This window comes from Alteribacillus sp. JSM 102045 (assembly GCF_041949975.1).
Classification (GTDB): Bacteria; Bacillota; Bacilli; order Bacillales; family Marinococcaceae; genus Alteribacillus.
Genome location: NZ_JBHFQG010000008.1, coordinates 1 through 57671, shown reverse-complemented (window position 1 = coordinate 57671; position 57671 = coordinate 1). Strand labels below are relative to the sequence as shown.

Below are 57671 nucleotides of genomic sequence, written 5' to 3'. Positions count from 1 at the left end.
GCTGATTTAAATGACCAAATTCGTAAAGAGTCTGAATAATCATCTATTGTCATCTTCAGTTTTCCGAAAAATAAATAAATTTATCTTTTTATTACAATAATACCATGGAGAGGAGGGAGAAGATGGAACAGTCTTCTCTTTCTACAAAACAGTCTATTCTCTTCAGCCACAAATTTGCCCAGCTTACGAAAGCCTTGTGGAAATCTGTTGAAAAAGATTGGCAAAAATGGATCAAGCCTTACAACTTGAATATTAATGAACATCAGATTCTTTGGATTGCATATCATATGGAGGGTGCTTCTATATCTGATATTGCAAAATTTGGGGTTATGCATGTATCTACAGCCTTTAATTTTTCAAAGAAACTCGAAGAAAGAGGCTTGTTAACTTTTTCTAAAAAAACAAATGATAAAAGAAATACTTACATTGAATTAACACCTGAAGGAGACAGCCTTTTACTTGCAACCATAGAGGCATATAACACGGATACGTATAGTGTCTACAATGGAGCATTGCCGATAAAGGAGCTTTATGGCAAATTCCCGGATTTTTCAGAACTTATTACCATTATTCGGCATATTTATGGAGAGGACTTTATGGATATTTTTGAAAAGTCGCTAAATACGTTTAATAAAGAGTTTACAGAAGAGAACGGCACCCTTACCCCTGTAAAACGTATAGAACAAACATAGACAAAGTTTTTAAAAACCTTGGTTCCACTGCGAACCAGGTTTTTTTAATGCTTACTGTTATTTTTTGATTGTCCAGAATTGTCGAAACGGTTTTTCTTTTGACTATTTTTCTTTATTCTATTGATTTTTAAAGCTTTAGCCTTTAAATTATTCAATTAGGTAGTAGTGAGAGGGGGAATCCTCATGAATTGTTGGAAATCCATTAACCTAAGAAAAGAATATAACCCTTTTAGACTGATGCTCTTTTCACTCAGTTTTATGGTGTTTACTTTCATTTTCAGTTTTTTAGGGTTTAGCCTTTATTATAAAAATATCACGTATGCAGAATTAAGCATGTTAAACACATTTGGTTTTTTGCTTTTGTTGTATCCGATTCACACTCTTTTACATCTCATTCCATTATGGTTTGTTGGTGTTCGAATACAAACCAATGTAAAAAATAAACAAAAAAAAATCCCTGCGCTTATGATGAAATTCACAAAACCTGTAGGAAGGAACTTTTACATTTGTGCTATGTTGTTTCCTACTTTGTTCATCAGCTTGGTTTCACTCATAGGGGCAATCACGTTTCCGCCTTACATGTATTATTTTTTATTGGTATTTTCTTTTAATACTGGGCTTGCCGTTTATGATTTTATTTACATTAAACAACTGCTGGGAGCTCCCCGGCAATGTTTAGTGGAACAAAATAAAAATGGCATGGATATATTATTAAAGCAGCCGATTTAACGGCTGCTTTTCTGTATAAATATTTATTTTCCAACTTTTAAATGGATATTATCTTCCTCTAAATCAAAGGTTTCAGCTTTTAAAAAATATTGATCAGCTATCTGTATCTCATTTAATTGGACGAGTATTTGATTATTACCAGGCTGCACTTCCACATATTCAGGCAAATCAGCCTGTGATCCTAATAAAGACAGAACCTTAGAGTCTGGAAGAGATAATCTTCCTATAGAAAATGATTTTTGATGCAGAGCAATGTTTCCATTTTCCAATGCTTCTGGCTCAAAATTCATGCTTGCGTCAATTGTCCTCCCTAATACGGAGACCGAAGCTGATACTCTTGCTAAATTATCAGTTATTTCTGCATTTACATTTTCCTCTCCTAATTCATCTTGAAGCAGCTGATTAAGTTGTGATTGGGTTAAATGTACTGAAAAATACTCGGTAAATTCCTCATCAGCCTGGTTATCGTTATTTTCGGTATCTTGCTGAGAATTTGTGGTAATTAACAAGAATATGCTAATAACAAATAAAAGATTAAGAGCCAGTAGTAAAAAGAACAGCCATTTCCAACCATTTAACTTGCTTCTTATTTTGCTTCGTCTCACTGTAAACACCTGCTTTCTATGATTAAACTATTTCTATTATGCTTGTCCATATCCATTTGAGCCACCTAAAAAACTATCATTTTGTAAAAACTTTTGTTAAAGTAAAGTAGATATAAGGTATTGGGGGTAAATATATGCTCGTAGTATTTTTCTTGTTATTTTCTTTAGTTTATTTATTTGTAATCAATTCCATGACAAATGCCCTCTGTGTCCAAAAAGAGATTCCAGCAGAACGTCAGCCGAAAATTTTTAGAACCATTAATATTTTACTAACCATTTTGCTCACTTCCACTTTTGTAGAACTATGGTTTGTATAAGTAATAGAAGGGCTCTGCTGTAACGTAATTATTATGGCTGGCCCGTCATAAAAAACTTTCCTGAAGGATGCCTCCTCCAGGAAAGTTTTTTGATTAATAAATCCATGCTGCCCCGATAATAATAAGCAAGATGAACAGCACGACAATCAGCGCAAAATTGGAGTAGTAATCATATTCCATTATTCTTTCTCCCTCCTTATTTACGGCCTTGTGTTTAACACCAAGCTGCACCTACAATAACGAGCAGAATGAAAAGGACTACGATCAAGGCAAATCCCCCGTAAAAACCTTTAGACATTTTCACACCTCCTATTTCTCTTGCTGAATTATGTTATGTAAATAGATCTGACTTGGTTTAGGCTTTTCACTAAAATTTTTTTCTTTTTTGGGATTATGTGATATGATATGGTTTGTCTGAGAAATGATAAGGGGTTGGGAGTTCATGAAAAATTCTTTACTCTTGGCAGCTGGACTGAGCGGTGCTCTCGTTTTAACTGCCTGCAGCGGAGACCAAGGTGCTGGAGATGAGAAAACAATTGCGGAGGTAAATGATACTTCTATTACGGAAAAGGAATTTGTAGGGGAATTAAAAAATAATTTTGGAGAGCAAGTTTTAAATGAAATAGTACAAAATATTATTATCCAAGATAAAGCAGAACAGCTTAACATAGACAGCGAACAAGTCGATCAAGAATTTGAGTCATTTAAGGAAGAATATGGTGTCGAAGAGGATGAAGAACTGCTTTCCATGCTTCAAACGCAATTCCAGCTTCCAATTGAATCAATAGATGACTTTAAAAATGATTTCTTAAAACCTCAGCTCGTTTTAGAAGAACTAGCTACAGCTGATGTGGAAATTAATGAAGATGATAAAAAAACATATTTTGAAAAAAATCAAGAAGATTTAGAGAGTATTTCAGCTCGTCATATCTTAGTTGAAGATGAAGATACAGCAAATAAAATCCTGGAAAAACTAGAAAATGGCGAGGATTTCGCTGAACTGGCGAAAGAGCATTCTACAGATCCAGGGTCCGCTTCTGAAGGTGGAGAACTCGATACGTTCAGCAGAGGTGAAATGGTGGAAGAATTCGACGAAGCAGCTTTTTCCATGGAACCTGGTGAAATCAGCGACCCTGTTGAAAGTGAATTTGGATATCATATTATTGAAGTACTAGAGAAAAACGAAACGTATGAAGAACTAGAAGCAGAAATTGAAGAGAGATTAAAAGAAGAACAAGCAAAATCTGCCGAAGAAGTAATGCAGGAGCTGAAGGAAGAAGCAAACATTGACATAAAAGAAACATCCTATGAAGATTGGATTCAATCCTAGTCAGCTAGTTTTTCACACCATTTTACGCACGTTTATTTAAACCTTATAAAACCGTATGTCAAGTTTGCGAGCATCGCCCACAAAACGTAAATGAATCAGCCTGGCCGGATTTAAACCGCAGCCAGGCTGATTATTTAAGCAGATCAGGAAGAAGCCCGTCTCTTTTCTCTTTCTTCTTCCATCCTGCGTATAAATATACGTCCTTCTTGTTCAATCCAGCGTTCGTCTTCTTTTTTTTCCGTTTTACTTGTCTGCCAATACATATAACCACTAAATATAATACCTAAACCGGTGAGGAGAATCCATGATGGTACCTGGACGGGGCCGGATTCTGCAAAGCGCTGCCATCCAACCAGTACAAAAAACAAGACGATTAGCGTCACTAAAAACTTTTTTTGACGGTTATTCATAATACCCTCCTTTAAAACTAAATCCTTGTCCTGCTTTCAGCATATGCGCTCATTTAAAAGATATTCTCGCTTTTACCGGTTACCATCACTTTGGCAAAGAAATTTTAAATGCTACTCCATCTTCTTCATTAATTACCTCATGGTGACCTTGATGTAGCTCTGCAATCCTTTTAACAATCGCTAAACCCAGACCAAATTGTCCTTTGTTGCCCTTACGAAAAGGTGCAAATAAATGAGGAATATCCTCATTTTTAATGGGAACCCCATTGTTCTTTACACTAATTTCTACAGCGTCTTTTTTCTCTTCTGCTTTAATCCAGATGGTGTCCTTTGCATACCTCATCGCATTTTCTACTAAATTTTCCAGTAACACCTGCATATGCTCAGAGTCAGCTTTCAGCTTAACATCAGCTCCTTGTATAACTATTTTTAAATCTTCTCGCTGCATGCGAAACCTTTCCTCAATTTGAAAAGCTAAGTTTCCAAACAGCATTTCCTCTAAGTTGATTGTTTCTTTTTTTAACGCATCTAATTTAGTAAAGTAAAGCATATCTTTAACTCTTTTATCCATGCGGTCAGCTTCGTCTAAAATAACGTCCATAGTTTGCTCTAGATTTTCCTTCGGAAGGATCCCGTCTTTAACCGATTGTGCATAGGTTTTCACTACCATAATAGGTGTTTTTAATTCATGAGAAGCATGCTGAATAAAAGTTTTTTGAGATCGGTCATACCGGATAAGGTTTTGTCTCATGCTTTCAAATTGATCGGACAGCTTTTGAAAATCGTCATCGCCTTCCCATCTAAAAGGCTCTTTCCAATTTCTTTTGGCGATTTGCTCAAAATGGTTACCTAACACCCTTAATGGCTGGCGAAGGTAGCGTTTTAACCATATAGCAGGAAGCAAACTAAGGGCACTCGTAATCAACAGCAAATAAATCAATCTTTCCCACAATCTATTCACCATGAGATCACGATAAGTATCCCACATGTATGATATTTGGAATGCTTCCTCGCCATCTGATTCAATTCTAGTTATTACATAAAACAATGTTGCGTCATTATACGTCAGTTCATACCGTTCTCGTTCATTGTCCTGATTGACGGCGTTTGAAACCATTTCTTTCAGTACATTATCAGGTGGAACCGGTTCCCCTCTTAACGTTCCCAGGTCATTGAATAAAAACAAATGACCGACTGAACGCTCCGCTTCTCTTCTTTCGATAAAATCCAATTCTGATTGGGGAGGAGTAAAATAATCACTAAATGGGTTAGCCATTCTAGCCTGTTCTTGTTCAATGATGCGATACGTTTCATCAGTTAATGTTCCTTTTATGGAAATAGGATACACTATTACCATTGTTAAACCGACTAGAACAACTAAAGCGATAAAGGATAACCATATACGCTGGGTTAAGTTAACTTTCATCATGACGACAAAACACGGTATCCGTAACCATATAAGGTTTCTAGATGAATACGCGGCATTTTTTTACGGACTCGGCGTACTACATCATCTACCGCTCGTTCGGAACCGAAATAATTTTCCCCCCATACTTTTTCTATAATCTCTTCCCTAGAAAGTGCTTTTCCAATGTCTTCTGTTAACAGCAGAATTAGATCCATTTCTTTTGTAGTAAGCTCTACATGCTGATTATTGTTTTCCAAATCAGAGACTGTTCTAGCTTCCGGGTCAATGAGATAATCATTTAATTCTACTTTTTTTGGATCATTCGAGTGTTCTCCATATACACGAGATAACAATTTTTTGACTCTTATTATAAGCTCTTGTGGTAAGAATGGCTTGGCCAAATAATCGTCACTTCCCATTTCTAGGCCGAGCACCCTATCTAAATCTTGATCTCTGGCTGAATAAATATAACAGGTACATCTCCTTCATTTTTGCGGATACCCTTTAAAATTTGGTAGCCGTCTGTACCAGGGAGCATAATATCCAGCACCCATAAATGAGGGGGATCCGTTACAGCAGCAACAGCATCATCTCCGTTATCAAATACCTCTACTGTCCACCCCTCTTTTTCCATATATGCTTTTAATACTTCTGACAAATTGTTTTCATCTTCTACAAGGTAAATTTTATACTTACTCATTCATCTTAAATCCTTTCTGAGCCTTATCTAACATTTAGGTCTCCATGGTTCATAGTAGCAGGCTTTTAATATGAGTTCCACTTTCTTTAAGATCATTTCTCCATGAGCCTTGTTACAGCACAATCAGTTAAGACCTTACTATTTGGCTGCTCACAGGTGAAATATATTATTTGCCTTTGGTGGGATGCACTTAACAATAGGGAAAAAGCAGCCTGCTGTCTAGATTGGTCAAAATTCACAAAAGGATCATCCATAATTAATGGAAAGACTTCATGTTGAGTGTAAGCTTCTGCAAGGGCAAGGCGCAAGGATAGATATAACTGTTCAGCTGTTCCCCTGCTTAATTCCTCGGGTGAAAACCTTATTCCTTCTGTATTTTCTACCATGAACTTTTCCTCACCTACAGGTGCAAACAGACGTTTATATTTTTCATTTGTCATATAAGTAAAATAATTGGATGCTTTTTGAATAACTTGAGGCTGCCTCTCTTGCTCATATACAGCTTTTGCTTGTTCTATCAATTTTTTCGAAGTTTTTAAAACAAGCCATTTATGAAGCTTATCTTGAAATATTCCTTTGTTTTCTTCAAATTGCTGCAGTTTTTCTTCATATGTGCCTCCTTCTTCTATTTTTTTAATCTCTTGTATGATCTCTGCGTGGTATTGAAAGAGTTCTTTCTCCTTCTTATCTAAATGGTCTAAATCTATATTCAGTTGTTCGGTCATCTCATATGGAGGCGTATGGTCTGAATGCAGTTCATTTAACATTTTATCAATTGTTTCTCCAGGCAGAAGCTGAGCTGATACTTGGCGCTCCAGCCAATTTTTTTGCTTTTTATATTCTATACATTGTTTCTTTTCATTGATAGCATGCAGAAATGATTCTTGATTATCTGAATTAGCTGTTTCGTAAAGTTCACGAATAGAGGATAAACTTTGAGCTTTCATTTTTAATAAATATTGTTTCTGTTCGAATACTGCTTCCACTCTTTCAGCTTCTTTCCAGCTAGTATCATTATCATGTTGTGCTTTTTGGCAGAACTTCCATAATTCAGCAGCTATTTCTTCTATATCATTTTCTGCAAAAGGAAATCCTGCAATATGAGCTGTTTCATATACTTCTGTTTTTATTTCCTCCATATCTTTTCTTTTTATTTTAATTTCATGGTTTAACTCTGACATTTCTTCTATTAATTCTTTCCATTCACGAATTACATGAAAGAAATTTTCTGCTAAATCTATATTCTTAATAAAAGGAAATTGATAACGCTCACACCATTCTTCCAGATTTTTTTCTAACGCCTCCCGCTCTTTTTCTGTATTTTCCAACGCTTCACCAAGTGAATCATAAATGTTTTCTTCTCTATTGATTTGCCATTTTTGTTCTTTTATTGCCGCTTCTGTTCTTTTGTCTTCTTCTAACAGTTGTTTATGGGCATAATATGTTGTATTCTCTATTACATTAGAAGAACCATGTCCTTTGCGTTTATGTGTCCTAAATATAAGCACAGCCGACCCTGTTCCTAATAAAAGAAGGCCAAAAAGCCAATTACCGGTAAGTATTTCCCATATCCCCAATGTAAATAAAATAATCGCTGATATTTGGAGGGCAAGCTTAATATTATTAGATGGATTGGCGGAAGATGCCTCCATTTTTTTACTGTACTCATAATTGAAAACTATTTCTTCGCTTTGGCTGCGTTCTTCTTTTGTTCTGTACTGCTTATTCAGCTCTGCAAGATCATTTTCCATTAATACCAGTTTGCTTTTTTGCTGCCTGATCTGTTCTTCCAGCAGACGAAGCCGCTCTTTTAATTGTTTTCCCCTTTCTGTAAGAGTATGGAGTTCTTCTTCTGCATATAGAGTGGTTTCACACGCTGTTAGATCCTCTTCACTCGATATCCCAAAACGTGCCAGCCGGTCTCTAGCTTTCTCTTGTTTATTTTCTATAGAAAAATCCAACCTTTTTATGTCTTCTACATATTTTCTGTACAAGGGGACTTTTTCTTTTATTGAATAAATGTCATCTTTTGCTTTAATTATTCGCCATTTAACGGAGCTGCCCATATGCTTTGATTCTAATTGTTGTATATGAACGTTGATTTCCGCTAAACCTTCCTCCGCTTCTTTTCTTTTTTTATTAAAATGATTCCACTTCTCCTCTGCTTCAAGCGGTATCCTTTCGTATGGCTCGAGTACTTTTAACTTTCTGTCTATTTCTATGGTTTCCTGCAGAGACTGTAATAACGTCTGTTTTCGTTGAAAATGTTCTTTTTCTTTAAGAATTCGTTTTTTTTCCTTCTGAACTAATTCTATATCTTGTTCTACCTGCTTTTCTTCTAAAAGGAGTGTACCGTAACGATTAAACTCTCGTTCCCATTCTCTGAGTTCTAACCGTTGATTATTTAATTCCTTTATATTTTTATTGATTATTGGTTTCTTTCCCTTTGGTTTGAAGAGATCCGCCATTTCTTCTTCTATTTCCTGTTCCATTTTAAAAACTTGTTTTGTACCTGTCATTCCAGCTTCATAGATATACCTGTTTAAAGCTTCCCCTTTCAATTGATCGATTTCACTTAATCCTTCTAACCCAAAACAAAAAATGCCTTGAAATATACTGCGGTCCATATTTCCTAAGAAATCTAAAAGCCATTCCTCTCCTAACTTTTCTCCATTTTCCATATAAACTGTGACATCACCGGATGCTTTTTTTCTCATAACACGTTCAATTGTGACTGTTTCTTGGGTTTGCAATTTAATCGTTAAATATCCACCATATGAACCTCCTGTTTTTGGTTCATATCGAAGCAATTTTTCTTTTTTAGTAGGAAACCCAAAGAGTACTGCTTGAATAAAAGCACGGAGCGTTGATTTACCTGCCTCATTCACTCCCTCAATAAATTGGATTGATGGTTGGAGGGGAATAGCGTAATCTTTAAATTTTCCAAACCCATAAATATATATCTTTTCAATATTCAATTGGACACTCCTCTCCCCCATTTGTTCCATATTGTACGTTCCGCTTCTTCAATAATTACTTCCATGTTCGAAGCCGTATTTTCAGACATGAATTTTTTTGCAGATGGGTGATGAAGCAATTCTTCCCATTCTCTTTGCAGCATATCCGGATTGGAGCGGTAGAAATTTGCTGCTTGATGAGTATCCCCTAAAAAGTGTTCGCCATCTTTTATTTGATCGGTGACTTCTGCCGGTATGGTTTTATTTTTTATACGATATATATAAAAGAAAGGATCCTCTAAGGCACCTATTTCATTTATCGCTTCTTTCCACTCTTCTACATTGATTTCACTTTCGAGATGTTCACTTAAACGTCCACTTCCCGTTAATTCTATTTCCAGCCATAAACCTTCAGCATATTCTAATGATACTTGTTTTATTTGTTTGATAAGTGTATTGGTTAGGTGATCAAAAGTTTCCTTTCCATTAATGGAGATTTCCAAGTTTTCAAAGACAACATTTGATACAGCTTGAAAAGAGATATCCAGTTCATCTTTCTTTAGATCTACTAACAAGTATCCCTTTTCTCCTTGTTCTTTACGGTGCCTGGCTTGAATGTTACCAGGGTAGCATATATGAGGACTTAAGTTTTGTCTTGTGTGTATGTGTCCAAGCGCCCAATAATCCATTTCTTTTTCCACTAGATCTTTTAAGGAAAACGGGGCATAATTATCAGCATCTGCCACGGTCTTTTCCTGACCATGGAGGATACCAATATGAAAAGGGGCTCCGTGTTGTTTATTATAAGCTTTGGCAATATTAGTCGGCATTTCACGCTCTCTATAGCTGCACCCATATAAATGAGCTGCCGGTTTATTATTTTTGTAAAACACTTTCATTTCCGGAACGGTTGAAAAAACTTCTACGTTATCAGGCCATTCAACAGGCGCGTAATTTTCAGCTAATGGATCATGGTTGCCGTGAACAATATAAACGGAAATCCCGTGAGGCTTTAACAATTCTAATTGTTGTTTTAAAAAAAGCTGGCTTTTTATGCTGCGGTTTTCTTGGTCAAATAAATCTCCAGCTAAAATAATGAAATCCACTTTAAATTGAATGGCATTATTTATCATTTTATGTACTGCAGCGTATATACTATTTTCAAATTGCTTTTTTAACAAGGAGGGAGCTCCAGCAGCCACTGATAAAGGGGAGCCTAAATGAAGATCAGCAGCATGAATAAAACGTATAGATTCCATTCTCTACCACCTTTTTTAAAAGTAAGTTTATGTTTATAACATTATGTTTTTCTAATTATAACAAAGGAGGTGAACGTATGCTCTCATGCTAACCATTGTATTAAAAAAATTATGCTCTCATGGAAAATAAAAGACCCCCTTAAAAAAGGGGGAATGAAAAAGAACCTTAACCCGATTAATAATATGGTAAGGCAGATAATGCTACCAGTGCCGCTAAGGGCAGAATCAGCTGTCTAAAGCGAGGATACGGATAATAATAGGGGTATCCACCAAATCCGTAAAATTGCCGATCTTCCCTGTTGTTACAGCCGCAATTTTTTTGCTTAGATGGGTAACTGTAAGGCATCACATTTTCCATATGGTTATTGTTCATCTGCTGCGGCATCGTGTAATGCATGTTATAATTATTGTTCATTTCTTGATGCATTACGTTATTAGGATAGTTTCCGTACATGTTGTGGTTATTCATATTATAGTTATCATTTTCGTGTTCTGGAACCATCAAGTACACATTGTTTTCGTCCACATTTTCAATATAACCGTTAAATAATTCATTATTTTTGGTTTGTACCATCACATATTGACCTATATGCTGCTGACACAAGTTATACATATGCATATGATTGTTCATATAAACGCCCGCCTCCTTTTCCATGCCATCTTATTCAAATAAACAGGCGTTTGTGCATTTTAAATATTGCAAACAACCATTATACAGACGTTTCTTGACCTTCAAACTGTTTTCGGTGGTGAGCAAATAGGAGAGACTGAAAAATCATAAACACTCCCCCTGAAAACCAATATAAAGATAATGCAGACGGAAGTGCGAGACCAGCAATTATCATTATAACAGGCATTATATACAGTAAAGGCTTCATCTGGGCTGAAGCATCCGTACTATTAATTTTCGTTTGTATAAACATAACTATCCCTGCAGCTAAGGGGGTGATAAGCAATGGATCAGGCTCACCAAGGTTCATCCATAAAAAAGTGTGTTTTGCAATCTCTTCGGTTCTAACAATTGCAAAGTAAAATGCCATTAGAATCGGCATTTGGATAAATACGGGTAAGCAGCCAGCCATTGGATTGACTCCGCTTTTTTATACAGGTTCATTATTTCCTGCTGATACTGCTGCATCTGTTCTTGTTTATTTAAATCATAATTATTTTTCAGTGCTTCCATTTCAGGTTGAAGCTGTTTCATATAAAATGTACTTCTTTGCTGTTTTAAAAAAAGGGGCAGCAGTATGGTGCGGATGATTATAGTCACCAATATGATGGAGAATCCATAACTTCCCTGAAAAATGTCGGCAAAAAAGGTCAATACCCAGGATAAAGGATAGACAAAATAATGGTTCCATATCCCTTCACTCTCTGAAGTAATCGGGGTACTTTCCAATCCGCAACCAGATATAATCATTACTGCTGTAAAAACAATTAATATTAAGTTTATTTTTTTATACAATGTTCCATCATTCCTCCCGTTTTGTTTTTAAGGGTTTATGGAGAAATGATAGATTTCATCTTCGTCATCATTCTGTTGGTCAGCTTCTGGAATTTTCCTTTTAATAATGGTGAATAAAAAATACTTTGGAATAAACAAAGGCTGAGCGATGTCACTATCTAATTTGTGGTGATAGTCTACCACTTGCCGACAATTCCAGCAGGCTGCAGTCGGGTCCAAGACGGACCATCCAGCCATATAAAGTAAGGATAAAACCAATATCATTTCAAGCAGGTTAACATCCATTATTAATTCAATCAATCGTCACAGCCTCCTTTCCCCATAGATTTTATTATTTATCTTTTTCTTCATAATGCACCGCAACATAATGTTTTTTGTATTCTTCAGCATAATCAATTACTTTTTCTACATACCAATCAGCTTGATTATATTGAAAAAGAGCTTTCTCTTCCTCTCCTTCTGCTGCTCCATTAGAGGCCAAATAATTTGCTGTAGAATAAATTGCATCTTCAAGATCATAGGGATCAGCTCTTCCATTCCCGTTTCCGTCTACACCATATCCCCCATACTTATTAATAACAGACATATCCGTTAAAATTTGTTTTGGAACATCCAGATTTCCTTTTTCTTCACAACCTGGATAACCCCATCCTATAAAAGTACACGGCATAAACTGAGTATGGCCAATTGCCCCTTCTGGACTTTCCAGTTTATCCATTGTAGAGAAGACTGTTTCTACTCTATGCACAGCTGCAAGCAGTTCCCATGATACACCATACTCTTTCTCCGCTTCTTTATAAATCGGTATAAAAGTTTTGGGGATTTCTTCTTTTGAAAAATTTTGGGGAGAACTTTTGTGATCTAAACCCCCATAATTTATTATTTTTATGAGTAACGCACCGCTGAAAAGAAATAAGGAAATTAGAACGACAGCGGTTCGGATTGGCTTTTTCTTTGCTTTCTTCGCCAATTCTTCACCTCCCCCTCCAATTCCATATTAACAAAAACAAAAAAGAAGTCTATGAAATATTTATTGAACAATTAATCTTCATGTATCTTGCTTGTTTCTTCGTTTTATCGTAAAATAAAATCAATGAGTGAATATTCAGTCAAGTGATTTTAGGAGGGATAGTTTGCAATACTTTCTTACCGTTTTTGATAAAGATGGTTCATTGCTGTTAAATGAGATATTTGAATATGAGCAAGATTCAAAAGCTATAGAACACGGGAAAAAACGCCTCGAAGATGAAAATTTTCAAGACATCACCCACCGAATGACCCGAAACGGGAAATTACTATTATTTCACAGATAAGCAATTACACATACAGCTGTTCCGGACTATTCCGAAACAGCTGTATTATTAACACTCATTTTAAATAACTCGTTTAATGCGTCGAGTTTTTTATTTGTATACTCTTCAAACCGATTATTGTAGGAGACCGGATCTTTCGGATTAGCAAACCTGCTTATTTTTTTAGAAAACGGGTCTACCCATTTACTTGCCGCTCCACAGCCAAGCCCGATAATTGTTTGTACTTCTTCCATAATAATAATATTATATAAGCTCTCTTTGCCTTCAAAAGAATAGCCGACATTTTCTAAATTCCCTAAAATATTTTTTTGCCTATAGAGATAATACGGATAGTAATCATGAGCATTCATCCAATCAGAAGTTTGTTTCATCATTTCCTGAATTTCTTCTTTCTCGGCTACTTTGTATTTTTCTTTTTGTTTTGTCATAGTAGAGGCCCTTTTAAAAGACAACGTATGCACCGTTACCGATTCAGGAGTTAGTTTTTCAGTTTCCTTTAAACTGTTCTCCATTTCATTTGTTCCTTCTCCAGGCAGTCCAATGATTAAATCCATATTTATATTTTTCATTCCCATTTTTCGGGACAATTCATATTTTTCCTTCGTTTCTTCGACGGAGTGATGCCGTCCAATCGCTCTTAGTGTCTGATCATCAAAAGACTGCGGATTAATACTGATCCGGTCTATATTCCATTTAGACAAAACTTTAAGCTTTTCTGGTGTAATCGTATCAGGCCTACCGGCTTCTACTGTTATCTCTCTCACTTCATCTATGTTTGGAATTACTTCATACATTTTTGTATATAATTCATCCATCTCTTCTGCACTAATACTAGTAGGAGTGCCGCCTCCAAAATATATAGTTGTGACGGGTACACGATGGCGCGAAAGCCATTTTCCTATTTGTTCCATTTCATAATGGAGGCCGTTAAGAAATTCATCAACAGATCCATTTCTCCCGTTTATAGCATAAGCAGGAAATGTACAATAAGCACATTTTGTTGGACAAAAAGGTATCCCTATATAAATACTTACCCCTTTATGAAGCTCATATAAATCGGGTAATACTTTTTGCTGGCGTCGAGCGATGTTTTCCAATAGGAATGCTTTACTTTCTGAAACTAGGTAATTGTTTTGTAAATATCCTTTAATTTCAGTGGGTTCCCAGCCGCTTTGGTAAAGAGAATGCCATAATTTAGTTGGACGAATTCCAGTCAGAGTCCCCCAGGGCTGGGTGGTACTTGTCCATTTATTTAAAAGCTTCACTAATAGATGAGTCCTTGCTTGTTTAGTCCGTTTGTAAATTTCTTTTTCGTTTAACGACAACGGTGCATGCTTTTCAAACTTTTCTTTCAAGGTTTCACCTTTTTCATCTGTAAATGTTGCTGTCGATACAATATATTCACCACGTTTTGTTTCTTCAAAGACAATCACTGCATTTACAGCAGCTTTAGAAGTCATCGTCAACTCCGCATCTATATCATACATATCCGCTATGTGCTGAAGAGATCGAAGCTCTTTTTCTCCAGCTCCTTTTATATGAATAATCATTTATTTCAACCCTTCCTGCTTAAAATCAGCTTAAGTGTACATAATGTACTCCATTAGGTCAACAAGAGACAGAGACAAAAGCTTTTTGACCATTATTATTTAATATAAAAAATTATTAAAAAGGAAAAAGACCGGTTTATTAACCGGCCTCTTTAAAATATGCATCTTTTTATACTTCCACTCTCATTTGCTTTCTGAACACTTCTTTAATCAAATATGCTACCCCATCCTGTTCATTAGAACGGGTAATCCAGTCTGCTTTTTCTTTAAGCTCATCGGCTGACTGTCCCATGGCAACTCCAATACCTGCCATTTCTAATCCTGGAGCGTCTGCTGTTCCTGAGCCGACATAGATTATTTCTTCTCTATTGATACCAAGTTCAGACATTAGGTACGATAATGCATATTCCTTTGTAGCCTGCTCTTTTTTTACAGTCAAATGTTTTCCGTTTTGTTCAATTATTATATCGGGGATAGCATCTAATAATTGTTCTCTGCACTTATGTGCATCTTGCTCTTCTTCAAATTCTCCAAACAATCGCAAAGCACTTAATTGTTGTTCATAAACAGAAGCAGATATTTTTTCAGTATATGTTTTAGGCTGAAACAAGCCTTCTCCCAGGCTGAACTGGATTTTACCCAGTACTTTTCTTGTATGCTGGTGCTTGTTCTCCCATTCATAATCTTGACTTTCTAATTGAATGCGGCATGGAAAACGTTCAAGGAACTCAGCTGCGTCATATACCATCTCTGGCGGCATTCTTGCTTCTAAGATTGGCATTCCGGATATTCCTGCCAATAAGGCTCCGCCATGAGAGATCATCTCATGTTCCATCTTTAACTGTTTAGCAATTTTTTTAGCTGCAGAAAAACTTCGATTCGTTACTAGTACAGAATAAACTCCTTTTTTTCGAACAAAATCTACAGCATCTTTCGTTTCTCGACTAATGCGGTCATTATTTTTTAAAAGTACACCGTCTATACTCATCGCCAATAATCGGTACTTCATGTTGTTTCCCCCTCCTCGGCGCTAAGCCTTTTCTATTTTTACCCTATGTTGGCCTAGCATTCTTTAGAACGGAAACAACCGTGCAAAAATTCATGTTATAAGGATTTAAAAAACCTGCAGAACCTTGTTTCTGCAGGGAGAACGTATTACTGACCTTGTTGTTCGTCTGGAACTCCATAAAGATCTTCAAGAGGTTCAGTAATAATTTTGTTTAAATCACTAATAATGGTGCTCATTCGTTGTTCTTCTTCCATCAATTTAGAAATTACATCATGCTGCTGCACCATTTCAAACTGCTTTTGTGCTTGAGTAATCTCTTCTTCTGATGGCTGCTGACCTTGCATTTGTTTTTGCTGCAGGTCCAATTGCAATTGACGGAAGTTATCAAGCATTCTTTTCGCTACTTCGTCATTTTCTACTTCTTCATGTAAATTTTTCAGGTTTTGAAAATCATCACTGTTTCTCAAAGCCTGAGATAATTCACGTGCATTATCATAAATATTGGACATTAATGGGTCCTCCTTTTTAAAATCTTTACCGAGCATAACATGAAAAGCACTCAGAAATCATCCACTCAAAACATTTTTTAAAGTAAAAAGGTAACAATTAGACCTTGAAACAATCCGACCAAACCACCCAACAGTGCACCCAGGTAAGTGATCATTTTAAACTCTCGTCTTGATATGGACAGCACCATTTCTTCAAGGCGATCTACTGAAAATGTATCTACTCTTTCTCTCACCACTTCATCTAATGCCAATTTCTCAAAAAAATTGTTTAACCTGTGAATTAATACATATTCTATTTGGTCTATAATGCCTGGAATCCATTCTTTTGTTATTTGTTCTTCGTACTTAGGTGCCCATTCTTTTAGCGGGGTTTCCAAATAACTGAAAAGCGGCAGCTCTTTATTTAGTAATTCAGCCAACTTCTTCGCTGATTTTTCCGTATTTATCATAGTGACTGCGTTTGAAAAAGGCTGCTTTTGAATATTTAACCATTCTTTTTGAATTAAATCTCTAATAAATATTTCTGAGGACGGGTCTTCAAAAAAACGTACAATTTCAGGTTGAAGCTTTTCAACTATTTTGTCATTACCAAACATGGAGCCTAAAAAATTAAGCATCGAGCCTTTCCCTTTTAAAAATTTTTCTAACAGCACATACAGTTGTCTTCTTCCCTCTTCGCCTTTGAAATAGTCCGCTCCCTTTTTCGTTATTTTGCTGGCAAGAAAAGGAACGAGCTCGTCTCCTTTATCAATGGCTGTTTTAGGGAGCAGCTCTTTTATTTCTTTGTCTTTATTTTCTCGTATAAAATCATCCATTTTTTCCTTTATAAATGTTTCTGTTTTCAAATGTAAAACATTACGGATGTTACCTGCATTCCAGGTTTCCCGGAAAAATTCAGAAACAGACAACGAACTATGCAGCCACTTATTTACCTCATTTGTGACCCATTTTGTCATTTTTATCCGAAAGGTTTTTTCTTGAATTTTTTTCTGTATACCTTCAGGCGTCAATAAATGATTGACGACCATTTTTCCCATTTGTTCTGCCATTTCTCCTCTTCTTTTTGGGATTAGCCCGGGAGTAAAAGGAATACGCCACTTTCTTATAAATACCGGTTGATACGGTCTGAATAACATTTTTATAGCAAGCGAGTTCGTCACTCCGCCAATAACGGCCCCAACACCAATCATTACTACAATCAGCAGCAATCCGTCCATTTTTCAAACTCCTTTAATTAAACACCTTTATGTAAACAATCATTATCACTTTACCAACTTGACAATGTTTCGGCAAGCATGAGGTATTCATGTATGCGTCAAGTTTTTCTCGATATGGTTAGAACACCACTATTTTCAGCACTCTATTTTTGTACACCTTAAAAACCGGCTACCGCGATTCGCTTGGTGGCCTCCACTTTTTTGTAAGCTTCTTCCCGAAGCTTACAAAAAAATGGAGGTATTATTGAAAGCTTTTCATTAACGTTCCCATAGCGGTGGAATGGGCTGTGTACAGGGTCACAGATCCTTCTTTCACTCCAACAGAAGAACGCGTAGGCTGACGCAAATACTCTGTCATGCGCACCATCTATTTGAGCTCTCGCTGCTGCCTTGCACTTCTAGGCTGATGTTTGAGATAAGCCTCCCGAAGCGTTTGATTAAATATCCCTTGTTTTATTTTCACCATGGCTTCTCCGCCCTTGGTACTCCAATGCATCCCTCTTTTTTTCATACGAAAGGAGATATGACGCTGGTTTGATTCCATGGCTCCAAGGCTTCTTGCCTTCTGCTGGAGGATTTTTCACCTTTTCCCGCCAGTCAAAAATCCGGTTCCAATTTTGAAGGATATAGGTACGAAAATCCTTTACCTTCTCGATCTTATTCGATTCTTCGAGGGTACTTTCATAGGTATCCAGCCACAGCTTGAAATCCGCCTTGTTATGCTATCTCGGGTGCTTTTCGAAGCCCCTCTTTGTAGTCGCTCTTTTGCGCCCCTCAGGCACGGTTTAACGCTTGGAAAACATGATAGGAATCTAATTGATTAAACACCGGATACTCGGACCGGAAAAGGTTTCCTGAAATTTTTAGGCTGTGTATCCTTTCCCTCCGTCACTATTGGTAATCACTTGAGTTTTCTCTAAAGAATAGCGCTGGGCAGTAAGGGCCTGCACTTCTTTCCAGAAGTCAGAGGTTGGCTGCGTCGTCAAGATCACTTTCGGGTGCAGGAGAGAGACACGTTTTCCATTGGTTTCCCAACCTTTATAGACATCGCGTGGCTGACTTCGATGCCTTTCTTTTTCTCCGTTCCGCGTGTAAATAGTCGACGTATTTCCCTTCCGGCAGGGCAGCTGCCTCCTCTAGTTCCGTTACGATGGTTTCATCCTCCCGAGCTTGCGCCGTCCCTACTTGCTTCATCATATTCCCTACCGTCTGATGACTGATGTCTACAGCTGTCCATTCCTTTAATACCCGTGCTGCCTCCCTATACGTCGCTTCACTGGCCATTTCCGCCACTTTTGCTTCGACCACAGGACTTTGCCTCTAATGCTTTCGGATACCCAGTCACTCATCCAGGGGATAATGGTTGTCGCCCTGGGGATCCACCATCAACGTGCGGCGGTAACGGACCGGTCCAAACATAAATTGAATCGTCTTTTCATCTTCCCGTTTGACCAGCCAACCTTCTGCCTGTTTGCTTTCCTTCACAGCACGATCTAGGGACGTCAACATATCTCCTACCATATCGGAGAACCATTCATACATAAGACGATGCATGCTTTCCTCTGCGTCAATGTATCTTTTACGGTTTGATAAAGTTTTGATATAATAGACTGCATGAGAAGGCCTCTTTTCTAAATGTATTTGCTCGGCAAAGCATACATTTATGATAGAGTGCCTTCTCTTTTTTTTTCTACCAATTAGTGCCCAAATCCTTCGAGAAACATTTTACACATACGGTATTCATCTTTTTTGGTTTGTTGTGAGTATGGTAAGATGCAAATAATATTAAATTTTCTAACATTGGAGGAAAAAAGACATGATTACTCATTTTCAATGGTCGGAAAGAAAAAACAATTGGCTTCGAAAAGAATGGAAATTTTCTTTTTTCTTTAAAGGAAATTATTTCAATGGAATTTACTTCAAGGACGGAACAATTGAATGGGCAGGAAATACACCTCCCTCTAATGACTTGAAAAATATAGAAGCTCAAGTACATGATCTTGTTTTATATCATATTTTTGAGGATCATACCCCGCCGACATAAAACAGCGGAAAAATCTGACCTGTATGAAAGCTTAACAGCCGGAGATGATAAGAATGTGGGAGGGAGAGCCACATGGATAAAATGCAAAAGGGACAAAAAGATAAACAAAACTATAGCATGGATGTAGACAGAATGATTAATGAAGGCCTCGCTGGAGGCAGCGTCCGTCCTCAATATGATGATAATCAAATTGAGGACGCTAGAGAATTAGATGCAGAAGAGCCTCCATCCCATAATTAAAAGGGCTTGTTAATATAATGCCTGGTTTTATTTTACAAAATCAGGCTATTTTTTACTTTAACGAACAAAACAGGAGACTGTCAGGTGGCGGTATGCGCCACCCTTATGACAGTCTCACTAGCCATGTTATTTGATTATTGCTGCTGACCAGTCTGTCCACTCATTTGCTGCTCAGCCATTGTGACAAGACGCTTAGTGATTTCTCCTCCCACAGAACCATTAGAACGGGAAGTAGAATCAGCACCAAGTTGAACTCCAAATTCTTGAGCTATTTCAAATTTCATTTGATCAAGAGCTTGATCAACTCCTGGTACAAGTAATTGGTTATTGTTACCGCTGTTGTTGTTTGCCATGTTTCTCACCTCCTCTTTGTACCTATAGTTTGTATCGATTTTCAAACACTATGCCATAAAAAGAATAGTAAATTAAGGAAAATAAGAGGAGGGTTTTTATTTAGTTTGCTAGTCAATGAGAAACAGACTGCTAATATTGCGCTTTTTTTGAGTTTAACTGATAAGTTTCAATCCAACTAAAGTAAACTCCTTTGTTTATTTCTTATTTCTTTTATTGTTTCTATAGCTTCCGGGTTTTCGAGTGAAGATAAATCTCCTGGATCTTTATTTAAAAAGGCAGCTTTGATCGCTCTGCGCATTACTTTTGCATTTCTTGTTTTAGGCAAATCATAAACAGTAAAAATAGAAGAAGGACGAAGTGCTTTTCCAAGTTTTAAGCCGCATTGAGCTATCAGTTCCTCTTCAAGCTTTTTTGAGTAGTTATATTCATCATTTAAAATCACAAAACAAACAGCTTCTTCCCCTTTCACATCGTGAGGAACTCCAATTGTACCAGCTTCTCTAACGGCTGGATGCTCTACTAAAACAGATTCCATTTCAGCAGGTCCTAATCTTTTGCCTGCTATGTTTAATATATCGTCTGATCTACCGGTAATCGTCCAATAGCCTTTTTCATCTTTTACCGCCCAGTCGCCATGAACCCAAATATTTTCCCACCTTTTCCAATACGTCTCTTCATATCTGTCTGGTTCATTCCAAAAACCATTTGTCATACCAACCCATGGCTTAGTTATGACTAGTTCTCCAACTTCACCAACAGCCGGCTCTCCCTTTTCATTAAAAACTTCTGCTGCCATTCCAGGAATAGCAGAATTAAATGTAACCGGACCAATTGGTTTAACAAGTACATTACCTAATATGCCACCAGCAATCTCTGTACCTCCAGAATAGTTAAAAATCGGCGTTTTGTTTTTACCGGCTGTTTTAAACAGCCATTTCCACGGTTCCGGGTTCCATGGCTCGCCTGTCGAAGCAATTACTCTTAAGTTCGACATCGAAAACTCATTGACAAACTGCTCTCCATGTTTCATTAAAGAACGAATAAGAGTTGGGGAAATTCCTAAATGTGTGACCTCATGTTTATCAACTAACTTCCATAACCGATCCGGTTCCGGAAAATCTGGAGTGCCTTCATACATAAGAATACACGCTCCATTTATAAGAGCCCCGTAAACTAAGAAAGGTCCCATCATCCATCCCATATCAGTAAACCAAAATAAAGTATCTCCTTTTTTTACATCCATGCCTATCCCTGCGTCAAAAGCAGCCTTTAACGGAAATCCGGAATGGGTATGAACGGCTCCTTTTGGCTTGCCAGTAGTCCCAGATGTATAGATCAACATCAATGTGTCTGAACTCTCCATTTCTTCCATTTTCGTATTTACAGAAGATAAAGACATAAGGTTTTTCCATGAAATGTCACGCGTTTCATTCCAATTTGAATCGATATTTAGCCTGTTAACAACTACCATTTTTTCTAAAGATGGTGTCAGAGACGCGGCCCGGTCCGCTTCTTTTTTCATTTGAACTTTTTTTCCTCTGCGCAAAAAGCCGTCTGCCGTAATTAAAACTTTTGTTTTGGAGGCATTCATTCTAGTCGCAACAGCCTCAGCACCGTAACCGGAAAAAGTAGGAGAAAAAACTGCACCCAATTTTGTAACAGCCATCATTGCAATAACTGTTTCTGGAATCATTGGCATATAGAGCGTTACTACATCACCTTTTTGTACACCTATTTCTTTTAACCCTGCCGCTGTTTGATCAATCTCTTTTTTTAATTGAGAAAAAGTAAACTGGATAACTTCACCGTCTTCTCCTTCCCATTTTAAAGCCGGTGAATTAGATGTCTCTCTTTGTTTCGTCCATGTATGAACGGCGTTGCAGCAGGCATTCAGCTTACCATCTACAAACCATTTCGGCCATTGAATACCTTTTGACAGGTCTAGTGTTTTCTTGTATGGTGCAAACCATTCGACACCTAACACCTTCTCTGCCTCATGCCAGAACCAGGATATATCTTTGGTGGAATCTTCTAAAAAATTTTCATATTCCTTGTAACCAAGTTGCTGCATCCATTGATAAAGACGTGTACTTTTTTTGAAAGATTCATCTGGAAACCAAACAGCATCTTCTGTCATGTAAAATCCTCCTCTCTCGGTGTCCTAATTAAACAGGATAAACAGCATGTTTTCTTTTGGAAAACTCTTTATATTTGCTTCTGTAACTTTTTAATCGTACAGATAATTCACTTCGTAAATGATCTGGTTCTACAATACCGTCAACTACCATCTCTGAGGCAAGTCGGTAAATATCAATATTTTCTTTATATTCCTGCCGCTTCTCTTCAATAAAAGCAGGTTTGTCTTTATCAGCCAGTTCTGCAATTTTATTTGCATATACTGCATTGACTGCAGCTTCTGGACCCATTACTGCAATTTGTGCACTAGGAAGAGCCAAACAACAGTCCGGTTCAAAAGCAGGTCCGGCCATTGCATATAATCCGGCTCCATATGCTTTTCGGACAATAACAGAAACTTTAGGAACGGTAGCCTCTGACATTGCAGCTATCATTTTTGCACCGTGGCGGATAATCCCTGCTTTTTCAACCCTTGTTCCAATCATAAACCCAGGTATATCAGCTAAAAACAGCAATGGCAGGTGATATGCATCACATAGCGTAATGAACCGTGCAGCTTTGTCAGCAGAGTCGTGGAATAATACTCCTCCTTTAACTTTTGGCTGATTAGCAATAATTCCAACCGCTTCCCCATTCAAACGAGCAAATCCAGTAATAATTTCGGGGGCAAACTCTTTTTTCATTTCAAAAAAACTGTCTGCATCAATGATATGGCTGATTAGCTGGTGCATATCAAATGGAGCGTTCTGATTGGCAGGAATAATCTCTTTTAAAGGCTTTTCATGGGGGGGAGCAAGCTCCGGCTCAATTAATGTGGTCTTTTCTTCAAAGTTTGCAGGAAAGTAAGACAAATATTGACGGGCAAGCTCAATAGCCTCATTTTCATCTTTTGCAAGTATGTCTCCGCAGCCGGAAACCGAACAATGCATTTTTGCTCCTCCCATTTCTTCGAGAGAAACCTTTTCCCCAATTACCATTTCAGCCATTCGAGGAGAGCCCAAGTACATTGATGCGTTTCCTTCTACCATAATTACTGTGTCGCAAAATGCCGGAATATAAGCTCCTCCTGCAGCTGATGGACCAAAAAGGATACAAACCTGAGGGATTTGTCCAGAGAGCTTCACCTGGTTATAAAAAATTCGTCCAGCTCCACGTCTGCCAGGGAACATTTCTATCTGGTCTGTAATCCTGGCTCCCGCTGAATCAACCAAATACAACATAGGTACACCCAGCTTTTCCGCTGTTTCCTGAATTCGAATGATTTTCTCTACCGTCCTTGCTCCCCAAGAGCCTGCTTTTACAGTAGAATCATTTGCCATAAAGCAAACGAGCTGGCCATTAATATTACCTGTACCAGTCACAACCCCGTCTGCAGCAAGTCCTTCATTTTGGCTGTTTGCAAACTTTCCATCTTCAAAAGCTAGTCCATCATCCAGCAATGCATTCAAACGATCACGGACGAACAATTTACCTTTTTCTTTATTTTTTTCATGATATTTATCGTCCCCGCCTTTTTCAATCCGGTTCACTAACTGTTGATGAAAATCTTCGTTGATCATTATGTATCCCTCCCTATTTCCCTGTATATATTGGAGTGCGCTTTTCTTTGAAAGCTTTCAATCCTTCCAGCCGGTCTTCTGTGCTTATCGTGGCTTCATAGCATTTTTCTTCCATTACAAGCCCAGCCGACAAACCTGTATCGACCCCTCCGTTTATGGCTGTTTTAGCAGCTGATACTGCCACAGGTCCATTTCTCGTTATTTCAGCGGCTAGCTCTAACGCTTTATTCAGCACATTTTCACTATTTTCAACATATTCCGCTATCCCTAAATCTACCGCTTCTTTCCCATTAATTTTCCGGGCAGTAAATATCAATTCTTTTGCTTTGGCTTTTCCAATCAGCAGCGGTAAACGCTGTGTTCCGCCTCCTCCTGGTATTATAGCTAAAGAAGTTTCAGGAAGGCCGTATTTACCGCTGCTACTGGTAATACGGAAGTCACATGCAAGAGCTAATTCAAGTCCTCCACCAAGAGCGCTTCCATTCATAGCAGCTATAACGGGCTTGGGAATGTTGTCTAATTGATTTATCGTTTCTTTTATTAATGAAACTGTTTTTCTAACTTCAGTATGGTTCATTTCTGCTCTTTCTTTTAAATCTGCCCCAGCGCAAAATACTTTTTCCCCTTCTCCGCAAATGATCAAAACACGGCATGATGCATCATAAGCAAGATCTTTTAAAGTCTCTTGCATTTCTTTTAAAAGGGGGGTCGATAGTGCATTTGCTGCTGAAGGTCTCTTTAAGCTTAATATTGTAATTCCTTCATGAGACTTATCAAGACCAATATACTTTTTCATCTTTTGTCCCCTTTCTTAGATAGTGTTGATATTCTGCCTTTATACGCCTTCAGTGATTTACTCGGTAAAGATTTTCCAATTTGAGTTTCCATAAACAGAGCATTTTTAATAATCTTTTCTTCTGAGATACCTGTTTCAATGCCCATTTGGTGAAGCATATAAAGAAGATCTTCTGTTGCTGTATTTCCAGAAGCTCCTGGTGCGTAAGGGCAGCCTCCTAATCCTCCGCAAGAACTGTCGAAGGCCGCTATTCCCATTTCAAGTGCTTTTAGTGTATTAGGAAGTGCTGTTCCTCTCGTATCGTGAAAATGCATAGCCAATTTATTTACAGGAATATTCTTTAATAAATGTTTCAATGTTTCTTCTACCTGCAGAGGAGAAGCCGTGCCAACTGTATCTCCAATGGATAGTTCATATACGCCCATTTCTAATAGTGATTCACTTATTTTCCGTACATTTTCAGGGTTAGTGCGGCCTTCATAAGGACAAAAAAATGCTGTAGAAACATAAGCTCGAACAGGTTTATTTGCTTTTATTGCTTCTTCTGCTGTTTGCCTCAAAATTGGCAGAGTTTCAACTATACTCTTGTTTATATTCTTTTTATTATGGGTGTCTGTAGCGGACATAAATATTGCAATTTCATCAACATTAGTCTCTAAAGCAGCTTCAAGCCCTTTTTGATTTGGAACAAGTGCGCTGTACACTATCCCTTCCCTGCGCTGGATCGATTTAGCAACATCTTTTGCGTCCGCTAATGCCGGCACCCATTTTGGGTGGACAAAAGAAGTGATTTCAATGTGGCGCAATCCACTCTCGGACAAATGATCAATCCAATTGGTTTTTACTGTTGTGGGGATTAATTTCTTTTCATTCTGAAGACCGTCACGGGGTCCTACTTCTTTTACAGTTACATGGGTTGGCCAATTCATCCTGCTCCCCCTCTCTACTCCAGCTCGAACAATTCATCCCCTTCATTAACAAATTCCCCTTCGTCTTTTAAAACTGTTTTAATTTTGCCATTTGTCTCTGCTGCAATAGGAATCTCCATTTTCATGGACTCCAAAATAGCTACCTCCTGCCCTTCTTGAATTTCTTCGCCTTCACCCACTAATAATTTCCATAAATTACCTGCCATTGCTGCTGTTATCTTACTCATTTTCTGCCTCCTTGTTTATACATTCGCAGAGCGAAGAGTTTCTGTTACAAAAGAAGTATCTGCCATCCCTTGCTTGAAAATATCATGTTGAAGTACTTCTAAAATCATTGGGATGTTCGTTTTAATTCCTTCTAAATGATAATTTTCTAAAGCATTAATCATTTGATCGATGCTTTCTTGACGATCTTTTCCTCTCGTAATAATTTTTGCAATCATAGGATCATAGTGCGGAGTGACGACTGATCCTGCTCTTACCCCGCATTCGTGGCGTATATGATTTCCATTTGGTAAAGCTAATGTTGTGATCTTTCCAGGAGAAGGAAAAAAATTGATAGGATCCTCAGCATAAATTCTTGCTTCTAAAGCGTGACCATTTTGTACAATATTTTTCTGCGTTAAATGAAGAACTTCTCCTGAAGCTATACGCATCTGCCACTTTACTAAATCCACGTTAGTTACTTCCTCCGTTACAGGATGTTCCACTTGAAGTCTCGTGTTCATTTCCAAAAAATAAAATTCTTGTTGTGCATCCACTAAAAATTCAATCGTTCCTGCGTTCACATAACCTATATATTCTGCTGCTTTTACGGCTGCTTCTCCCATTTTGTTACGAGTCTTATCATTAATAAATGGAGAAGGACTTTCTTCTATCACTTTTTGGTTTCGGCGCTGTACCGAGCAATCCCTCTCTCCAAGATGAATCACGTTTCCATGCTGGTCAGCTAGAACTTGTATTTCAACGTGTCTTGGGTTTTCAATAATTTTTTCAATATAAAGCGTTCCATTTCCAAAAAAATCATTCGCTCTCTTTTTATTTCCTTCAAATGCATTTTTTAATTCTTGCTCATTGCTAACTTTCTGCATACCAATTCCGCCGCCTCCTGCGGATGCTTTGAGCATAACCGGATATCCAATTTGTTCAGAGTGTTCTAGTGCAGCCTCTGCGCTATCTGCTCCTTGATCTATACCTGGAATGACAGGAATACCTGCCTTCTTTATTGTCTTTCTTGCAGCAATTTTATCTCCCATTAGTTCCATGATTTCAGGAGAAGGTCCTATGAAAGTGATACCTTCTCTTTCACACTTTTTTGCAAAATCAGCGTTTTCTGACAACAGACCGTATCCTGGATGTACCGCATCAGCTCCCGCGTCTTTTGCCGCCTGCAGGATAGAATGTATATCAAGATAACTTTCTTTAACTGGTGGAGGACCAATAAGATATGCTTCATCAGCCATCCTTACATGCTCAGCCTGCTTGTCTGCTTCCGAATATATTGCTGCTGAAATGATACCTAGTTCTTCGCATGCTCTCACTACTCTGCAAGCTACCTCTCCTCTATTGGCGATTAACACTTTCCGAAACATATTTCCCACCTCGCTCTTATAACCCTCTCCCTTTTATTTGGAAGAAAAATGACTGGATGCTAATTCACGGATTTTAAACTTTTGGATTTTACCTGAAGCTGTCATAGGATACTCATCCACAAAACTAATAAATTTTGGGATTTTATGCCTTGAAATATTCCCTTCACAATACGAACGTATTTCGTCAGCCGTACATGTTTCTCCTTCTTTTAACCGAATCCACGCTGAAACTTCTTCGCCATATTTGTCACTTGGTATACCTACTACCTGCACATCAAGAAGTTTTGGATGTTCATATAAAAACTCTTCAATTTCTCTAGGATAAATGTTTTCGCCTCCACGAATAATCATATCTTTTAATCGACCAGTAATTTTACAATATCCATCTTTATCCATCACGGCCAAGTCCCCTGTATATAACCAGCCATCTTCTGATATAACATTTTCCGTAGCTTCTTTTTGTTTATAATAGCCTTTCATTACATGATAACCTCTTGTGCAAAGCTCCCCCTGCTCACCTGTTGGGAGCTCTTTTTTTGATTTAGGATCTACGATTTTGACTTCTACATTAGGAAGTGCTTTCCCAACTGTTTCCACTCTTTTTTCAATCGAATCATCTACTCTGGTTTGGGTAATAACGGGCGAAGATTCAGTCTGGCCATATGCAATTGTTATTTCCTCTGCCCCCATCTTTTCTATGACACCCTTCATTACCTCTATCGGACAATTAGATCCTGCCATGATACCCGTCCGCAATGAACTAAGGTCAAATTCTGGAAATTTTGGGTGATTCATTTCAGCAATGAACATTGTTGGCACTCCATGAAGAGCCGTACACCTTTCTGACTCTACCGCTTTTAACACTTCTAAAGGGTCAAACTCCTCTACTGGAACCATAGCAGCCCCTTTTGTCACGCATGCCATTGTCCCTAGTACACAGCCAAAACAATGGAAAAACGGTACGGGAATACACAGTCGGTCTTCTTCAGAGAGCTCCATACATGCAGCAATATTAAGGCCGTTGTTTACAATATTATTATGTGTGAGCATAACCCCTTTAGGAAATCCCGTAGTACCCGATGTGTACTGCATATTAATTACCTCATCAGGATTTAGAGACATCATTCGCTGGTTTAAAGCTTCTTCGCTTATTTCGTTTGACATCTCCATTAGTTGATTCCATGTATACATGCCGGGTTTTTTTTCATCTCCTAAAAATATAACGTTTTTTAAAAACGGAAACTTATTGCTGGATAACTTTCCAGGTTGTGATTCCCTTAACTCAGGGACAACCTCATAAAGCGTTTCTACATAGGAAACCCCTTTATATGATTCTTGTAAAATTAAGGTGGAAGCGTCAGACTGTTGAAGTAAATATTCAAGCTCTTGTGCCATATAGTTTGTGTTGACCGTTACTAAGACCGCTCCCATTTTTGCGGTAGAAAACTGAGATATTAACCATTCCGGCTTATTAGCAGCCCAAATAGCTATCTGCTCTCCTTTTCCAACTCCAAGGCCCATGAATCCCTTTGCAGCTTTTCTGCAAATTTCTTCGAATTCTTTGTAAGTATAACGAAGCCCTCGATCTGGATAGACGACCGCTTCTTTTTCACCATATGATCCAGCTGTTTGTTCAAGCAGTTTTCCAACGGAAACCTCCAAATTCCCTGCCATTGGTTCTCCCCTTCCCAAAAATGATTAATGAATGATATTTAACACCCAAGTTCTCGAGCAATAACCATTCTCTGTATTTCAGAAGTACCTTCCCCAATTTCCATCAGTTTAGTGTCCCGCAGCATTCTTTCTATTTCGTATTCTCTCATGTATCCGTAGCCGCCGTGTATTTGTAATGCTTGATTACATGTTCTTGTTGCCATCTCTGAAGCAAACAGTTTTGCATAAGAAGCCTCTTTTTTAAAAGGTTTTTTTTGGTCTTTTAACCATGCCGCTTTAAGAACCATATTTTGAGCTATTTCTATTTCCATTGCCATATCTGCTAATTTAAATTGGATGCCTTGAAAAGAAGATATAGTGTGGCCGAATTGCTTACGCTCCTTAGCGTACGCAAGGGCTTTCTCAAATGCTCCACGTGCGATTCCTACTGCTAGAGCTGCGATAGAAATTCTTCCTCCATCAAGGGTATATAGAAATTGATTGAACCCTTTTGCAGGATCACCAAGCAAATTCTCTTTCGGTACTTTCACATCTTCAAGTACCAATTCAGAGGTGTTAGATCCTCGCACTCCCATTTTTTCATAAGGGCTAGTTATAGTGAATCCTTCCGTATTAGTTGGAACAATAAAAGCTGATATAATATTTTTTCCATTTGTATTTTTACCTGTAACTGCTGTGACGATTACCGATCTTGCAAATTGAGCGTTAGTTATCCAGCACTTTTCTCCATTTAACACATATTCTTCTCCAACTAATTCTGCTTTTGTCCTCGTACCTCCTGCATCAGAACCAGCATTCGGTTCCGTTAATCCAAATGAACCTAAAGCTTTCCCGGAAGCTAGCGGTACTAAGTGGTCTTGTTTTTGTTTTTCTGTTCCAAAATAATATAGAGGACTCGCTCCTAATGACACAGCAGCAGCATAACTCAGTCCTGTACTTCCACAAGCCTTCCCCACTTCTTCTACAGCCAGAGCATAAGCTATTGTATCCCCGCCTGAACCACCGTATTTTTCTGGAAACGGTATCCCCAAGAGGCCAAGCTCTCCCATTTTTTTAAACGTTTCTTCAGGAAACTTAGCTTCTTTATCAACTTCTTGTGCTTTAGGAGCAATTTCCTGCTCCGCAAACTCACGTACCATATCCCTTGTCATTCGCTGCTCACTTGTTAGCTCAAAATTCATACCCTCTCCTCCATCCCTTTAATATCAATACATAAAAGCTGAGCAATCGTTCAGAAATTAACCAAAAAGGAAACCATTACATTTTTTGTAATGCTGCAACCACTTTGTAAGCGTTTGCAATGGTTTGATTCAATTATAAGTAATTGTGAAGAAAAACGTCAATTACTTCTTTTAAAAAAGTGTTTAAAATATATTTTATTTGTGTTACCTGGCATTGTATGATTATATGTATGTATTAAACATCTTTTTTCATAACCTTTACGAACAAAACAATGATAGAAGATATATAAACGTGCTATACTGTTTGTAGATGATTCCCAATTTAGTGTACATATTCACTACTTTCACTGGGGGTAAATTAGCCGTAAAGGAGGTTCCATCGATTTGACCTTTTTTGGCGCTGTACTAGGAATAGTAATTATTATTGCTTTAGTCAACTGGATCATTGGGTATAATGCGCTGATCAAATATTTAAATTGGGTGGAAGATGCCTGGGCACAAATTGAAACTCAATTAAACCGAAGAGTAGACTTAATTCCTGGTTTGATTGATGTCATGCAGCAGCATGTAAGGTATGAACAGCATACATTAGAAAGAATAGTGGAGTTAAGAAGTCAATTAGCATCCCCGAACAGTAACAGAACTCATCAAATGACTATAAATGAAGAGCTCTCTGATACACTGCATCAATTGTTTGCATTAGAAGAAGAAGTGCCGGAATTAAAACAAGATGAGTCTTTTATTTCTTTAGAAAACAAAATAAAAGAAACAGAAGTAAAAATAAAAAAAGCTACGACAATTTATAATAATACAGTTGTGAAATATAATACTAAAATTCAAGCTCCCCCTACCAGCTTCGTAGCCAACATTCATAATTTCCACAAAAGAGACACCATTGACCTGGCAGATAATCAAAAAGCAAATATTAAAATGTCGTCATAAAAAATCGCCTTACAGAAAACAAGGCGATTTTCTCATTGTGTATGTCTACATGTCTAAACGTTTGAGGAGCTTTTTTGTATTATCTTCTATTATTATTTTATCTTTTATGGATTGGGATAAAAACCCTTCCGTAACCATATGTTCTAAAAGGGCATGTAAAGGAGCGTAATAATTACATACATTTAACAAGGCACATCTCTTATGATGATGTCCAATGGCGCCCCACGTAAGCACTTCCATAATTTCTTCGAGGGTTCCTATTCCCCCGGGCATCGCTACAAATGCTTCCCCCTTTTCATACATTAATGCCTTTCTTTCATGCATGCTGTTCACAGTAATAAGATTTGTTACGTGCTGATGAGCTATTTCTTTCGGTTTAAGCTCTTCAGGAATGATGCCAGTCACCTTGCCTCCTTGTCCAATTGCTCCATCAGCAACCGCTCCCATTAATCCTGAGCTTGACCCTCCGTATATGATTTCAACATTGTTTTTTGCGGCTGCTTCACCTAATTTCTCTGCTTCTTTTATATATAAGGAATTATTGCCTTTACTTGAACCACAAAACACCGTTAATGTTTTCATTTGTTTCCTCCCAAATCTTTTGTATGTGAATGGATAATTCAGTTCGTAACTCTTCTATAATAATGTATTACTTGATCCTAAAAACATCACTAAATTGTATTATCCGTGTATATGTTACAATATTTTCTAGAATAATGTGGTATAGTTTATCAATTTTTATCATACAGCAAAAAGGAGAATACTGATGGAAAACTTTGAAAGAAAGCTGGAAAACTATGCAGAGCTTGCAGTTAAAAAAGGTGTTAACATTCAACAAAATCAAACCCTCTTTATTTCCGCTCCGATTACATCAGCCGTTTTTGTTCGTCGTATTGCAAAAAAAGCATATGAAACAGGGGCTAAAAATGTCCATGTAGACTGGGTAGATGAAGACCTTTCCAGACTAAAATATGAAAAAGCTCCAGACGATGCTTTTAAAGAATTCCCTAGCTGGATTGCTAAAGGAAGAGAAGAGTTAGCAGAAAAAGGAGCAGCTTTTATCACTGTAAAATCAACGGATCCGGATCTTCTAAAAGGTGTAGATCAAAATCGTATAGCAACTGCTAACAAAACTGCCGGAGAAGCAATGGATACCTTTCGTTCTTATATCCAGTCAGATTTGGTGAGCTGGCTTGTTATCGCAGCTCCATCTTTTGGCTGGGCTAAAAAAGTATTCCCGAATGTCTCAGAAGAAGAAGCTGAAAAAAAGCTGTGGGAAGCTATCTTTAAAGCTGTACGTGCTGACCGGGAAAACCCGGTTGCAGAATGGGATGAACACAACAAGAGATTACAGGAGAAAGCTGCATTTTTAAATGAAAAAAAGTTCAAGCAGCTCCACTACCAAGCTCCTGGAACTGATTTAACAATTGATCTTCCAGAAGGGCATATTTGGGCAGGAGGTGGCAGCGATAACAAAGACGGTGTGCACTTCATTGCTAATATGCCTACAGAAGAAGTGTTTACAGTCCCCCATAAAACAGGAGTAAATGGCTGTGTAAAAAACACAAAACCTCTTAACTATAGTGGTAATGTTATTGACGATTTTACTATTCATTTCAAAGATGGAAAAATCACTGAAGTAAGTGCCCAAGAAGGAGAAGAAACGTTAAAAAATCTAATCGAAACCGATGAAGGCTCCCATTATTTAGGAGAAGTCGCTCTTGTGCCGCACAGTTCCCCTATTTCCCAATCTGGAACGTTATTTTATAACACTCTCTTTGATGAAAATGCGTCTAATCATCTCGCTATAGGAAGCGCTTATGCCTTTTGTATGGAAAATGGAACGGAGATGTCAAAAGAAGAAAAAGAAGCCAATGGTCTTAATACCAGCATTACTCATGTAGATTTTATGATAGGCAGTGGTGAAATGAATATTGATGGCAAGCTTTTCAATGGAGAAAGCGAACCATTAATGCGAAACGGAGAATGGGTCATTTAACTCCAATTTGCTGCAAAAAATTAGGCTGTTTGTATGATAGATATGTGTGGAATGAGACAGATAATACAGCATAATTTCTTTTAAAGTGAGGCGAAAGGTAATGTCATTGAAAAAAGTCCTAACAATTGCTGGTTCTGATACTAGCGGAGGGGCTGGTATTCAAGCTGATTTAAAAACGTTCCAAGAACTAGGAGTCTATGGCATGACTTCTCTTACTACAATTGTGGCACAAGACCCCCACCGTGATTGGTATCATGCTGTTTTCCCACAGGATCTTTCAGTCCTTGAAGCACAGCTCGAAACGGTTCTAGCCGGTATTGGTATAGATGCGGCAAAGACTGGTATGCTCGGATCTATGGAAACGATAGAAGTGGTCGCAAAAAAAGTAGACCAATACAATATAGAAAAGTTAGTCGTTGATCCGGTGATGGTTTGTAAAGGTGCTGATGAAGCCCTTAATCCTGAAGTAGATCAATATCTACGGGAAGTACTTGTCCCAAAAGCTTTGGTTGTTACCCCCAACCTTTTTGAAGCATCACAGATAGCTGGTATTGGGCCAATTCATAGCTTAGAAGAGATGAAACAGGCAGCTGAAGCTATTTATGAACAGGGGCCATCCTTTGTCATTGTAAAAGGGGGCGGCGAAACAGGCGAGGATCAATCCATTGATGTTTTGTATGATGGAAAAAGCTTTGAGTATATTGAGTCACCTAAAATTCATACGGAATATACGCACGGTGCAGGATGTACGTACTCTGCTGCGATTACAGCAGAGTTAGCACACGGCAAGCCAGTTAGAGAAGCTATTGAGACAGCTAAGCAATTTATAACAGCTGCGATCAAGGATTCTTTTCCTCTAAATCAATTCATTGGACCTGTGAACCACACTGCTTATCGCAATCACTCTGCTAAAAGTGAATAATTCAATGCACCAAACAAAAAACCCTTGAAGCGCGACTTCAAGGGTTTTATTTACAAGGTTAGAGTACTTTACTCAAAAAAGACTGGGTTCTTGGATGTTGAGGATTGTCGAAAATATCAGAAGGCGGTCCTTCTTCCATGAAAATTCCTTCATCGATGAAAAAGACGCGGTCTCCTACTTCTTTGGCAAACCCCATTTCATGTGTCACTACTACCATTGTCATTCCTTCTTCAGCTAAATCTTTCATCACTGCCAGCACATCCCCAACTAACTCAGGGTCTAGGGCAGAAGTTGGTTCGTCAAAAAGCATCACTTTAGGATTCATTGCCAATGCTCTCGCAATTGCTACTCGCTGTTTTTGACCTCCAGATAGACTATTAGGATAAACATGAGCCTTATCTTTTAAACCAACCTTATCTAGTAATGGTAAAGCAGTTTCTTCTGCTTCCTTTTTTGTAACGTTTCTCACCTTTCTAGGTGCTAAAATAATATTTTCAAGTACAGTTAAGTGAGGAAATAAATTAAAATGCTGAAAAACCATCCCTACTTCAGATCGAACCATATTAATGTCAGTAGTAGGGTCCGTTAAATCACTTCCATCAATAACCACATGACCCTCGGTAATCTCTTCTAGCATGTTTAAACAGCGCAGGAATGTACTTTTACCAGAGCCGGAAGGACCAATGACGCATACCACTTCTTTTTCCTTGATTTCTGTAGTTAAACCCTTAAGAACTTCCGTATCTCCAAAGGACTTATGCAGATCTTTCACTTGTATCATTCTCTTTCAAACCTCCGTTCGTACTGACGCAGAATGAGCATAGAAGGTATAGTGATTATTAAATAAAAGATAGCCACCATTATATAAGATTCGAAATCTGCAAATGTTGAACTTGCATATTGGCGTCCTTTATACATAAGATCTGTAACGGCTATTGCTGAAAACAAGGAAGTGTCCTTCAGACTTATAATAAATTGATTTCCAAGTGGGGGTATCATTCGTCTTAATGCTTGCGGCCAAATAATATAACGCATCGTTTGGCGGGAAGATAACCCAAGAGACCTTCCGGCTTCTGTTTGACCTTTATCAACGGACTGAACAGCTCCTCGTACAATTTCAGCTATATAGGCTCCTGCATTAGCAGCAATGGCTATAATAGAAGCCGTTAATTTATCCAGGTTGATGTTCATAAAATCGGACAGCCCAAAATAAATAAAAAATATTTGAACCAATAGCGGCGTGCCTCTTACAAGTTCAACATAAACAGTAGCAATACCATAAATTATTTTAACTTTTGAAAGCCTCATTAAACCAAAAACAGCCCCAAGAACAAAACCAATTGCCACACCAGTGATTGTTATTAAAAGTGTAAAAAGGAACCCTGACCATAAATTTGGCAGAATTTCAATATAATGATTTGTAGAAAACAAATACATTTGTTTCAACTCCCCTGCAACAACACAAAATTAAAGCGTGACAATCTTAAATGTCACGCTTTTCCAATTTTATTCTTCCTCGATATCAGGAGCTTCGCCAAACCACTCTTCGTAAATTTCGTCAAATTCTCCGCTTTCTTTTAATGAATCGATTGCGTCATCTACTTCGTCACGCAGTTCAGAGTCTTTCGGGAAAGCTATTCCATACTGCTCCCCTTGCAATAGTTCCCCAACTGTTACAAGCTCTCCTCCAGCTTCTGTTTCTGCATAATATTCAACATTCGGTTTATCATACAATACTGCATCTGTCCGTTCCGTTAGCACGCTTCGATACGCTTCTGTAATTTCTGGGAACGCTTCTATGTTGGCATCCGTATTTTCTTTAAGATAATCCACTAGTGGAACCAACACGCGTTGCCACTGTCATACCGTCCACATCTTCAATAGAAGAAATTTCCTTATTGTCTTCTAATACTGCCAAAATTAATCCAGCGTCATAATAAGGCTGAGAAAAGTCAATGTTTTCTTTACGTTCTTCCGTAATCGTCATTCCAGCAATTCCGATATCGAAACGGCCGGATGGAATGGCAGATACGATTCCGGAAAACTCCATTTGTTCAATTTCTATATTAAACCCTGCTTCATCAGCGATAGCATTGATTAAATCAATATCAAACCCTACCAATTCATCTGTTTCTTGATCGATAAATTCAAATGGTATATAATTATTGTCTGTTGCTACGGAATATGTAGGTCGATCCCCGTCTTCTGCTGGTTCTTCTTCATTTTCTGCCCCATTTTCTGTCTCTTCGGCAGGCTCGTCTTCAGGTACTTTTGCCCCGCTCTCTTCCTCCGGGCTCTCTTCAGCACCACAAGCTGCTATGAACAATAACAACATAGCAAGAAGAGAAAACATGACAAATTTCTTCATTCTAAATTCCCCCTTTTATGATATAGAACCCGGCATCCGAGAAAAATGCCGGGTATTTGGCAAAAGTATAACACAAAAATTTCTAAATTGGAAATTTTTAGAAAATTAACTTTAACTGGCAGATTGTTTACAATGTTTTTCGATGAACTTTACGCCCATTATAACTAAATACGGCTGTTTTCCCATCCACTACTGTTTCTAAGTGTACTGTTCTTCCCCAAAGCTGATGCAAATAAGGAAGCGTTTTTTCCAAATATTTTATATCCAACTCTTCTTCTTCAAAGTGATGTGTAATATATAATTCCCCAGCTTTTGCATAATCCCCGTCCGTTACTGTTAAATATGGAAATCCACCGTTTACACGTGACCGAATAATTTGATCTCTAACATTCTGCCACTCTTTATCTACAATAGTGTAATCTCTGCCCTGTTTCTGAAATAAATACATATCTTCTTTTTGAACTAACTCTTTGGTTACGTAATTTCTAATAAAAGAAGTATCTGATTCTAACTCTCTTACTTCAAACAGCTTTTCTCTGCCGCTTCCTAGTTCAACCCCAAGCTCTTTAAGTCTTTCATCTGGATGGTTGTAGCGTTCTTCAATATCTTCAAAAATCTTCAAGCCCAAATGGTAAGGATTAATGGTTGTCTTTGAAGGCTGGATAACACTGGCATTTAATTTTGCGAATTCTACACTTTCCTCTGTACTTAAATCCATTTCGCGCAATATTCTTGCGTGCCAATAGGAGGCCCATCCCTCATTCATAATTTTCGTTTCTAACTGCGGCCAAAAATATAACATTTCTTCACGCATCATAGTTAAAATATCCCGCTGCCATGCTTCCAGATCTCTACTGTATTCTTCTATAAACAGAAGTAAATCTTTTTCTGGCCGAGGCGGAAAAGCCTTCTTTTTTCTTTTTGGCGATACCGTTTTTTCCTTTTCATCTAAACTCCATAAGTCAGCATAAGGACCTGGCTTTTCGTTTACTGGTGTCTCTTCTTCTTCACTTTCTATTGTCCAATCAAGCTTTGGACGAACAAGGCTTGGATCAATATGCTCCTGGACAGCCAGAACAGCATCTAAGAACTGTTCTACTTCTTTTTTTCCGTAAGACATTTCGTAGTGTGAAATCCTCTCAGCCGCTGCTGCCATACTTTCTACCATATCTTTTCTTGTATTTGAAAATCTAACATTATTCTTAAAAAAATCACAATGAGCAAGAACATGAGCCACAATCAATTTATTTTGAATTAATGAGTTACTGTCTAATAAAAACGCATAACAAGGATCTGAATTAATAACCAGCTCATATATTTTGCTTAGACCCAGGTCGTAGTGAATCTTCATCTTATGAAACTGTTTACCAAAACTCCAATGAGAATAACGTGTTGGCATTCCATAGGCACCAAACGTATAAATAATATCAGCCGGGCAGATCTCATACCGCATTGGGTAAAAATCTAAACCAAATCCTTCAGCGATTTCAGTTATCTCTTCAATGGACCGTTTTAACTCCTTCTGTTCATGTATATTCACCATTTCCCCTCCTCCACTCTTCTTACCCTTACTATATGAAAACAGAAGGGAACAATGAACAAATAGTATGCTGTTACCTTATATAGAGTATCGAAAAAAACCTTGGTTTGATGTATATTTGAAAAAGGTATAAATAATAGTGGGAGGTGTATATCGTGGTTAAACAGCAAATTGTTGTTCATGGCACAGTTCAGGGAGTAGGTTTTAGAAATTTTGTACAAACAGAAGCCAAAAAATTAGGTATTAAAGGATGGGTAAGAAATAAAGCGGATGGAAGCGTAGAAGTTGCAGCAGAAGGGGAAGAAAAAAGATGGGGCATTTTTTGGATGCTATGGCAGAAGGGAATCAGTTTTCAAAAGTAGAAAACTTAGACATAAAAGAAACTGATGCAGTCAATCATGCAGGCAGTTTTGAAGTTAAATATTAATATTCATCCTCTTAACAAACATTGGAGTTATTATAAACAACAAAAGAGGCTCACCTGCAGGAGGTGCCTCTTCCTTCTAATCCTCAAAAATATCTATCCCTTTCTTCTCAAGGATATCCAGGGCTTCAGCTGCAGGAAGCTTAGGCATTTTAAAATCTTCCATCAGTACTTGCTGTAGAGCATTTCGGTTTGGAAGCATCTTTGTTAAAACTCCTCCGCTGCCGTTACGAATTGTAAATCTTCTGTTCACAAGCGAGAGTCCTCTTCTTTTTTCTGGCTGCCATAACTGACAACGAAGCACGTTCATAAACACAGCTTCCTGCTGAAACGTAGACGTTACCCATGGAGCGAAGTCTTCTAGCTTCATTTCATTAAAGACTGAAAAAGTCCATTTTTTATCTGTTATTTGGTCTCCTCTAACCCTTATGTAAGTGTATTCACCATGGTTTTCACCTGGTAAAAAAAGCAGCTTTTCGCCAGCAAATGGTGGAATAGAATGCTTTCTTCCACGAAATGGTATGGGATCAAATAATGGAGCAGTAGTACCTACATCCACATATAAAAGCCTTTCATTACGTTCAGGATCTCGGATAATAATAGCCATATGCTCTTCCCCAGGTCTAATGAGATAACCTTTAAACCCCAAAGATAGAAGCAAATCAAACAAGCAGGAATTCAAAGCAAAACAAGTGCCGCCTGTATGGTAATTCCAATGGTCTTCTAAAAATTTTTTTACTGAAGGTATAGGAGCAGCACCTTTATATTGATCATGCATAATAAGTTTACTGACATTTTCAAACGGAAATGTCCTCACATGCGCTCGTATGATTTTCTTTAAATACTTTCGGGAAGGAGTTTCTTTTTTCAAGTTGAGCGTCTGTAAATAGTCGCTTTGCCAGCTGTACATATTGTAACCCCTTTTAGCTGAGAAAAATCTAATTACAATGTAATGGTAACGCCCCGGATGAAGTTCTCCGGAGCGTATACCACCTTTAAATATACTGGTTCACTCTTGTCATTACATCCATTCGTAACTGAAGGAGTTTCTCTTCAGCTCTTTCAATGTTTGATTCTTTCACCCCAAAATAAAATTTAACTTTGGGTTCTGTACCTGATGGTCTGATACAAAACCAGGCTCCATCCTCTCTAATGTATTTTAACACGTTAGAAGCCGGGAGTTTGATCTTTTCTCTTTGTTTCGTTTCTAAATAAAAGCGCTCAGAAGTCTGGTAATCTTCTATTACTCTAACAGGAATCCCGCTTACAGCTTCTGGTGGATTCTGTCTAAAATCTTTCAACAATCCTTCAATTTTCTCGGCTCCTTCTTTTCCTTTTAATGTTAGCGAATCCAAATCTTCTAAATAGCAACCGTAGTTATTATAAATGTCCAATAGACCATCATAAAGTGTTTTTCCCTGTTCTTTATACCATAATGTCATTTCAGAAGCTAGAAGAGCCGCCTGTACTGCATCTTTGTCACGCACAAAGTCCCCAATTAAATATCCATAGGATTCTTCATAACCAAATTGGAATTTATAGGTTCCTTCGTTTTCAAATTGTTTAATTTTTTCTCCAATAAATTTAAATCCCGTTAATGTATCCATAACGTTTAATCCATAATTTTCTGCAATAACACGGCCAAGCTCAGATGTGACAATGGTTTTCATAACTATTCCATTTTCCGGAAGAAGATCCTGCTTTTGCCGTTCGGAAAGTAAATATTCTAATATTAATGCGCCCGTTTGATTTCCAGTTAACAGCTGATAATGATTATCCATTCCTTTAACTGCAACTCCTACTCGATCTGCATCTGGATCTGTTGCTATTAAGATATCTGCCTGATGCTTCTCTCCCTCTTTAATTGCTAACTCAAAAGCTGATTTATCTTCAGGATTAGGGCTTTTTACTGTCGAAAATTCTGGGTCTGGAAGTGCTTGTTCTTTTACTACGTTTACGTTTGTAAATCCGCTTGTTTCCAACACCCGGGTTACAGGTATATTAGCTGTTCCGTGAAGAGGAGTAAATACAATTGAAATCTGATCACCTTTTTCTTGGATCAACTGTGGATTAACGGTAACCGTCTGTAACTCATCATTGTATGCAGTATCAATTTCTTCTCCAATAACCTGCAGAAGCCTCGACGCCTTCATCTCATTTTCATCGGCTATTTCTACTGACAGTTCGTCTTCTACTTGATCGACTTTTTTAATAATTCTTTTTGCAGGAGCTGGCGGAAACTGTCCACCATCATCTCCGTAGATTTTAAAACCATTGTATTCTGGCGGGTTATGACTCGCAGTAATAACCACACCGGCAAACGCGTTGAGCTTTCGAACAGCATAGGAGAGTTCCGGGGTGGGGCGAAGCTCTTGAAATATGTATGTTTGAATATAATGAGCTCCAAGTGTTAAAGCAGTTTCTAAAGCAAATTCTTTTGAACGGTAACGTGAATCAAAAGCTATGACAACACCACGCGATTTTGCTGCATCTCCGTGGTCATCAATATATCTTGCCAGGCCTTCTGCAGCTCTTCTAACAGTAAATTTATTCATACGATTAGTACCAGGGCCGATCTCCCCGCGCATACCGCCTGTGCCAAATTCTAAATATTTATAAAAACTGTCTTCTAATTGTTTTTCATCATTGCTGATATGTTCAAGCTGCTGTTTCAACTCTTGATCAAGCCAAATTTTTTCTCTCCAGCGTTCCCAGTGTTTCTTCCATTCCATGAGCATCGACTCCTTCTATCAATCATATTGTTACAGCCATTCAGAAGATAAGAAACCGGTTACCCGGTTTCTTGCTTTTCCTCCAGTATATTAAAATAACTGGTTTTCTGCATACATTTTTAGTTTCGCCCTTTAAGAGACAACCGTTTCTGTATCTATTTCTTGAGCTGTTTCTTCTGAATGTTTTGCATAAATAATATCTCATTCTAATTGAGCTTGCATTGCTTCTGTTTTATCTTTTGTCCAATTGAGTTTTCTTTCCATCACTGCCAAAACTTGATCTTTTCACTGCTCTACTTCTTCGATTCCAAAATACAATAATCCTGTTCTACGATTAAAAAAGTCTGTTGGTGTTGCTGTCATCTCGTATTCAATAGCATATAGCAATTGTCCGTAAAGCTTTCTAGGCAGCTCTTCTTCTATACTTTTGTCTTTAAGCAGGTGAAGAAGTTCAAATATTTTTAAAGCATTTGCACCGTAAAAACGAAGCAGAAATTCTGACTCTTCTTTTGAAAGGCCAGCTTCTTTACCACGATAATTTTCTTTTTTACACTTAAAATCCTGAAGAACCGCCAACTTCCCCGCCTGATAGTTTAATATGAGCTGTCGGGCAAGGGGCAAAAATGTTCATTTTTTCACTTATAATATCCACTATTTTTTCTGCCATTTTACGATATCCTGTTAATTTTCCTCCTGCAATGGAGATTAAACCAGTGTCTGAAAAAAACTTCATCTTTTCTAGATATTTCAGAAGCAGTTTTACCTTTTCATAAATTAAAGACCTTAACCCTGCCCAGCTTGATTCAATTTCGCTATTTGTTAGCTTCAGAGATGGAAAAATATAATTTGAGGCATGCAATAATTACTCCCTGTCTTTATGAGTTGCTTTGGGAAAAGCCGTATCTCCCTCGTAATCATTGTCTGTGGTGCCAATATATGTTTTATTTTCACGGGGAATAGCAAAGATCATTCTGCCATCTGGTGCATCAAAATACAGTGCCTGCCGTAATAGAAAGCGGCTTCTTGAAAATAAAAGGTGTATACCTTTCGTTAAGTGTAAATGCTTGCCTTTATTTGTACCGTCTTTGTTGCGAAGTTCATCTACCCAAGGTCCTGCTGCATTCACAATATAATTTGCAAAAATGTCAAACGCTTTTCCTGTAATCATATATTTTGCCTTTATTCCTATCACTCTTCCGTTTTCATAAATAAATTCTTCAGCTTTAGTGTAATTTACAGCATTTGCACCGACATTCACAGCTTTCTTAATTACTTCGAGGGCCAGACGGGCATCATCGGTACGGTATTCAACATATACGCCGCTTCCAATCAAGTCCTCTTTTCTTAATAACGGCTCTTTTTCAAGCGTTTTATCTTTAGAAAGCATGTAGCGCTGTTCTTCTTTTTTAACTTTAGCAAGAGAGTCATACATACGGAGCCCGAAGGAGGTTACATGGGGGGCATTTTCATAAACCACTGCCCGTTCTCTGCCAACTTCTGCAACAAGCTTCATTTCAAACTGTATCAAATAACGAAGTCCGCCATGAACTAATTAGTAGAACGGCTCGATGTTCCTGCAGCAAAATCCTGCATCTCTATCATTCCTGTGTAAAATCCTCTCGCTGAGGAATCCAGGGTGATGCCTGCCCCTGTAATCCCTCCGCCTTTAACAAGAACATCCAGCGTATTTTCGCTCATTTTATTTAAACGTTTTTCTCTTGATGTATATGAGAATATTCCACTTTCCATTTTTACCCATTCCCTCCTGCAGTAGTCTTTCTATAATGAGGTTTACCCTTTGAATCTTAAATGATAACTATTCATTATTATCTCAGTGCTAAATCTTATTTTATATAATCTATGGTCTATTAAAGAGATTTGAAAACCTGTAATATTTTTGAAAAAGTTGAAGGGTTTCTTTTTTCTATGGAGAAATTAACTCTTAACACAAAAATATAGAGTTTTAACTTCTTAGGCGGGGGCGGATAATGGATATTTACCAATTATTTGAAGAAGATATTTATTTATTTCATCAAGGTACGCTATATCAAAGTCATCATTTACTTGGGGCTCATCCTTACACATTAGATGGCCAAACTGGATGCCGTTTTGCAGTCTGGGCTCCTCATGCAGAACAAGTAAACGTGGCTGGAGATTTTAATGGCTGGCATGGAGGAAGACATGCTTTAAATAAGATAAGCGATGCCGGATTGTGGGCAGGATTTTTTCCTCATATAAAAAACGGAGCAGCCTACAAATTTGAAATTTGGCAGCAGGATGGCTCTAAAATTCTAAAATCAGACCCTTACGCCTTCCATTCAGAGATCAGACCCGCTACAGCCTCTATTATATGCAATTTAAATAGTTTTCAATGGACAGATGAAGACTGGATGGAAAAACAAAAATCTTATAATCCTTATCAATCTCCCCTTCTTATTTATGAACTCCATGCAGGTACCTGGAAACAAAAAGAAGATGGCAGTTTTTATTCTTACAGAGAACTAGCCCATCATTTAATTCCTTATGTAAAAGATCTTGGCTATACACATATTGAACTTCTTCCACTTGCAGAACATCCGTTTGATGGTTCATGGGGCTACCAGATTACAGGTTACTTTTCTGTGACCAGCAGATATGGAACTCCAGACGATTTTAAATATTTTATTAATACTTGCCATGAAAATAACATAGGAGTGATTATGGACTGGGTTCCCGGCCATTTTTGTAAAGATGATCATGGGCTTCGTTTATTTGACGGTAAACCTTTATACGAATACCAGGACCTGCGCAAAGCAGAAAAAACATCCTGGGGGACATTAACCTTTGATTTCGGCAGACCAGAAGTCCAAAGTTTCTTAGTCTCAAACGCTGTTTACTGGTTTGAAGAATTTCATGTGGATGGCCTGCGCACAGATGCAGTAGCAAGTATGCTTTATTTAAATTTTGAAAAACACAACGGGGAAGAACCTGTCTTTAATTCTTACGGCGGTGAAGAAAACCTTGAAGCAACTGCATTTCTAAAAAAATTAAATAAAGCTGTATTTGAATATTATCCTCATGTTCTCATGATGGCCGAAGAAAGCTCCGAATGGCCTCTTGTCAGCGCCCCGGTCCACGAGGGGGGCCTGGGTTTTAATTTCAAATGGAACATGGGATGGATGAACGATATTATTAAATATATGGAAATGGACCCAATTTACCGTAAACATCACCACGAATTACTTACCTTTTCATTAATGTATGCTTACTCAGAAAATTATCTTCTCCCTTTTTCTCATGATGAAGTCGTCCATGGGAAAAAGTCACTTCTGCAAAAAATGCCTGGTGATCAATGGCAGCAATTTGCTCAGCTTCGATTATTATTTGGATATATGATGACTCACCCTGGAAAAAAACTTATGTTTATGGGCAGTGAGATTGCACAGTATGACGAGTGGAAAGACCAAGAAGGACTCGATTGGGTAGTGCTGGAATATCCGCTTCACCAGCTAATGCTCGATTATGTAAAAGTATTAAATCATTTTTATAAAGAATATTCATGTTTATATGAAAAAGACCACGATCCTGATGGTTTCTTGTGGATAGATGCTGACAATAATGACCAAAGTGTCATTGTTTTTATTCGGCAGGGAATGGAAATGGAAGATTACCTAATTATTATATGTAATTTTACTCCTGTAGTTCGCTACGATTTTAAAGTTGGAGTATTAGAACCCGGTTCTTATTTTGAGGTTTTCAACTCTGATCACGAGAACTTTGGAGGATCAGGCCAAACAAATAAAGATATTTTGTTTTCGGTACCAGTTCCATGGCATAACCAGTCACAATCCATTCAATTAAAGGTTCCACCATTTGGGATAAGTATAGTGAAAAAAAGAAATGAGCAAACAAAGGAGGCGCATACATGAAAAAAGAATGTGTAGGCATGCTTCTTGCCGGCGGTGAAGGGAAAAGACTTGGTCTCTTAACTAAAGATATGGCAAAGCCTGGGGTTTACTTTGGAGGCAAGTATCGAATTATTGATTTCACTTTAAGTAATTGCGCAAATTCAGGAATAGATACGGTGGGCGTGTTAACACAATATGCTCCCCTTGCTCTTAACAGGCATCTTGGCATAGGGCAGCCATGGGACATGGATCGTACGGATGGTGGTGCCAGCATTTTACCTCCTTACAGAGTAAAGGATGGAGGGGACTGGTATTCAGGTACGGCAGATGCCATTTTTCAAAACCTGCATTTCCTAGATCAATATAATCCTGAATTTGTTCTTGTCATATCCGGAGATCATATTTACAAAATGAATTATTCTGCAATGCTTGATTTCCATAAGGAATCTGGGGCTGAAGCATCCATATCAGTTATTGAAGTACCATGGGAAGAAACTTCACGTTTTGGCATCATGAATACCAATGATCATTTTGCTATTACAGACTTTGAAGAGAAACCGGAAAATGCCCAAAACAATCTAGCTTCGATGGGAATTTATATTTTTAACTGGCCTGTTTTGAGACAATATTTAATTGAAGATGCGGCTTGTCCTGCTTCAAGTCATGACTTTGGCAAAGATATTATCCCTTCTATGCTTAAGGACAATCGTAAACTTTTCGCTTTTCCTTTCCGAGGGTATTGGAAAGATGTCGGTACCATTCAAAGCTATTGGGAAGCTAATATGGATTTATTGGGAGATGAATCTGCTCTTCGCCTTGATGACCCTCATTGGCGTATATACACTGTAAACCCAAATCAACCTCCTCATTATATCGGACCTGACGCGACTGTAAGAGGTTCACTAATAAATGAAGGCTGCCAGGTATTTGGGAATATTCAACGATCGATTTTGTTTTATGGAGTAGAAACAAAAACGGGTTCCTGTATAAGCAACTCCGTAATCATGCCAAAAGTTAAAATTGGAAAAGACGTAATATTAGAAAGAGCTATTGTTAAGGAAAATACCTTTATACCTGATGGTTGTGTCATAAAACCTGAATCGGATGAGCAATTAATTGTGATAGATAAAGAAACGCCGTTTGAAAACTTCACTTTTGTAAACCAGCTTTAAGTGGGAAGGGAGACAAATATGACTGGAATGATGGGAGTAGTAAATCTTGATTCAGAATTCGATTTTTTGCAGGAATTAACTTATTTTAGATGCGGTGCAGCCGTGCCATTTGCCGGACGATATCGTTTAATTGATTTTACTCTGTCTAATATGTGCAACGCAGGTATTCATGAAATAGCCGTTTTCACAAGAAACAAATATCGTTCTCTTACGGATCATTTGGGAACTGGTGCAGAGTGGGACCTTGATAGAAAACGTGGAGGATTATTTATCCTCCCCCCCGACTGGAACGATCCGAGTGATGTCTCTAAAGGAGATCTGCAGCATTTTCACAACAACCGGGATTTTTTTTCCCGTGGAACACCACAGTATATTTGTGTCAGCGGAAGTCAATTTATAAGTAACATTCCTGTCCAAAAAGCCTTCCGCCACCATTTACAAACAGAAGCTGATGTGACCCTTATTACTAAAACATTTCCCGTCTTAGAGAAAGAGCACAACCACTGCCTAAAAGTAGAGTATGATGAACAGGGCTGGGTAACTGCATTTACAAATGATAAAACAAATCCAACTGTATATTCAGGCATGTATATTATTGGAAAGAAATTATTTTTAGATTTAGTAGAAGAATGTATTTCAAGAGGTAAATCAAATCTTTTCCAGGATGGTATAAAAAATAGCCTGAATAAATTGCATGTCCAAACCTATCATCATAACGGATATTCTTCCGTCATTAATTCATTAGAAAGCTATTACAAATATAACATGCGGCTGTTAGACTCAGAAAATTACCGCAAGCTCTTTTTTACGGATCAATTGATTTATACCAAAGTGAAAGATGAACCGCCAGCTAAATACAACAGTCATATTGAAGTTAAAAACTCCTTAATAGCAAATGGATGTGTCGTGAAAGGTGAGGTAGTTAACAGCATATTATTTCGTGGAGTAAAAGTAGACAGAGGTGCTAAAATTAAGAATTCTATCATCATGCAGCGCTGTCATATAAAAGAAGGAGCCGAACTAGAAGACGTTGTTATTGATAAAGACGTAACCGTTTCAGAAAAACGAACACTTATTGGTGCTAAAGAACAACCGTATGCTATTGCTAAGAGATCATCTATTTAACACAAAAGAGGAGCGAACTATGCAAAACGTCTTATTAACTGCATCAGAATGCAGTCCTTTTATAAAAACCGGAGGGCTTGCCGACGTTATCGGCTCATTGCCTTCTGCCCTAAAAAAAGTACATGACTGTACAGTGTCCGTTATTTTACCTTTATACGAAGATTCAAATATTAATCAACAGGAAGTTAATTTTGTTGCAGCTTTTAATGTTCCAGTCGGGTGGCGTAATCAACAAGCTGTTCTATATAAATTAATCCATAACGACATTACTTACTATTTCATAAAAAACTCTTATTATTTTGGAAGGAAAGGAACTTACGGGTACTTTGACGATGGAGAACGATTTGTTTTCTTTAGCAGAGCCGTCATTGAAGCCATTCCCTTTCTTTCCTTTATTCCAGATATCATCCACAGCAATGATTGGCAAACAGGTTTAATTCCTGCTTTTTTAAAAATCCTCCAGCCTATAGCAGATGTAAAATCTGTCTTTACTATCCATAACCTTCAATATCAGGGTGCTATGCCTGCAAATATGTTTTATGAATTACTTAACGTACGAGATGAACACTTTTTTGGGATGGAATGGAATGGATTACTAAATTGCATGAAAGCAGGGATTTTTCATGCAGACCTCATAACTACAGTAAGTCCTTCCTATGCTAAGGAAATACAATACAGTTATTACGGGGAAGGACTTGATCCTCTTCTTCATGACCTAAAGGATAAACTGTTCGGAGTAGTGAATGGAATAGATGTAAATGAATTCAATCCACTTACTGATACTAATTTGTACAAAAACTATCATCAATCTCCTCAAGACAAAAAAGATAATAAAAAATACCTGCAGCAAGAATGTGGACTACCTGAACGTTCTTGTGTCCCTGTTATAGGAATTGTCTCAAGACTTGTTGAACAGAAAGGGCTTTCCCTGGTCACTTGTATGCTGCATGAAATGATGCAGGAAGATGTCCAGCTTATTATTTTAGGCACCGGTGAACCTTCTATAGAAGGCTCCTTATTAGAGTCCTTACAGCAATATCGTGAACAGCTTGCAGTTTGCAATTATTTTGATGAAGGACTGGCCCGCAGAATTTATGCTGGTTCCGACTTCTTTCTAATGCCTTCTCGCTTTGAGCCTTGCGGACTTGGGCAACTTATTGCTTTACGGTATGAAACTGTACCAATTGTTCGCGAAACAGGAGGACTGCGTGATACTATTGTTCCGTTTAATGAACATACGCTAGAAGGAAATGGTTTTTCTTTTACAAATTATAATGCACATGACATGTTTCATGCGATTCAGTATGCATTAGACTTATACCGTACACCTGTACTGTGGCACAAAGTCTTACAAAACATATACACATCCTCTGTTAGTTGGGATCAATCTGCAAAAACTTATCAGTCTTTATACGAAAAGCTATAAAGTTGAAGGATTACAAGGGAGTGGGTTTATGAAAGAAAAAGAAATAGTAGAAGCCATTAGCATCCACCTAGAAAAAACATGTAGTACTACTCTTAAAAATGCAACTAATAGAGATATATTCATTGCTCTAAGTCAAATGCTGAAAGAAAAAATAAATGAAGATTGGAAACTAACACAAAATTTTTATAATAACGGTGATCAAAAACAAGTGTATTATTTTTCGATGGAATTTTTGCTCGGAAAATTAATGAAAGTTCATCTTCTAAACCTTCAATTGTTAGAACCTGTCCAAAAAGCTGTAAAAAAACTGGGCTTTTCCTTTGAAGAAGTGCTAGCTTGCGAACATGATGCCGGGCTTGGCAATGGTGGTCTAGGTAGGCTTGCAGCTTGTTTTTTAGATTCTATGTCATCTTTACAAATTCCTGGTCATGGATGCGGCATTCGTTACAAATACGGTCTGTTTGAGCAGCGGCTCATTAATCGAAATCAGGTAGAACTCCCGGATTACTGGCTTAAAGATGATTATGTATGGGAATACAGGAAACCTGAAGAAAGCGTCGAAGTAAAATTCGGCGGTGCTATCCAAATGGAAGAAAAAAACGGGCGTCTTCAGTTTTATCATCAAAATTCCGAAACTGTAAAAGCTGTGCCTTTTGATGTTCCCATCACTGGCTATAACAACCATACAGTTAACACGCTGAGATTATGGAGCGCCGAGTCTGCCCTGGACGCCGCAGCATATTCACAAAATGAACTTCCTCAGTACAATGATTATCTGGAATACAAACGATCCATTGAACAAATATCTGAATTTCTATACCCCGATGATTCACACGTGGAAGGGAAAAGGCTCAGATTAAAGCAGCAATACTTTCTTGTCTCTGCCAGTCTTCAAAATATCATCCATTCTTATAAAATTACCTACAAGAAACCATTATCAGAGTTTGCGAGCAAAACAGCGATTCAAATAAATGACACGCATCCAAGTTTAGTGGTGCCGGAATTAATGAGGTTATTAATGGATGAAGAAAGATTTAGTTGGGATGAGGCCTGGTCTATCACCACACAAACCGTAGCTTATACGAATCATACCACTCTTAGCGAGGCATTAGAAACTTGGCCCATGGATATGTTTTCCGAATTAATGCCTAGAATTTACATGATTGTCGAAGAAATCAACGAGAGATTTTGCCAGGGAATTTGGTTTGACCACAAGCAGTATAGAAAATTGATCCCTGAACTTGCTATTATAAGCTATGGACAAATAAAAATGGCTCATCTTGCGATTGTCGGCAGCCACAGCGTAAATGGAGTAGCTAAAATACACACAAATATATTAAAAAAGAAAGAAATGAAACATTTTTATGAGCTTTATCCAAAGAAATTCAATAATAAAACAAATGGGATCACTCATAGAAGATGGCTTCTTCAGATTAACCCGGAACTTTCTCGATTGATAACATCAGCGATTGGGACACAATGGAAAGAACGTCCTAAAGATTTGATAAAGCTTATACGCTATGCTGAAGATCCAGCCTTTCAGCTCAAAGCGAAAGAGGTAAAAACATATAATAAGCAGCAGCTTGCCCGTTACATTAAAGAATCAACTGGCTTAATTGTGGATGACCAGTCCATTTTTGATGTACAAATAAAAAGACTGCATGGCTATAAACGCCAGCTGCTTAATATATTTCATATTATTTATCTCTACAATACATTAAAAGAAAACCCAGATCTCGATATCATCCCGCGCACTTTTATTTTTGGGGCAAAAGCAGCGCCCGGGTATTATTTTGCTAAACATGTTATTCGCTTTATCCTTTCAGCTGCCGAGATTATTAATAATGACCCTTCCATCCAAAATAAATTAAAAGTTGTGTTTTTAGAAAACTATAACGTAACGCTAGCAGAAAAAATTATTCCTGCAGCTGATGTTAGTGAACAGATTTCAACTGCCAGTAAAGAAGCATCAGGAACGGGAAACATGAAAATGATGATGAACGGCGCCCTTACACTCGGTACTCTAGACGGAGCTAACATTGAAATAAAAGATATGGTTGGAGAACATAACATATTCACTTTCGGTCTTACTTCGGAGGAAGTTCTACATTATTATCATCACGGAGGCTACAGTGCAGAGGACCTGTATCAAACAGACGAACGGCTGAAAACTATTTTAAATCAACTGCATGATGGCTTTTTTGGTAGTGATGAAAAAGACTTTAAAGACATTTACTATAATTTACTTTCTCATAATGACGAATTTTTCGTGCTTAAAGATTTTAACAGCTATGAAGAAACACAAGAAATGGTGGACCAAACTTATCGTAATCAACAAAAATGGATGACTATGAGCATTTCTAACATTGCTCATTCTGGAAAATTTTCAAGTGATCGGACTATTTATGAGTATGCATCTGAAATATGGAAGGTTTCCAAGTCCCCTGTTTTTTCCCGTTGATACAGCCCCCTCTCTGTAGAGAGAGGAGGGATTTATTTTTTTATACTGCCAATCTCGTTTATATTACAGCGGAAACTGGTTATTAGAGGTTTATCTATATGCGTGTTATACTATTTTTTGCAAAAAGGAAGGAGGGTTTTTCTTGAACGATCATTCACCTTATCAAAAAGCTACATTTGCTGGTGGTTGTTTTTGGTGTATGATTAAGCCATTTGATGAAATGGAAGGCATTATTGAGGTTGTTTCCGGCTACACCGGAGGACATTTAGAAAATCCGTCTTATGAAGATGTGAAAACAGGCCGCTCTGGTCATTACGAAGCTGTCCAAATCACTTTTGATCCCGACTTATTTCCTTATGAAAAACTTCTGGATTTATATTGGCCTCAAATTGACCCTACTGATGATGAAGGCCAGTTTCATGACCGTGGACCACAATACAGAACAGCTATCTTTTATCACAACGATCTTCAAAAAGAATTAGCTGAAAAAACACGGCAGGAAATCATAGAAAGCGGCCGCTTCCAAAAACCGATCGTCACTAAGATTTTACCAGCAGCGACATTTTTCCCAGCTGAAGAATATCATCAGGACTTTTATAAAAAGAATGAACAAGAATATAAAGAGGACCGGGCAAAATCTGGCCGGGACGAATTTATACAATCATATTGGAAAATATAACCGGTGTTTTACTATTTAAATACCCGCCTCTGCTAATTTATTTACTATATCGCCGTTGCAAGATTTAAAGAAGTATATTAAAATATTTCCTGTAACAACGGGATGTAGCTCAGCTTGGCAGAGCACAGGCATGGGGTGTCTGGAGTCGCAGGTTCAAATCCTGTCATCCCGACCATTTACTGATTTATCAGTACTCACAGGCATTTTTAACCTTTAAAATGTTTAATGGTTTATAATACTATATTATCAATTTTTAATGAAACCACTGAAAGAGTGATAACTCTGGAAGTGGTTTTTTGTTAGTTAGATTGGCAATAGATGAGTTTTTACACCGAGAAGAAATTTCAAAAAGAGACACATAAAGAGTATCTTTTATCACACCAAGAAAAAGGAAACAACACAACCACAGTCAACAATCACCACAAATATTTAAACGCCTTTTTCCGTTGGCCAGTTGAAGAAGACATTGTAAAAGAAAATCCCTGTAATGGCATTAAGAAACAAAAAGAAGATATTCATATTCACGTGTTTACAGATGAAGAAGAAAAACTAATTGTTTCTTTAGACGAATGAACAGAAGAGAAAAAACCTTTTCTATAAGGGATTACAATTTGTTCTTAACTCTTATTTCAACCAGATTACGCCTTTATGACTAGTTAGGATTATAACAATTGGAATTGGAATTGGAATTGTAATGTTATTACCTTGTTTGTTTTTTTGTATATCCCCGGGTGCTTATATTAATGTCGATAATGGGGATAATTTTAAGCATATTGTAAATGATAAAAATGAAAAAATATAGGAGGTATGCATTATGACATTAACACCATATGACCCGTTTAGACAATTAGCAAATATGAGAAGGGATTTTGACCGTATCTTTTCTGGGCTTCCATTTGATATTAGTAATGACAATAACCATTTTGGCAACATTAAAGTAGATGTCCATGAAACTGAAAATGAAGTAGTGGCTACTTGTGATATTCCTGGTCTTGAGAAGAAAGAAGATGTAAATATTGATATTGAAAATAATGTATTAACTATAAGTGGTTCCATGAATAAAATAAATGAAATAAAAGAAGAAAATATGTATAGAAAAGAGCGCTATACAGGTAGTTTCCAACGAGCTGTAACACTTCCAAGTCCTGTTTCTAATGAAGGAGTGAAGGCAACTTACAAAAATGGCGTACTTGAGGTTAAAATGCCTAAAATAACAAAAAATAATAAAAAGAAAATTGAAGTGGACTTTCATTAAACATTCTAAGGCTAAAACAATCGACTATGCTCAACTTTAAAAACCCTGATGTTATGCTGGAGAATTTGTAACTTATCCTAGTGAAGTTGTTGAAATACAAAAGGATGGAAGTAGCACTGTAATGAGATTAACAGATACAGAACAGTCATTTGGGTCCAGTTTAAATGATATTATTTGGGTAGAATATGATGTTCTTACTATTGCTGTTAAAGGAAGTGTGGTAACTTTATATGGAGAGATACAAGGTAGTATGATTTATACATCATAAGCAGGATACAATATTTCTTTGCCTGCTATAAGGGCATAGATTCTTAATTATATAAGTGTCTATGCTTTTTTATTTTTTTAAATTTAAATGAAACAAAAATTAATTAATGTTTGCCATAAGGAAACTATTTAACCTATGAAAAATTACCCAATACAAATTTGTCATATAAATCACATCTTTCGGTGCGTTATTCATTGAAATACGATGAGATACAGTGATATTACTGCCATTAACACCTTAAGACAGCAGAGTCTGAGGTTCAAATCCTGTCTTCCCGACTACACAAAATATCATAATATAATGCTGTGTTAAAGAATTTCTCTTTGACACAGCATTTTTTTAACCAAATAAAGCAGTCAGCCATTCAATTCCGTAAAAAGAAGCCGCGGTCATTGCAAGCGTCCATAAAGCAAGACTTAGATTCATCCACAAAACAACCTTTCGTTTATTTGCTTTAAAAGCCATAGCAAATATAGTGGCCAAGTGAATGCCTGTCACTCCAGGACCAGCAAGAGCGAGGCCTGCCACTCCATATTTATTGAATATACGCTGCATTTTTTCTTTTCTTGCTTGTTTTTTTGCAAGCTTTTCTTCATCATCTTCGTGTTTCTTAATATGAGAACGCCGCTTAATAAGCTTACGGTCTTTCCATTTCTTTATCCATTTTAATTCCTTTATCCAATGCATCCCATAAATTAATAAAAACACAGGTAAAGCATTTCCGACAAAGGCTACCACTCCGACTATGACAGGATTTAATCCAGCACCTATTCCGATAGGGATTACGACTAGTAATTCAAGCCAAGGCGTTGCAGCCATTAAAAATATACTGATATACCATCCTATTACCTCTAGCATCGTCCCCACCTACTTTCTTACACATATCCCTTTCCAGAATACAGTCCATCCGGCTTCAAGTTTGTTCTCTACTTTTTCTTTTGAATAAATGAACATGTCTGTAGAAATCCCATCCAGCAGTGTATAAAAAGCCTGTAGATATATGTGTATATCTCCTGGCTCAATTTCATTGTTTTCAATACCTTCTTTGAATAAATGAATATACATCTCATCTGTTTCGCCTTCACACGTTTCAAAACGTTTAACGATATCTTCTCTAAGATCCATTGGCGGAAACATTAATACTCTCATATACATCATTCCTATACCATGAGAGCTTAAAAATTGTGCTGTTGAAATGAGGGCCTGTTTTAATTTGGTTTTTACAGTCTTTTCCTTTAAATCAGCTAAAGATTTATTAACATAGTCAACGTAAGAACGAAATACGTCATCTATCGTTGCAAAGAACAAAGCTTCCTTACTTTCAAAATGGTTATATAAAGATGGCTTTTTAATACCTACTTTCTTTGCAATGTCAGACATACTTGTTCCGTCATATCCGTGTTCTGCAAATAACTCTAAAGCTGTCTGTTTAATTTTATCTAAAGTCATATTATCAGCCCCCTATCTCTATAACTAACTAAAACTAACTAACGGTCGGTAGTTATTTTACACCGGAGTATTGTTTAAGTCAACAATAAAAGACGGTAAAATGTCGCAGTTTTTCATAAATCCATTAGAAAAACACGGCTTATCGCCGAGTCCTTATGTTGAATGACGTAGTTTTGCTTATACTGTTTACCATTTTTTCGTAACAGTATAAAAAAAGCCTGTGTTTTTTAACACAAGCTTCCATCTATTCCGTTGATTTAATGGAGAAAAATTATTTTTGTAACGTAACAGCTGTTCCATAAACCATTACTTCCGAGGTTCCGCTCATAATAGATGAAGAAGAATAACGAACTCCTACCACAGCATCTGCCCCCAGGTTTTTTGCTTCTTCTATCATTTCTTTTTCAGCGTATTCTCTCGCTTCAAGAAACATTTCTTCGTATTCTTTCATTTTTCCTCCTATAAGTCCCCTTAGACTTCCTGCTATATCTTTTCCAAGATGTTTAGCTCTTACTGTATTACCTTTTACTACACCTAATGCTTTTGTAACTTCATAGCCTGCTACTTTATCGGTGCTAACAATAATCATATTGGTCCCCCTTAAGACTTCTTCATATCTAATAAATACGGAGGAACCCGCGAAATGTTTCACAAAAAATTAAACCAATTCCGGTTCTTTTTTTGAAAAGAACCATTTTAATGCGTGGAATACATCACCTTTTTGCTTGAGGATATAATGTCGGAAACGTTCATCTTCTATCTTCCTGTAAGCCTGCATCAACGTGGAGTGTCGCTGATATTGGTTTACTTCTGCATAACCTACCATGCTTGAGACTTCCATTAATTCATTCATCAATCGCAAACATTTGTGGTTATCGGAAGTTAAATTGTCTCCATCGGAAAAATGAAAAGGATAAATATTATAAAGAACTGGAGAATAATTTTTATCTACCGTTTCAAGGGCTTTTTCATAGGCAGAAGAACAAATAGTTCCCCCACTCTCCCCTTTCGAGAAGAAATCTTCTTCACTCACAATTTTTGCTTCGGTGTGATGAGCAATAAATTCAATATCCACAGTTTCATACTTTGTCCTTAAGAACCGTACCATCCAGAAGAAAAAACTTCTTGCCATGAATTTTTCCCAGCGCCCCATTGACCCCGAAGTATCCATCATTGCAAGAACAACAGCTTTAGATTCTGGCTTAATTTTTTCATTCCAGGTTTTAAATCTTAAATCTTCATTATATATTGGATTAATATTTGGCTTTCCTTTTAACGCATTACGCTTAAACGCTGATAAAATCGTACGCCTTTTGTCAATATTGCCCATTAACCCTTGTTTACGTATGTCATTAAATTCAATGTCTTCGACAACCATTTCATCTCGTTCTTTTTGCTGCAAATTCGGAAGTGTCATTTCACTAAACAGCAGCTCTTCTAATTCTATTATTGACACTTCTGCTTCGTAATAATCTTCACCTGCTTTATCGCCTGGTTTTTTCCCTGCAGCTCCTTTTTGCTGTTTTCCTCCAGGCTCCCTTGCGATGACGTCCCCTTCTTTACTATCACCATCTCCCTGACCTGTATATTTGTTATTTTCCATATTATATCGAATTTTATATTCATCCACAGACCTAATAGGAATACGCACCACGTCTTTGCCGTTGGACATTATAATATTTTCTTCTGAAATGAGATCGGGTAAATTTTGTTTTATAGCTTCCTGCACTTTTTCCTGGTGACGTCGTTGATCTTGATAACCTTTGCGATGAAGGGACCAGTTCTCTCGAGACACTATGAAATTATGCTTACTATTTTCTGACATCATGGGCCCCCTTTCCTTGCTACCCATTTAAGAGTGGATTATTTTTATCTTATGCGATCACTTCAATATAGTTGCAAAAAATTCTGACTAAAGACCAACCTATATTTTTTAATTAAAAAAGCCTTTGCGGATACACAAAGGCTAGCGAATAAAAGTAAATTCATTTATAGGCCAGTATCTGATATTTGCTTTACCGACAATTTCTTCGATATCAATAAAACCTAATTGGCGGCTGTCCATACTATTTTGTCTGTTATCTCCAAGAACAAATACTTTGCCTTCAGGGACCTCCGTCTCCCCCGTAATTTCTTCTAACGTGAAATCGTTAGTGAAATTCTCACCCTCTACCTGGCTCTTAAATGGGGTCAAGTAGTCTTCTGTATGCTCTTCTCCATTTATATAAAGGGTATCATCTTTATATTCAATATAATCTCCCGGAAGTCCAATTACCCGTTTTATATAGTCACTTTCCTCGTTTGCATGAAATACTACCAAATCAAACCGGTCAGGCTCTGAAAATTCATATCCTATTTTATTGATAATCAATCGTTCACCATTCTCAATTGTAGGCATCATTGATTCTCCGTGTACCATATAATTGGCAAAAAAGAACGTGCGCACAATTAGTACGATGATAATAACAACGGCAAACGTTTTAATCCAATCCCAAATTTCCCGTGCTAAATTATTCATCATCTCTCCTCCATTCATTCTATTATAATGTATCATTGTTATTCGGAATCGGCAATTGTTGAGTTATGTACGTATGCGTCAAGTTTTTCTCGACATGGTTATAACACCACTATTTTTAGCACTCTATTTTTGTACGCTTTAAAACCAGCTACCGCGCTTCGCTTGGTGGCCTCCACTTTTTCGGAACCTTCTTTCGAAGCTTCCGAAAAAATGGAGGTATCATTGAAAGCTTTTCATTAACTTTCCCATGGCGGTGGAATGGGCGGTGTACAGAGCCACAGATCCTTCTTTTACCCCAGGATGCGTAGGCTGGCGCAAATGCTCTGTCATGCGCACGATCTTTCTGAGTTCTCGCTGCTGCCTTGTACTTCTAGGTTGATGCTTAAGATAAGCTTCCCGAAGCGTTTGATTGCATATCCCTTGCTTGATTTTTACCATGGATTCACCGCCCTTAGCACTCCAATGCATGCCTCTTTTTTTCATTCGAAAGGAGACATGACGCTGATTGGATTCCATGGCTCCCAGGCTC

The 57671-nt window shown here is 37.6% G+C and carries 55 protein-coding genes, 1 tRNA gene and 6 pseudogenes (1 of these 62 running past the window's edge); 22 read left to right on the top strand and 40 right to left on the bottom strand.

All coding sequences use genetic code 11. The features are described 5' to 3' along the window. The 3 genes from ACE1TI_RS07840 to ACE1TI_RS07830 all read left to right on the top strand — a co-directional run. Nucleotides 1-39, top strand: the 3' portion of a protein-coding gene (locus ACE1TI_RS07840) for a YtxH domain-containing protein (RefSeq protein ID WP_375007028.1). The gene continues 318 nt to the left of window position 1, outside the view; only the last 39 of its 357 coding nucleotides appear in the window; its start codon lies off the left edge, out of view; the stop codon is at nt 37-39. Between the two features lie 83 nt (nt 40-122). Further along, nucleotides 123-692 (top strand): HTH-type transcriptional regulator Hpr, encoded by a 570-nt coding sequence (locus tag ACE1TI_RS07835; protein ID WP_375007027.1) that lies wholly within the window; start codon nt 123-125, stop codon nt 690-692. 183 nt (nt 693-875) lie between these two features. Continuing rightward, complete coding sequence (locus ACE1TI_RS07830; RefSeq protein WP_375007026.1) at nt 876-1421, top strand: DUF3267 domain-containing protein; 546 nt, start codon at nt 876-878, stop codon at nt 1419-1421. A 23-nt stretch (nt 1422-1444) separates the two neighbouring features. Here the strand turns inward: ACE1TI_RS07830 and ACE1TI_RS07825 are convergent, their stop codons facing one another. Further along, nucleotides 1445-2026: a YpmS family protein gene (locus ACE1TI_RS07825; protein ID WP_375007025.1), complete on the bottom strand. Its 582-nt coding sequence runs from the start codon at nt 2024-2026 to the stop codon at nt 1445-1447. Nucleotides 2027-2160: 134 nt separating this feature from the next. Here ACE1TI_RS07825 and ACE1TI_RS07820 point away from each other — a divergent pair, with 134 nt between their 5' ends. Beyond that, nucleotides 2161-2343: a hypothetical protein gene (locus tag ACE1TI_RS07820; RefSeq protein ID WP_091586921.1), complete on the top strand. Its 183-nt coding sequence runs from the start codon at nt 2161-2163 to the stop codon at nt 2341-2343. Nucleotides 2344-2436: 93 nt separating this feature from the next. Here the strand turns inward: ACE1TI_RS07820 and ACE1TI_RS07815 are convergent, their stop codons facing one another. Both ACE1TI_RS07815 and ACE1TI_RS07810 read right to left on the bottom strand, forming a co-directional pair. Beyond that, nucleotides 2437-2523 carry a YjcZ family sporulation protein gene (locus ACE1TI_RS07815; protein ID WP_375007096.1) on the bottom strand — a complete coding sequence of 29 codons (87 nt, stop codon included), beginning with the start codon at nt 2521-2523 and terminating at the stop codon, nt 2437-2439. A 34-nt stretch (nt 2524-2557) separates the two neighbouring features. Next, a complete protein-coding gene (locus tag ACE1TI_RS07810) occupies nt 2558-2641 on the bottom strand; it encodes a YjcZ family sporulation protein (protein ID WP_375007095.1) in 84 nt (27 codons plus the stop codon). Nucleotides 2642-2785: 144 nt separating this feature from the next. Between ACE1TI_RS07810 and ACE1TI_RS07805 the strand changes: the two genes are divergently transcribed. Continuing rightward, the gene (locus ACE1TI_RS07805) at nt 2786-3673 is read left to right on the top strand and encodes a peptidylprolyl isomerase (protein WP_375007024.1); all 888 of its coding nucleotides are present in this window, start codon (nt 2786-2788) and stop codon (nt 3671-3673) included. Between the two features lie 143 nt (nt 3674-3816). Here the strand turns inward: ACE1TI_RS07805 and ACE1TI_RS07800 are convergent, their stop codons facing one another. From ACE1TI_RS07800 to ACE1TI_RS07760, 9 genes and pseudogenes are all read right to left on the bottom strand, one after another. After that, on the bottom strand, nt 3817-4083 hold the full coding sequence (locus ACE1TI_RS07800) for a sporulation YhaL family protein (protein WP_375007023.1): 267 nt from the start codon (nt 4081-4083) through the stop codon (nt 3817-3819). 85 nt (nt 4084-4168) lie between these two features. Further along, a complete protein-coding gene (locus tag ACE1TI_RS07795) occupies nt 4169-5512 on the bottom strand; it encodes a sensor histidine kinase (protein ID WP_375007022.1) in 1344 nt (447 codons plus the stop codon). Then, nucleotides 5509-6191: pseudogene (locus ACE1TI_RS07790) on the bottom strand (response regulator transcription factor). Before ACE1TI_RS07790 ends, ACE1TI_RS07795 begins: the two are co-directional and overlap by 4 nt. 92 nt (nt 6192-6283) lie before the next feature. After that, nucleotides 6284-9169 carry an ATP-binding protein gene (locus tag ACE1TI_RS07785; protein WP_375007021.1) on the bottom strand — a complete coding sequence of 962 codons (2886 nt, stop codon included), beginning with the start codon at nt 9167-9169 and terminating at the stop codon, nt 6284-6286. Beyond that, nucleotides 9166-10407 carry a metallophosphoesterase family protein gene (locus ACE1TI_RS07780; RefSeq protein WP_375007020.1) on the bottom strand — a complete coding sequence of 414 codons (1242 nt, stop codon included), beginning with the start codon at nt 10405-10407 and terminating at the stop codon, nt 9166-9168. The genes ACE1TI_RS07785 and ACE1TI_RS07780 overlap by 4 nt, the downstream gene beginning before the upstream one ends. 175 nt (nt 10408-10582) lie before the next feature. Beyond that, complete coding sequence (locus tag ACE1TI_RS07775) at nt 10583-11038, bottom strand: hypothetical protein (protein WP_375007019.1); 456 nt, start codon at nt 11036-11038, stop codon at nt 10583-10585. Between the two features lie 79 nt (nt 11039-11117). Then, a pseudogene (gene yidC, locus ACE1TI_RS07770) lies at nt 11118-11872 on the bottom strand (membrane protein insertase YidC). A gap of 27 nt (nt 11873-11899) precedes the next feature. After that, nucleotides 11900-12172, bottom strand: coding sequence for a hypothetical protein (locus tag ACE1TI_RS07765; protein ID WP_375007018.1), 273 nt, complete (start codon nt 12170-12172; stop codon nt 11900-11902). A gap of 31 nt (nt 12173-12203) precedes the next feature. Continuing rightward, on the bottom strand, nt 12204-12842 hold the full coding sequence (locus ACE1TI_RS07760) for a lytic transglycosylase domain-containing protein (RefSeq protein ID WP_375007017.1): 639 nt from the start codon (nt 12840-12842) through the stop codon (nt 12204-12206). 163 nt (nt 12843-13005) lie between these two features. Between ACE1TI_RS07760 and ACE1TI_RS07755 the strand changes: the two genes are divergently transcribed. Continuing rightward, nucleotides 13006-13185: a YhzD family protein gene (locus ACE1TI_RS07755; protein WP_375007016.1), complete on the top strand. Its 180-nt coding sequence runs from the start codon at nt 13006-13008 to the stop codon at nt 13183-13185. Nucleotides 13186-13211: 26 nt separating this feature from the next. Here ACE1TI_RS07755 and ACE1TI_RS07750 read toward each other — a convergent pair whose 3' ends face one another. From ACE1TI_RS07750 to ACE1TI_RS07730, 5 genes and pseudogenes are all read right to left on the bottom strand, one after another. Then, nucleotides 13212-14735 (bottom strand): coproporphyrinogen III oxidase, encoded by a 1524-nt coding sequence (locus ACE1TI_RS07750; RefSeq protein ID WP_375007015.1) that lies wholly within the window; start codon nt 14733-14735, stop codon nt 13212-13214. A 169-nt stretch (nt 14736-14904) separates the two neighbouring features. After that, nucleotides 14905-15744, bottom strand: a complete 840-nt coding sequence (locus ACE1TI_RS07745) for an HAD-IIB family hydrolase (protein WP_375007014.1) — start codon at nt 15742-15744, stop codon at nt 14905-14907. Nucleotides 15745-15890: 146 nt separating this feature from the next. Then, nucleotides 15891-16253 carry a YlbF/YmcA family competence regulator gene (locus ACE1TI_RS07740; protein WP_375007013.1) on the bottom strand — a complete coding sequence of 121 codons (363 nt, stop codon included), beginning with the start codon at nt 16251-16253 and terminating at the stop codon, nt 15891-15893. Nucleotides 16254-16330: 77 nt separating this feature from the next. Further along, entirely contained in the window at nt 16331-17470 is a 1140-nt protein-coding gene (locus ACE1TI_RS07735) for a DUF445 domain-containing protein (RefSeq protein WP_375007012.1), read from the bottom strand. A gap of 370 nt (nt 17471-17840) precedes the next feature. Then, nucleotides 17841-19072: pseudogene (locus ACE1TI_RS07730) on the bottom strand (ISLre2 family transposase); the annotation flags it as partial. A gap of 214 nt (nt 19073-19286) precedes the next feature. Here ACE1TI_RS07730 and ACE1TI_RS07725 point away from each other — a divergent pair. Together ACE1TI_RS07725 and ACE1TI_RS07720 are read left to right on the top strand one after the other, a co-directional pair. Beyond that, nucleotides 19287-19514 carry a DUF5342 family protein gene (locus ACE1TI_RS07725; RefSeq protein WP_375007011.1) on the top strand — a complete coding sequence of 76 codons (228 nt, stop codon included), beginning with the start codon at nt 19287-19289 and terminating at the stop codon, nt 19512-19514. Between the two features lie 72 nt (nt 19515-19586). Further along, entirely contained in the window at nt 19587-19754 is a 168-nt protein-coding gene (locus tag ACE1TI_RS07720) for a hypothetical protein (protein ID WP_375007010.1), read from the top strand. A 134-nt stretch (nt 19755-19888) separates the two neighbouring features. Here the strand turns inward: ACE1TI_RS07720 and ACE1TI_RS07715 are convergent, their stop codons facing one another. The 9 genes from ACE1TI_RS07715 to ACE1TI_RS07675 all read right to left on the bottom strand — a co-directional run bounded on the left by ACE1TI_RS07715 (nt 19889) and on the right by ACE1TI_RS07675 (nt 29975). Then, the gene (locus tag ACE1TI_RS07715; protein WP_375007009.1) at nt 19889-20107 is read right to left on the bottom strand and encodes an alpha/beta-type small acid-soluble spore protein; all 219 of its coding nucleotides are present in this window, start codon (nt 20105-20107) and stop codon (nt 19889-19891) included. Between the two features lie 176 nt (nt 20108-20283). Next, nucleotides 20284-22245: an AMP-binding protein gene (locus tag ACE1TI_RS07710; RefSeq protein WP_375007008.1), complete on the bottom strand. Its 1962-nt coding sequence runs from the start codon at nt 22243-22245 to the stop codon at nt 20284-20286. 28 nt (nt 22246-22273) lie between these two features. Then, nucleotides 22274-23803 carry an acyl-CoA carboxylase subunit beta gene (locus ACE1TI_RS07705; RefSeq protein ID WP_375007007.1) on the bottom strand — a complete coding sequence of 510 codons (1530 nt, stop codon included), beginning with the start codon at nt 23801-23803 and terminating at the stop codon, nt 22274-22276. A 13-nt stretch (nt 23804-23816) separates the two neighbouring features. Then, nucleotides 23817-24599: an enoyl-CoA hydratase gene (locus tag ACE1TI_RS07700; RefSeq protein WP_375007006.1), complete on the bottom strand. Its 783-nt coding sequence runs from the start codon at nt 24597-24599 to the stop codon at nt 23817-23819. Then, nucleotides 24596-25528, bottom strand: a complete 933-nt coding sequence (locus ACE1TI_RS07695) for a hydroxymethylglutaryl-CoA lyase (RefSeq protein ID WP_375007005.1) — start codon at nt 25526-25528, stop codon at nt 24596-24598. The genes ACE1TI_RS07700 and ACE1TI_RS07695 overlap by 4 nt, the downstream gene beginning before the upstream one ends. 14 nt (nt 25529-25542) lie before the next feature. Next, nucleotides 25543-25755, bottom strand: a complete 213-nt coding sequence (locus ACE1TI_RS07690) for an acetyl-CoA carboxylase biotin carboxyl carrier protein subunit (protein ID WP_375007004.1) — start codon at nt 25753-25755, stop codon at nt 25543-25545. Between the two features lie 15 nt (nt 25756-25770). Continuing rightward, a complete protein-coding gene (locus ACE1TI_RS07685; protein WP_375007003.1) occupies nt 25771-27120 on the bottom strand; it encodes an acetyl-CoA carboxylase biotin carboxylase subunit in 1350 nt (449 codons plus the stop codon). Between the two features lie 33 nt (nt 27121-27153). Next, nucleotides 27154-28794: an AMP-binding protein gene (locus ACE1TI_RS07680; protein WP_375007002.1), complete on the bottom strand. Its 1641-nt coding sequence runs from the start codon at nt 28792-28794 to the stop codon at nt 27154-27156. Between the two features lie 38 nt (nt 28795-28832). Further along, on the bottom strand, nt 28833-29975 hold the full coding sequence (locus tag ACE1TI_RS07675; RefSeq protein ID WP_375007001.1) for an acyl-CoA dehydrogenase family protein: 1143 nt from the start codon (nt 29973-29975) through the stop codon (nt 28833-28835). 384 nt (nt 29976-30359) lie between these two features. Here ACE1TI_RS07675 and ACE1TI_RS07670 point away from each other — a divergent pair, with 384 nt between their 5' ends. Beyond that, nucleotides 30360-30917 carry a LemA family protein gene (locus ACE1TI_RS07670; RefSeq protein WP_375007000.1) on the top strand — a complete coding sequence of 186 codons (558 nt, stop codon included), beginning with the start codon at nt 30360-30362 and terminating at the stop codon, nt 30915-30917. Nucleotides 30918-30962: 45 nt separating this feature from the next. On the opposite strand, the gene ACE1TI_RS07665 is transcribed toward ACE1TI_RS07670, so the two are convergent. Further along, nucleotides 30963-31499 carry an LOG family protein gene (locus ACE1TI_RS07665; protein WP_375006999.1) on the bottom strand — a complete coding sequence of 179 codons (537 nt, stop codon included), beginning with the start codon at nt 31497-31499 and terminating at the stop codon, nt 30963-30965. 184 nt (nt 31500-31683) lie between these two features. On the opposite strand from ACE1TI_RS07665, the gene ACE1TI_RS07660 reads away from it, so the two are divergent. Both ACE1TI_RS07660 and pdxK read left to right on the top strand, forming a co-directional pair. Beyond that, on the top strand, nt 31684-32916 hold the full coding sequence (locus tag ACE1TI_RS07660) for an aminopeptidase (RefSeq protein ID WP_375006998.1): 1233 nt from the start codon (nt 31684-31686) through the stop codon (nt 32914-32916). Between the two features lie 100 nt (nt 32917-33016). Continuing rightward, on the top strand, nt 33017-33838 hold the full coding sequence (pdxK, locus tag ACE1TI_RS07655) for a pyridoxine/pyridoxal/pyridoxamine kinase (protein WP_375006997.1): 822 nt from the start codon (nt 33017-33019) through the stop codon (nt 33836-33838). A gap of 58 nt (nt 33839-33896) precedes the next feature. On the opposite strand, the gene ACE1TI_RS07650 is transcribed toward pdxK, so the two are convergent. The 4 genes and pseudogenes from ACE1TI_RS07650 to ACE1TI_RS07630 all read right to left on the bottom strand — a co-directional run bounded on the left by ACE1TI_RS07650 (nt 33897) and on the right by ACE1TI_RS07630 (nt 37746). After that, nucleotides 33897-34619: an amino acid ABC transporter ATP-binding protein gene (locus tag ACE1TI_RS07650; protein ID WP_375006996.1), complete on the bottom strand. Its 723-nt coding sequence runs from the start codon at nt 34617-34619 to the stop codon at nt 33897-33899. Beyond that, a complete protein-coding gene (locus ACE1TI_RS07645; RefSeq protein WP_375006995.1) occupies nt 34616-35275 on the bottom strand; it encodes an amino acid ABC transporter permease in 660 nt (219 codons plus the stop codon). Before ACE1TI_RS07645 ends, ACE1TI_RS07650 begins: the two co-directional genes overlap by 4 nt. 69 nt (nt 35276-35344) lie before the next feature. Further along, nucleotides 35345-36206 (bottom strand): annotated as a pseudogene (locus tag ACE1TI_RS21900) (transporter substrate-binding domain-containing protein). A 127-nt stretch (nt 36207-36333) separates the two neighbouring features. Continuing rightward, a complete protein-coding gene (locus ACE1TI_RS07630; RefSeq protein WP_375006992.1) occupies nt 36334-37746 on the bottom strand; it encodes a SpoVR family protein in 1413 nt (470 codons plus the stop codon). Between the two features lie 155 nt (nt 37747-37901). Here ACE1TI_RS07630 and ACE1TI_RS07625 point away from each other — a divergent pair, with 155 nt between their 5' ends. After that, nucleotides 37902-38108, top strand: a complete 207-nt coding sequence (locus tag ACE1TI_RS07625; protein WP_375006991.1) for an acylphosphatase — start codon at nt 37902-37904, stop codon at nt 38106-38108. 141 nt (nt 38109-38249) lie between these two features. Here ACE1TI_RS07625 and ACE1TI_RS07620 read toward each other — a convergent pair whose 3' ends face one another. The 3 genes and pseudogenes from ACE1TI_RS07620 to ACE1TI_RS07610 form a co-directional block, all read right to left on the bottom strand. Beyond that, entirely contained in the window at nt 38250-39080 is an 831-nt protein-coding gene (locus ACE1TI_RS07620; protein WP_375006990.1) for an arylamine N-acetyltransferase, read from the bottom strand. An 85-nt stretch (nt 39081-39165) separates the two neighbouring features. Continuing rightward, entirely contained in the window at nt 39166-40902 is a 1737-nt protein-coding gene (locus tag ACE1TI_RS07615) for a phospho-sugar mutase (RefSeq protein ID WP_375006989.1), read from the bottom strand. Nucleotides 40903-41103: 201 nt separating this feature from the next. Next, nucleotides 41104-42651, bottom strand: a pseudogene (locus ACE1TI_RS07610) (glycerol-3-phosphate dehydrogenase/oxidase). Nucleotides 42652-42890: 239 nt separating this feature from the next. Between ACE1TI_RS07610 and glgB the strand changes: the two are divergent. From glgB to ACE1TI_RS07560, 10 genes are all read left to right on the top strand, one after another. Further along, nucleotides 42891-44810 (top strand): 1,4-alpha-glucan branching protein GlgB, encoded by a 1920-nt coding sequence (gene glgB / locus ACE1TI_RS07605; protein ID WP_375006988.1) that lies wholly within the window; start codon nt 42891-42893, stop codon nt 44808-44810. Next, a complete protein-coding gene (locus ACE1TI_RS07600; protein WP_375006987.1) occupies nt 44807-45961 on the top strand; it encodes a glucose-1-phosphate adenylyltransferase in 1155 nt (384 codons plus the stop codon). The genes glgB and ACE1TI_RS07600 overlap by 4 nt, the downstream gene beginning before the upstream one ends. A gap of 18 nt (nt 45962-45979) precedes the next feature. Beyond that, the gene (gene glgD, locus ACE1TI_RS07595) at nt 45980-47086 is read left to right on the top strand and encodes a glucose-1-phosphate adenylyltransferase subunit GlgD (protein WP_375006986.1); all 1107 of its coding nucleotides are present in this window, start codon (nt 45980-45982) and stop codon (nt 47084-47086) included. 19 nt (nt 47087-47105) lie between these two features. Next, complete coding sequence (locus ACE1TI_RS07590; protein ID WP_375006985.1) at nt 47106-48512, top strand: glycogen synthase; 1407 nt, start codon at nt 47106-47108, stop codon at nt 48510-48512. 28 nt (nt 48513-48540) lie between these two features. Continuing rightward, nucleotides 48541-50973 (top strand): glycogen/starch/alpha-glucan phosphorylase, encoded by a 2433-nt coding sequence (locus tag ACE1TI_RS07585; RefSeq protein WP_375006984.1) that lies wholly within the window; start codon nt 48541-48543, stop codon nt 50971-50973. A gap of 142 nt (nt 50974-51115) precedes the next feature. Continuing rightward, nucleotides 51116-51652 (top strand): peptide-methionine (S)-S-oxide reductase MsrA, encoded by a 537-nt coding sequence (gene msrA / locus ACE1TI_RS07580; RefSeq protein ID WP_375006983.1) that lies wholly within the window; start codon nt 51116-51118, stop codon nt 51650-51652. A gap of 98 nt (nt 51653-51750) precedes the next feature. Next, nucleotides 51751-51827: transfer RNA gene (locus ACE1TI_RS07575), tRNA-Pro, on the top strand. Between the two features lie 143 nt (nt 51828-51970). Further along, a complete protein-coding gene (locus tag ACE1TI_RS07570; RefSeq protein WP_375006982.1) occupies nt 51971-52225 on the top strand; it encodes a phage integrase SAM-like domain-containing protein in 255 nt (84 codons plus the stop codon). 241 nt (nt 52226-52466) lie between these two features. Continuing rightward, entirely contained in the window at nt 52467-52907 is a 441-nt protein-coding gene (locus tag ACE1TI_RS07565) for an Hsp20/alpha crystallin family protein (protein WP_375006981.1), read from the top strand. A gap of 121 nt (nt 52908-53028) precedes the next feature. Continuing rightward, nucleotides 53029-53175, top strand: a complete 147-nt coding sequence (locus tag ACE1TI_RS07560; RefSeq protein ID WP_375006980.1) for a hypothetical protein — start codon at nt 53029-53031, stop codon at nt 53173-53175. Nucleotides 53176-53514: 339 nt separating this feature from the next. On the opposite strand, the gene ACE1TI_RS07555 is transcribed toward ACE1TI_RS07560, so the two are convergent. The 6 genes and pseudogenes from ACE1TI_RS07555 to ACE1TI_RS07530 form a co-directional block, all read right to left on the bottom strand. Next, nucleotides 53515-54033 (bottom strand): small multi-drug export protein, encoded by a 519-nt coding sequence (locus tag ACE1TI_RS07555; protein ID WP_375006979.1) that lies wholly within the window; start codon nt 54031-54033, stop codon nt 53515-53517. 9 nt (nt 54034-54042) lie between these two features. Continuing rightward, the gene (locus ACE1TI_RS07550) at nt 54043-54624 is read right to left on the bottom strand and encodes a TetR/AcrR family transcriptional regulator (RefSeq protein ID WP_375006978.1); all 582 of its coding nucleotides are present in this window, start codon (nt 54622-54624) and stop codon (nt 54043-54045) included. 271 nt (nt 54625-54895) lie between these two features. Next, nucleotides 54896-55213 (bottom strand): YbjQ family protein, encoded by a 318-nt coding sequence (locus tag ACE1TI_RS07545; RefSeq protein ID WP_375006977.1) that lies wholly within the window; start codon nt 55211-55213, stop codon nt 54896-54898. 69 nt (nt 55214-55282) lie between these two features. Continuing rightward, on the bottom strand, nt 55283-56449 hold the full coding sequence (gene yhbH / locus ACE1TI_RS07540; protein ID WP_375006976.1) for a sporulation protein YhbH: 1167 nt from the start codon (nt 56447-56449) through the stop codon (nt 55283-55285). A gap of 141 nt (nt 56450-56590) precedes the next feature. Beyond that, a complete protein-coding gene (gene lepB, locus ACE1TI_RS07535; RefSeq protein WP_375006975.1) occupies nt 56591-57145 on the bottom strand; it encodes a signal peptidase I in 555 nt (184 codons plus the stop codon). Nucleotides 57146-57361: 216 nt separating this feature from the next. Further along, a pseudogene (locus ACE1TI_RS07530) lies at nt 57362-57671 on the bottom strand (ISLre2 family transposase); the annotation flags it as partial.

What these genes read in the sequence shown, in the direction of transcription:
- ACE1TI_RS07735 (WP_375007012.1), bottom strand. Translation starts at nt 17,470, where the DNA reads ATGGACGGATTGCTGCTGATTGTAGTAATGATTGGTGTTGGGGCCGTT.
- ACE1TI_RS07620 (WP_375006990.1), bottom strand. Translation starts at nt 39,080, where the DNA reads ATGTACAGCTGGCAAAGCGACTATTTACAGACGCTCAACTTGAAAAAA.
- ACE1TI_RS07740 (WP_375007013.1), bottom strand. Translation starts at nt 16,253, where the DNA reads ATGTCCAATATTTATGATAATGCACGTGAATTATCTCAGGCTTTGAGA.
- ACE1TI_RS07830 (WP_375007026.1), top strand. Translation starts at nt 876, where the DNA reads ATGAATTGTTGGAAATCCATTAACCTAAGAAAAGAATATAACCCTTTT.
- yhbH (WP_375006976.1), bottom strand. Translation starts at nt 56,449, where the DNA reads ATGTCAGAAAATAGTAAGCATAATTTCATAGTGTCTCGAGAGAACTGG.
- ACE1TI_RS07590 (WP_375006985.1), top strand. Translation starts at nt 47,106, where the DNA reads ATGCAAAACGTCTTATTAACTGCATCAGAATGCAGTCCTTTTATAAAA.
- ACE1TI_RS07690 (WP_375007004.1), bottom strand. Translation starts at nt 25,755, where the DNA reads ATGAGTAAGATAACAGCAGCAATGGCAGGTAATTTATGGAAATTATTA.
- ACE1TI_RS07750 (WP_375007015.1), bottom strand. Translation starts at nt 14,735, where the DNA reads ATGATTATTCATATAAAAGGAGCTGGAGAAAAAGAGCTTCGATCTCTT.
- ACE1TI_RS07660 (WP_375006998.1), top strand. Translation starts at nt 31,684, where the DNA reads ATGGAAAACTTTGAAAGAAAGCTGGAAAACTATGCAGAGCTTGCAGTT.
- ACE1TI_RS07815 (WP_375007096.1), bottom strand. Translation starts at nt 2,523, where the DNA reads ATGGAATATGATTACTACTCCAATTTTGCGCTGATTGTCGTGCTGTTC.
- ACE1TI_RS07810 (WP_375007095.1), bottom strand. Translation starts at nt 2,641, where the DNA reads ATGTCTAAAGGTTTTTACGGGGGATTTGCCTTGATCGTAGTCCTTTTC.
- ACE1TI_RS07820 (WP_091586921.1), top strand. Translation starts at nt 2,161, where the DNA reads ATGCTCGTAGTATTTTTCTTGTTATTTTCTTTAGTTTATTTATTTGTA.
- ACE1TI_RS07705 (WP_375007007.1), bottom strand. Translation starts at nt 23,803, where the DNA reads ATGATCAACGAAGATTTTCATCAACAGTTAGTGAACCGGATTGAAAAA.
- ACE1TI_RS07745 (WP_375007014.1), bottom strand. Translation starts at nt 15,744, where the DNA reads ATGAAGTACCGATTATTGGCGATGAGTATAGACGGTGTACTTTTAAAA.
- glgB (WP_375006988.1), top strand. Translation starts at nt 42,891, where the DNA reads ATGGATATTTACCAATTATTTGAAGAAGATATTTATTTATTTCATCAA.
- ACE1TI_RS07675 (WP_375007001.1), bottom strand. Translation starts at nt 29,975, where the DNA reads ATGAATTTTGAGCTAACAAGTGAGCAGCGAATGACAAGGGATATGGTA.
- ACE1TI_RS07805 (WP_375007024.1), top strand. Translation starts at nt 2,786, where the DNA reads ATGAAAAATTCTTTACTCTTGGCAGCTGGACTGAGCGGTGCTCTCGTT.
- ACE1TI_RS07710 (WP_375007008.1), bottom strand. Translation starts at nt 22,245, where the DNA reads ATGACAGAAGATGCTGTTTGGTTTCCAGATGAATCTTTCAAAAAAAGT.
- ACE1TI_RS07545 (WP_375006977.1), bottom strand. Translation starts at nt 55,213, where the DNA reads ATGATTATTGTTAGCACCGATAAAGTAGCAGGCTATGAAGTTACAAAA.
- ACE1TI_RS07725 (WP_375007011.1), top strand. Translation starts at nt 19,287, where the DNA reads ATGATTACTCATTTTCAATGGTCGGAAAGAAAAAACAATTGGCTTCGA.
- ACE1TI_RS07665 (WP_375006999.1), bottom strand. Translation starts at nt 31,499, where the DNA reads ATGAAAACATTAACGGTGTTTTGTGGTTCAAGTAAAGGCAATAATTCC.
- ACE1TI_RS07715 (WP_375007009.1), bottom strand. Translation starts at nt 20,107, where the DNA reads ATGGCAAACAACAACAGCGGTAACAATAACCAATTACTTGTACCAGGA.
- ACE1TI_RS07645 (WP_375006995.1), bottom strand. Translation starts at nt 35,275, where the DNA reads ATGTATTTGTTTTCTACAAATCATTATATTGAAATTCTGCCAAATTTA.
- ACE1TI_RS07835 (WP_375007027.1), top strand. Translation starts at nt 123, where the DNA reads ATGGAACAGTCTTCTCTTTCTACAAAACAGTCTATTCTCTTCAGCCAC.
- ACE1TI_RS07780 (WP_375007020.1), bottom strand. Translation starts at nt 10,407, where the DNA reads ATGGAATCTATACGTTTTATTCATGCTGCTGATCTTCATTTAGGCTCC.
- ACE1TI_RS07555 (WP_375006979.1), bottom strand. Translation starts at nt 54,033, where the DNA reads ATGCTAGAGGTAATAGGATGGTATATCAGTATATTTTTAATGGCTGCA.
- ACE1TI_RS07650 (WP_375006996.1), bottom strand. Translation starts at nt 34,619, where the DNA reads ATGATACAAGTGAAAGATCTGCATAAGTCCTTTGGAGATACGGAAGTT.
- ACE1TI_RS07565 (WP_375006981.1), top strand. Translation starts at nt 52,467, where the DNA reads ATGACATTAACACCATATGACCCGTTTAGACAATTAGCAAATATGAGA.
- glgD (WP_375006986.1), top strand. Translation starts at nt 45,980, where the DNA reads ATGACTGGAATGATGGGAGTAGTAAATCTTGATTCAGAATTCGATTTT.
- ACE1TI_RS07550 (WP_375006978.1), bottom strand. Translation starts at nt 54,624, where the DNA reads ATGACTTTAGATAAAATTAAACAGACAGCTTTAGAGTTATTTGCAGAA.
- ACE1TI_RS07600 (WP_375006987.1), top strand. Translation starts at nt 44,807, where the DNA reads ATGAAAAAAGAATGTGTAGGCATGCTTCTTGCCGGCGGTGAAGGGAAA.
- ACE1TI_RS07720 (WP_375007010.1), top strand. Translation starts at nt 19,587, where the DNA reads ATGGATAAAATGCAAAAGGGACAAAAAGATAAACAAAACTATAGCATG.
- ACE1TI_RS07680 (WP_375007002.1), bottom strand. Translation starts at nt 28,794, where the DNA reads ATGGCAGGGAATTTGGAGGTTTCCGTTGGAAAACTGCTTGAACAAACA.
- ACE1TI_RS07585 (WP_375006984.1), top strand. Translation starts at nt 48,541, where the DNA reads ATGAAAGAAAAAGAAATAGTAGAAGCCATTAGCATCCACCTAGAAAAA.
- ACE1TI_RS07560 (WP_375006980.1), top strand. Translation starts at nt 53,029, where the DNA reads ATGAGATTAACAGATACAGAACAGTCATTTGGGTCCAGTTTAAATGAT.
- pdxK (WP_375006997.1), top strand. Translation starts at nt 33,017, where the DNA reads ATGTCATTGAAAAAAGTCCTAACAATTGCTGGTTCTGATACTAGCGGA.
- lepB (WP_375006975.1), bottom strand. Translation starts at nt 57,145, where the DNA reads ATGATGAATAATTTAGCACGGGAAATTTGGGATTGGATTAAAACGTTT.
- ACE1TI_RS07695 (WP_375007005.1), bottom strand. Translation starts at nt 25,528, where the DNA reads ATGAATTGGCCAACCCATGTAACTGTAAAAGAAGTAGGACCCCGTGAC.
- ACE1TI_RS07615 (WP_375006989.1), bottom strand. Translation starts at nt 40,902, where the DNA reads ATGGAATGGAAGAAACACTGGGAACGCTGGAGAGAAAAAATTTGGCTT.
- ACE1TI_RS07685 (WP_375007003.1), bottom strand. Translation starts at nt 27,120, where the DNA reads ATGTTTCGGAAAGTGTTAATCGCCAATAGAGGAGAGGTAGCTTGCAGA.
- ACE1TI_RS07800 (WP_375007023.1), bottom strand. Translation starts at nt 4,083, where the DNA reads ATGAATAACCGTCAAAAAAAGTTTTTAGTGACGCTAATCGTCTTGTTT.
- ACE1TI_RS07570 (WP_375006982.1), top strand. Translation starts at nt 51,971, where the DNA reads ATGAGTTTTTACACCGAGAAGAAATTTCAAAAAGAGACACATAAAGAG.
- ACE1TI_RS07795 (WP_375007022.1), bottom strand. Translation starts at nt 5,512, where the DNA reads ATGATGAAAGTTAACTTAACCCAGCGTATATGGTTATCCTTTATCGCT.
- ACE1TI_RS07775 (WP_375007019.1), bottom strand. Translation starts at nt 11,038, where the DNA reads ATGAACAATCATATGCATATGTATAACTTGTGTCAGCAGCATATAGGT.
- ACE1TI_RS07700 (WP_375007006.1), bottom strand. Translation starts at nt 24,599, where the DNA reads ATGAAAAAGTATATTGGTCTTGATAAGTCTCATGAAGGAATTACAATA.